The organism is Dactylosporangium maewongense (assembly GCF_039531485.1).
Lineage (GTDB): Bacteria > Actinomycetota > Actinomycetes > Mycobacteriales > Micromonosporaceae > Dactylosporangium > Dactylosporangium maewongense.
The window spans coordinates 1-56382 of sequence record NZ_BAAAQD010000046.1; the positions used below are offsets into that span (position 1 = coordinate 1).

At 74.0% G+C, this 56382-nt stretch carries 52 protein-coding genes (1 of these 52 only partly in view); 18 read left to right on the plus strand and 34 right to left on the minus strand.

Features of this window, described 5'->3' with window-relative positions:
- Nucleotides 1-127: 127 nt before the first annotated feature.
- On the minus strand, nt 128-730 hold the full coding sequence (locus ABD332_RS55120; RefSeq protein WP_344514321.1) for an adenylate kinase: 603 nt from the start codon (nt 728-730) through the stop codon (nt 128-130).
- Between the two features lie 112 nt (nt 731-842).
- Here ABD332_RS55120 and ABD332_RS55125 point away from each other — a divergent pair, with 112 nt between their 5' ends.
- Entirely contained in the window at nt 843-3656 is a 2814-nt protein-coding gene (locus tag ABD332_RS55125) for an AAA family ATPase (RefSeq protein WP_344514323.1), read from the plus strand.
- Nucleotides 3657-3681: 25 nt separating this feature from the next.
- Here ABD332_RS55125 and ABD332_RS55130 read toward each other — a convergent pair whose 3' ends face one another.
- On the minus strand, nt 3682-4986 hold the full coding sequence (locus ABD332_RS55130; protein WP_344514325.1) for an FAD-binding oxidoreductase: 1305 nt from the start codon (nt 4984-4986) through the stop codon (nt 3682-3684).
- A gap of 56 nt (nt 4987-5042) precedes the next feature.
- On the opposite strand from ABD332_RS55130, the gene ABD332_RS55135 reads away from it, so the two are divergent.
- On the plus strand, nt 5043-5969 hold the full coding sequence (locus tag ABD332_RS55135) for a LysR family transcriptional regulator (protein WP_344514327.1): 927 nt from the start codon (nt 5043-5045) through the stop codon (nt 5967-5969).
- Nucleotides 5970-6005: 36 nt separating this feature from the next.
- Here ABD332_RS55135 and ABD332_RS55140 read toward each other — a convergent pair whose 3' ends face one another.
- Nucleotides 6006-6614: a class I SAM-dependent methyltransferase gene (locus ABD332_RS55140; RefSeq protein WP_344514329.1), complete on the minus strand. Its 609-nt coding sequence runs from the start codon at nt 6612-6614 to the stop codon at nt 6006-6008.
- 70 nt (nt 6615-6684) lie between these two features.
- Between ABD332_RS55140 and ABD332_RS55145 the strand changes: the two genes are divergently transcribed.
- The 3 genes from ABD332_RS55145 to ABD332_RS55155 are packed head-to-tail and all read left to right on the plus strand — an operon-like array spanning nt 6685 to nt 9890.
- Nucleotides 6685-7926 carry an MFS transporter gene (locus tag ABD332_RS55145; protein ID WP_344514331.1) on the plus strand — a complete coding sequence of 414 codons (1242 nt, stop codon included), beginning with the start codon at nt 6685-6687 and terminating at the stop codon, nt 7924-7926.
- Between the two features lie 18 nt (nt 7927-7944).
- Nucleotides 7945-8418: an ArsR/SmtB family transcription factor gene (locus tag ABD332_RS55150; protein WP_344514333.1), complete on the plus strand. Its 474-nt coding sequence runs from the start codon at nt 7945-7947 to the stop codon at nt 8416-8418.
- Between the two features lie 29 nt (nt 8419-8447).
- Nucleotides 8448-9890 (plus strand): serine hydrolase domain-containing protein, encoded by a 1443-nt coding sequence (locus ABD332_RS55155; RefSeq protein WP_344514335.1) that lies wholly within the window; start codon nt 8448-8450, stop codon nt 9888-9890.
- Between the two features lie 57 nt (nt 9891-9947).
- Here ABD332_RS55155 and ABD332_RS55160 read toward each other — a convergent pair whose 3' ends face one another.
- The 8 genes from ABD332_RS55160 to ABD332_RS55195 all read right to left on the minus strand — a co-directional run bounded on the left by ABD332_RS55160 (nt 9948) and on the right by ABD332_RS55195 (nt 18286).
- Nucleotides 9948-11363 (minus strand): RICIN domain-containing protein, encoded by a 1416-nt coding sequence (locus ABD332_RS55160; RefSeq protein WP_344514337.1) that lies wholly within the window; start codon nt 11361-11363, stop codon nt 9948-9950.
- A complete protein-coding gene (locus ABD332_RS55165) occupies nt 11360-12220 on the minus strand; it encodes a family 43 glycosylhydrolase (protein WP_344514339.1) in 861 nt (286 codons plus the stop codon). Before ABD332_RS55165 ends, ABD332_RS55160 begins: the two co-directional genes overlap by 4 nt.
- Before the next feature lie 2 nt (nt 12221-12222).
- Nucleotides 12223-13614: a ricin-type beta-trefoil lectin domain protein gene (locus ABD332_RS55170; protein WP_344514341.1), complete on the minus strand. Its 1392-nt coding sequence runs from the start codon at nt 13612-13614 to the stop codon at nt 12223-12225.
- A gap of 61 nt (nt 13615-13675) precedes the next feature.
- Nucleotides 13676-14290, minus strand: a complete 615-nt coding sequence (locus ABD332_RS55175) for a hypothetical protein (RefSeq protein WP_344514343.1) — start codon at nt 14288-14290, stop codon at nt 13676-13678.
- Nucleotides 14290-15096, minus strand: a complete 807-nt coding sequence (locus ABD332_RS55180; protein WP_344514345.1) for a carbohydrate ABC transporter permease — start codon at nt 15094-15096, stop codon at nt 14290-14292. Before ABD332_RS55180 ends, ABD332_RS55175 begins: the two co-directional genes overlap by 1 nt.
- On the minus strand, nt 15093-15977 hold the full coding sequence (locus ABD332_RS55185) for a carbohydrate ABC transporter permease (protein WP_344514347.1): 885 nt from the start codon (nt 15975-15977) through the stop codon (nt 15093-15095). Before ABD332_RS55185 ends, ABD332_RS55180 begins: the two co-directional genes overlap by 4 nt.
- A 2-nt stretch (nt 15978-15979) precedes the next feature.
- On the minus strand, nt 15980-17230 hold the full coding sequence (locus tag ABD332_RS55190) for an extracellular solute-binding protein (RefSeq protein ID WP_344514349.1): 1251 nt from the start codon (nt 17228-17230) through the stop codon (nt 15980-15982).
- A gap of 27 nt (nt 17231-17257) precedes the next feature.
- Entirely contained in the window at nt 17258-18286 is a 1029-nt protein-coding gene (locus ABD332_RS55195) for a hydroxyacid dehydrogenase (RefSeq protein ID WP_344514351.1), read from the minus strand.
- A gap of 123 nt (nt 18287-18409) precedes the next feature.
- On the opposite strand from ABD332_RS55195, the gene ABD332_RS55200 reads away from it, so the two are divergent.
- Entirely contained in the window at nt 18410-19489 is a 1080-nt protein-coding gene (locus ABD332_RS55200; protein ID WP_344514353.1) for a substrate-binding domain-containing protein, read from the plus strand.
- On the opposite strand, the gene ABD332_RS55205 is transcribed toward ABD332_RS55200, so the two are convergent.
- The 8 genes from ABD332_RS55205 to ABD332_RS55240 are packed head-to-tail and all read right to left on the minus strand — an operon-like array spanning nt 19452 to nt 29311.
- Nucleotides 19452-21293 (minus strand): DUF2264 domain-containing protein, encoded by a 1842-nt coding sequence (locus ABD332_RS55205; RefSeq protein WP_344514355.1) that lies wholly within the window; start codon nt 21291-21293, stop codon nt 19452-19454. The genes ABD332_RS55200 and ABD332_RS55205 overlap by 38 nt on opposite strands.
- Nucleotides 21293-23068 carry a heparinase II/III family protein gene (locus ABD332_RS55210; RefSeq protein ID WP_344514357.1) on the minus strand — a complete coding sequence of 592 codons (1776 nt, stop codon included), beginning with the start codon at nt 23066-23068 and terminating at the stop codon, nt 21293-21295. The genes ABD332_RS55205 and ABD332_RS55210 overlap by 1 nt, the downstream gene beginning before the upstream one ends.
- A complete protein-coding gene (locus tag ABD332_RS55215) occupies nt 23065-23823 on the minus strand; it encodes a sugar phosphate isomerase/epimerase family protein (RefSeq protein WP_344514359.1) in 759 nt (252 codons plus the stop codon). The genes ABD332_RS55210 and ABD332_RS55215 overlap by 4 nt, the downstream gene beginning before the upstream one ends.
- Nucleotides 23820-24203, minus strand: coding sequence for a DeoR family transcriptional regulator (locus ABD332_RS55220; protein WP_344514361.1), 384 nt, complete (start codon nt 24201-24203; stop codon nt 23820-23822). The genes ABD332_RS55215 and ABD332_RS55220 overlap by 4 nt, the downstream gene beginning before the upstream one ends.
- Entirely contained in the window at nt 24200-26191 is a 1992-nt protein-coding gene (locus ABD332_RS55225) for a beta-galactosidase (protein WP_344514362.1), read from the minus strand. Before ABD332_RS55225 ends, ABD332_RS55220 begins: the two co-directional genes overlap by 4 nt.
- A 10-nt stretch (nt 26192-26201) precedes the next feature.
- The gene (locus ABD332_RS55230; RefSeq protein WP_344514363.1) at nt 26202-27539 is read right to left on the minus strand and encodes an ABC transporter substrate-binding protein; all 1338 of its coding nucleotides are present in this window, start codon (nt 27537-27539) and stop codon (nt 26202-26204) included.
- 30 nt (nt 27540-27569) lie between these two features.
- Nucleotides 27570-28415 (minus strand): carbohydrate ABC transporter permease, encoded by an 846-nt coding sequence (locus ABD332_RS55235; protein WP_344514365.1) that lies wholly within the window; start codon nt 28413-28415, stop codon nt 27570-27572.
- On the minus strand, nt 28412-29311 hold the full coding sequence (locus ABD332_RS55240; RefSeq protein WP_344514367.1) for a carbohydrate ABC transporter permease: 900 nt from the start codon (nt 29309-29311) through the stop codon (nt 28412-28414). The genes ABD332_RS55235 and ABD332_RS55240 overlap by 4 nt, the downstream gene beginning before the upstream one ends.
- 76 nt (nt 29312-29387) lie before the next feature.
- Between ABD332_RS55240 and ABD332_RS55245 the strand changes: the two genes are divergently transcribed.
- Together ABD332_RS55245 and ABD332_RS55250 are read left to right on the plus strand one after the other, a co-directional pair.
- Nucleotides 29388-30470, plus strand: a complete 1083-nt coding sequence (locus tag ABD332_RS55245; protein WP_344514369.1) for a LacI family DNA-binding transcriptional regulator — start codon at nt 29388-29390, stop codon at nt 30468-30470.
- A gap of 57 nt (nt 30471-30527) precedes the next feature.
- On the plus strand, nt 30528-31334 hold the full coding sequence (locus tag ABD332_RS55250) for a hypothetical protein (RefSeq protein ID WP_344514371.1): 807 nt from the start codon (nt 30528-30530) through the stop codon (nt 31332-31334).
- Between the two features lie 8 nt (nt 31335-31342).
- Here ABD332_RS55250 and ABD332_RS55255 read toward each other — a convergent pair whose 3' ends face one another.
- The gene (locus ABD332_RS55255; protein ID WP_344514372.1) at nt 31343-31696 is read right to left on the minus strand and encodes a winged helix-turn-helix transcriptional regulator; all 354 of its coding nucleotides are present in this window, start codon (nt 31694-31696) and stop codon (nt 31343-31345) included.
- A 48-nt stretch (nt 31697-31744) separates the two neighbouring features.
- On the opposite strand from ABD332_RS55255, the gene ABD332_RS55260 reads away from it, so the two are divergent.
- On the plus strand, nt 31745-32410 hold the full coding sequence (locus ABD332_RS55260; protein ID WP_344514374.1) for an NAD(P)-dependent oxidoreductase: 666 nt from the start codon (nt 31745-31747) through the stop codon (nt 32408-32410).
- A 185-nt stretch (nt 32411-32595) separates the two neighbouring features.
- Nucleotides 32596-32907 (plus strand): hypothetical protein, encoded by a 312-nt coding sequence (locus ABD332_RS55265; protein ID WP_344514376.1) that lies wholly within the window; start codon nt 32596-32598, stop codon nt 32905-32907.
- Between the two features lie 3 nt (nt 32908-32910).
- Here ABD332_RS55265 and ABD332_RS55270 read toward each other — a convergent pair whose 3' ends face one another.
- Entirely contained in the window at nt 32911-34872 is a 1962-nt protein-coding gene (locus ABD332_RS55270; protein ID WP_344514378.1) for a PAS domain S-box protein, read from the minus strand.
- A 207-nt stretch (nt 34873-35079) separates the two neighbouring features.
- Nucleotides 35080-35679: a TetR/AcrR family transcriptional regulator gene (locus tag ABD332_RS55275; RefSeq protein WP_344514380.1), complete on the minus strand. Its 600-nt coding sequence runs from the start codon at nt 35677-35679 to the stop codon at nt 35080-35082.
- Between the two features lie 86 nt (nt 35680-35765).
- Between ABD332_RS55275 and ABD332_RS55280 the strand changes: the two genes are divergently transcribed.
- The 3 genes from ABD332_RS55280 to ABD332_RS55290 are packed head-to-tail and all read left to right on the plus strand — an operon-like array spanning nt 35766 to nt 40568.
- The gene (locus ABD332_RS55280; protein ID WP_344514382.1) at nt 35766-36800 is read left to right on the plus strand and encodes an aldo/keto reductase; all 1035 of its coding nucleotides are present in this window, start codon (nt 35766-35768) and stop codon (nt 36798-36800) included.
- 41 nt (nt 36801-36841) lie between these two features.
- Entirely contained in the window at nt 36842-37798 is a 957-nt protein-coding gene (locus ABD332_RS55285; RefSeq protein WP_344514384.1) for a TIGR03885 family FMN-dependent LLM class oxidoreductase, read from the plus strand.
- Nucleotides 37799-37838: 40 nt separating this feature from the next.
- Nucleotides 37839-40568 (plus strand): ATP-binding protein, encoded by a 2730-nt coding sequence (locus tag ABD332_RS55290; RefSeq protein ID WP_344514386.1) that lies wholly within the window; start codon nt 37839-37841, stop codon nt 40566-40568.
- Between the two features lie 20 nt (nt 40569-40588).
- Here ABD332_RS55290 and ABD332_RS55295 read toward each other — a convergent pair whose 3' ends face one another.
- From ABD332_RS55295 to ABD332_RS55320, 6 genes are all read right to left on the minus strand, one after another.
- Nucleotides 40589-41749 carry a sensor histidine kinase gene (locus ABD332_RS55295; RefSeq protein ID WP_344514388.1) on the minus strand — a complete coding sequence of 387 codons (1161 nt, stop codon included), beginning with the start codon at nt 41747-41749 and terminating at the stop codon, nt 40589-40591.
- A gap of 43 nt (nt 41750-41792) precedes the next feature.
- Complete coding sequence (locus ABD332_RS55300) at nt 41793-43394, minus strand: sensor histidine kinase (RefSeq protein WP_344514390.1); 1602 nt, start codon at nt 43392-43394, stop codon at nt 41793-41795.
- Nucleotides 43395-43431: 37 nt separating this feature from the next.
- Nucleotides 43432-44259 (minus strand): DnaJ C-terminal domain-containing protein, encoded by an 828-nt coding sequence (locus tag ABD332_RS55305; RefSeq protein WP_344514392.1) that lies wholly within the window; start codon nt 44257-44259, stop codon nt 43432-43434.
- Nucleotides 44252-44725 carry a nucleotide exchange factor GrpE gene (locus ABD332_RS55310; RefSeq protein WP_344514394.1) on the minus strand — a complete coding sequence of 158 codons (474 nt, stop codon included), beginning with the start codon at nt 44723-44725 and terminating at the stop codon, nt 44252-44254. The genes ABD332_RS55305 and ABD332_RS55310 overlap by 8 nt, the downstream gene beginning before the upstream one ends.
- Nucleotides 44726-44783: 58 nt before the next feature.
- Nucleotides 44784-46652: a molecular chaperone DnaK gene (dnaK, locus tag ABD332_RS55315; RefSeq protein WP_344514396.1), complete on the minus strand. Its 1869-nt coding sequence runs from the start codon at nt 46650-46652 to the stop codon at nt 44784-44786.
- A gap of 70 nt (nt 46653-46722) precedes the next feature.
- Nucleotides 46723-47658, minus strand: coding sequence for an acetamidase/formamidase family protein (locus tag ABD332_RS55320; RefSeq protein WP_344514398.1), 936 nt, complete (start codon nt 47656-47658; stop codon nt 46723-46725).
- Nucleotides 47659-47798: 140 nt separating this feature from the next.
- On the opposite strand from ABD332_RS55320, the gene ABD332_RS55325 reads away from it, so the two are divergent.
- Nucleotides 47799-48128 (plus strand): STAS domain-containing protein, encoded by a 330-nt coding sequence (locus ABD332_RS55325; RefSeq protein ID WP_344514400.1) that lies wholly within the window; start codon nt 47799-47801, stop codon nt 48126-48128.
- Nucleotides 48125-48496 (plus strand): ATP-binding protein, encoded by a 372-nt coding sequence (locus ABD332_RS55330; protein WP_344514402.1) that lies wholly within the window; start codon nt 48125-48127, stop codon nt 48494-48496. Before ABD332_RS55325 ends, ABD332_RS55330 begins: the two co-directional genes overlap by 4 nt.
- Nucleotides 48497-48593: 97 nt before the next feature.
- Here the strand turns inward: ABD332_RS55330 and ABD332_RS55335 are convergent, their stop codons facing one another.
- Nucleotides 48594-50153, minus strand: a complete 1560-nt coding sequence (locus ABD332_RS55335; RefSeq protein ID WP_344514403.1) for a PP2C family protein-serine/threonine phosphatase — start codon at nt 50151-50153, stop codon at nt 48594-48596.
- A 119-nt stretch (nt 50154-50272) separates the two neighbouring features.
- On the opposite strand from ABD332_RS55335, the gene ABD332_RS55340 reads away from it, so the two are divergent.
- Nucleotides 50273-51220 carry a DUF1861 family protein gene (locus tag ABD332_RS55340; protein WP_344514405.1) on the plus strand — a complete coding sequence of 316 codons (948 nt, stop codon included), beginning with the start codon at nt 50273-50275 and terminating at the stop codon, nt 51218-51220.
- Nucleotides 51221-51284: 64 nt separating this feature from the next.
- Here ABD332_RS55340 and ABD332_RS55345 read toward each other — a convergent pair whose 3' ends face one another.
- Genes ABD332_RS55345 through ABD332_RS55355 form a run of 3 tightly spaced genes read right to left on the minus strand, consistent with a single transcriptional unit; the run spans nt 51285 to nt 54256 of the window.
- Nucleotides 51285-51896 (minus strand): TetR/AcrR family transcriptional regulator, encoded by a 612-nt coding sequence (locus ABD332_RS55345; RefSeq protein ID WP_344514407.1) that lies wholly within the window; start codon nt 51894-51896, stop codon nt 51285-51287.
- 21 nt (nt 51897-51917) lie between these two features.
- A complete protein-coding gene (locus ABD332_RS55350; protein WP_344514409.1) occupies nt 51918-52718 on the minus strand; it encodes a fatty acid desaturase family protein in 801 nt (266 codons plus the stop codon).
- Nucleotides 52715-54256, minus strand: coding sequence for a phytoene desaturase family protein (locus ABD332_RS55355; protein WP_344514411.1), 1542 nt, complete (start codon nt 54254-54256; stop codon nt 52715-52717). Before ABD332_RS55355 ends, ABD332_RS55350 begins: the two co-directional genes overlap by 4 nt.
- 28 nt (nt 54257-54284) lie before the next feature.
- On the opposite strand from ABD332_RS55355, the gene ABD332_RS55360 reads away from it, so the two are divergent.
- Nucleotides 54285-54410: a hypothetical protein gene (locus ABD332_RS55360; protein WP_344514413.1), complete on the plus strand. Its 126-nt coding sequence runs from the start codon at nt 54285-54287 to the stop codon at nt 54408-54410.
- Here the strand turns inward: ABD332_RS55360 and ABD332_RS55365 are convergent.
- The gene (locus ABD332_RS55365) at nt 54401-54754 is read right to left on the minus strand and encodes a hypothetical protein (RefSeq protein ID WP_344514415.1); all 354 of its coding nucleotides are present in this window, start codon (nt 54752-54754) and stop codon (nt 54401-54403) included. The two genes, ABD332_RS55360 and ABD332_RS55365, sit on opposite strands and share 10 nt — an antisense overlap.
- Before the next feature lie 64 nt (nt 54755-54818).
- Between ABD332_RS55365 and fabV the strand changes: the two genes are divergently transcribed.
- A complete protein-coding gene (gene fabV / locus ABD332_RS55370; RefSeq protein WP_344514417.1) occupies nt 54819-56015 on the plus strand; it encodes an enoyl-[acyl-carrier-protein] reductase FabV in 1197 nt (398 codons plus the stop codon).
- Between the two features lie 38 nt (nt 56016-56053).
- Here fabV and ABD332_RS55375 read toward each other — a convergent pair whose 3' ends face one another.
- A protein-coding gene (locus ABD332_RS55375) for a DUF4345 domain-containing protein (protein ID WP_344514419.1) crosses the window boundary here: on the minus strand, nt 56054-56382 show its 3' portion. It continues 85 nt past the right edge of the window; 329 of the gene's 414 nt are visible here — the last part of the coding sequence; its start codon lies off the right edge, out of view — the gene reads right to left on this strand; the stop codon is at nt 56054-56056.

The following is a 56382-nucleotide window of genomic DNA, read 5'->3' on the forward strand; positions in this document are numbered from 1 at the left end:
GTCCAGCACCACACCAGTCACATCCTGCACTGGTCGCAGTGGCGTAGACGCCGACAAGCGCAGGCCCGAGCCGCTCACTACCGCAAACGACTCGAACCGCCGTAAGACACGACCCGCCGTTGCAGTATTAGGCGGCCAGCGGCACCGGATCGGGGCACGGCCTTCTGTACCGCAGCGCCGACACCACCGTCGACGTCACCCGGTCCGGCTCCGGCATGCCGTCGACCGACAGCAGGATGCCGCGGTAGCGGTACCACTGCAGGATCGGCTCCGTCACCCGGTGGTACAGCGCGAGGCGGCGGCGGATGACGGGCTCGGTGTCGTCGGTGCGGTGCTCGATCGCGGAGCGGGCCAGCAGGCGGCGGACCACTTCGTCGTCGTCGACGCGCAGGTGCAGCGCGATGTGCGCGGTCGCGTCGAGCGACGCGGCGATCCGGTACGCGGCCCACGCCTGCGCGGGCGTGCGCGGGTAGCCGTCGAGCACGTAACCGCCGCCGTCGGCCGTCGCGTCGGCGAGGGACCTGCGGACCAGGTCCTGCATGACGCCGTCCGGCACCAGGTCGCCGCGGTCCAGATGCTCCTGCACGGCGCGGCCCAGGCTCGTGCCGAGCGCGACGTGGCGGCGCAGCAGGTCGCCGGTCGCGAGGTGCGGCACGCCGAGGCGGGCTGCGATCCGCGCTCCCTGCGTGCCCTTGCCGGCTCCTGGTGGCGCGATCATCAGTACCCGCATGGTCTCTCCATTCGCTGGTGCGTGGCTACCCATGAATCCTGCGGCGGCCCCGGCACCGCGGCATGGGTCAGATGACTGCTTCCCTGGCTACCGTTGGGGGCGGGGGATGACCGTGACGCTTCCAACGGAGCAGGGCGAACTGCGCGGCCGGGCACCCGAGCTGCGGACGATCGACGCGGTGCTCGCCGGCGCCGACCCGCCCGGCCCGAGCCTGCTGCTGCGCGGCGACCCGGGCACCGGCAAGACCGCGCTGCTCGACGCCGCCGCCGCGCGGGCCGGCGCGGCCGGGATGCGGGTGCTGCGGGCGGCGGGCGCGCCGTTCGAGTCCGGGATCCGTTTCTCGACGCTGCACCAGCTGCTGTACGCCACCCGGGACTTCGCCGGGCAGCTCCCCGACGACCAGCGCGGCGCCCTCGCCCATGTGCTCGGCCGCGCCGGCGCCCGGGAGGCCGAGCCGCTGGTGCTTTCCACGGCCGTGCTCGCCCTCGTCGCCGAGGTCGCGGCGGGCCGCCCGCTGCTGCTGGTCGTCGACGACGTCCAATGGATCGACGCGGCGAGCGCGACCGTCCTCGGGTTCCTCGCGCGGCGCGTCGCCGGCACCCACGCGCGGTTCCTCGCCGCCGTCCGGTCGGGCGCGGGTGGCGTCTTCGACGAGACGCGGCTGCCGGAGCGGACCGTCGGCCCGCTGTCCGCGCGGGCCGCTGCGGCGCTGCTGGACGCCCACCACCCCGGCCTGCCCGGCGTCGTGCGGCGGCGGCTGCTCGACGACGCCGCCGGCAACCCGCTCGCGCTGCTGGAGCTGCCGGCGGTGCTCACGCCCCGGGAGCGGTCGGGTCAGGCCGCCCCGCCCGCGTTCCTGCCGCTCGGCGACCGCCTCGAGGCGGCGTTCGCCGCCGGGCTCGCCGAGTTGCCGGAGCCGACCCGGGCCGTGCTCCTGCTGGCCGCGCTCGACCCCGACGCCGACGTCGCCATGGTGCGGGCCGCCGACCGCCCGCACGCCGACCTCCGCGACCTGTCCCCGGCGAAGCGGGCCGGGCTGATCCGCGTGGTCGAGGGCGGCCGCCTGGAGTTCCGCCACCCGCTGATCCGCGCCGCGGTCGCCCAGCTCGCCACCGCCGACGAGCGGCGGCACGCGCACCTCGCCGTCGCCCGGACACTCGGGCCCGCCGTCGCGGCGACGCCGGCAGGGTGCCGCGGGACCGCACCGGAGCGCCGCGCCCGCCACCTCGCCGACGCCGCGACCGGACCCGACGAGGTCGTCGCCCGCGCGCTGGACGAGGTCGCGCAGGCCGCCTGGACCGGTGGCCGCGGCGGCCGGCCCCGCGGCGGCGCCGCCGGCGCGGTCAGCGCGCTCGTGCGCGCCAGCGAGCTCAGCGACCGGCCGGGGCAGCGGTCCCGGCGGCTCGTCGAGGCGGCGTTCCTCGCCAACGTCACCGGCCAGCTCGACCGGGTGCCGCAGCTGCTCAACGACGCCGGGCAGACCCCCCACACCGCCACCGGTCTCGTGTTCGCCGCCACCGCGCACCTGCTGACCAACGGCAGCGGCGACGTCGACGCGGCCCACCGCCTCCTCGCCCGTGCGCTCGACGACCTCGACGGCACGCCGGGCGACGGTTGGGACGCGTACGGCGTGCTCTACGCGCTGCTGTTCGTGTGTGTCTACAGTGGACGTCCCGGGCCGTGGGAGCTGCTGCGGGCGGCGCTGACCAGGTTCGACCCGCGGGCCGTCACCGCGCTGCAGCTGTGCTACGACGCGTACGCCGACCCGGTCGGCACCGCCGGCCCGCTGCGGCAGCGGCTCTCCACCGCGTTCGAGGACCTGTCCAGCGACCCGGCGCCGTGGCAGTTCATCCCGCTCACGTACGCCGCCGTCGAGCTCGACGCGCTCGCCGCCTACCGGCACCTGTGCCACCGCGTCATCGACCGGGAACGCGACGGCGGCATCGTCACCGTGGTCATCGCCGGGCTGCTGATGCTCAGCGTCGACTCGATCGCGCACGGGCAGTGGGACGAGGCCGAGCGGCTGGCGGAGGAGGCCCTCGAGATCGCCCGCGCCGACGGCTATCACCTGCTCGAAGGGCAGCTGCGGTGCCGGCTGGCGCTGATCGGGGCGTACCGCGGCGACGCCACCCGCACGCGGATGCTGACCGACGAGGTGACCCGCTGGGCGGCGCCGCGCGGCGTCGGGCTGACGCAGGCCCTCGCGTGGCAGGCCCGCGCCGTCGCCGCGCTCGGCCGGCGCGACTACGAGGACGCCTATGTACAGGCCGCCCGGATCGACGGGCCCGGGCACCCGAGCCTCGGCGTGCCCGGCCGGTGGATGGTCCTCGACACCGTCGACGCGGCCGTCCACATCGGACACCTCGACGAGGCGCGGGCGCACGTCGACGCCGCGCGGCAGGCCGGGCTCGCCGACGTGTCGTCCCGCACCGCGCTGCTCACCGCCGGCGCCGCCGCGATCGCCGCCCCCGACGACGACGCCGAGCGGCTCTACGCGGCCGCGCTCGCGCTCCCGTGCGCCGACCAGTGGCCGTTCGAGCAGGCGCGGATCCGGCTCGCGTACGGCGAATGGCTGCGGCGCACCCGCGACACCACCAGCGCCCGGCTGCAGCTGCGGGACGCCCTGGAGAGCCTGGACCGGCTCGGTGCCCAGCCGTGGGCGGACCGGGCCCGCAACGAGCTGCGCGCCGCGGGCGTGGCCACCGTCGGGTCCGGACCGGCGGCGCTGACCCCGCAGGAGCGGCAGATCGCCACGCTCGCCGCGACCGGGCTGACCAACAAGCAGATCGGCGAGCGGCTGTTCCTGTCGCACCGCACGGTCGGCGCCCACCTGCACCGTGCCTTCCCGAAGCTCGGCATCACCTCGCGCGCCGCCCTCGCCGGCGCCCTCGATTCGCGGGCCGGCACCTCCGCTCCGGCGCTCTGACCCGCGGCGCTCCAGGCCGCCGCGCTCACGCGACCGGGTAGTTGCTCCGCAGCACCCCGGCCGGGTCGCGGCGCCGCTTCACCTCGCGCAGCCGGGCGAGGACGCCGGGCGCGAACGCGTCCCCGACCGACTCGCCGCCGCTGAGCGCGGTCAACGGCTTGCGACCGGCGACGGCCGGGCCGAGCGCGGCGACGATCTCGCGCTGCCGCTCCCGGATCGCGGCCGCCCGCTCCGGCGTGGCCGGGATCCCCAGCGTGTACAGCGAGTACGGCTCCGTGAGCGGGCCGAACGGGCTGTCCGACGGGCCGGCGAACGCGCCGCCGAGCTGCCGCACCTGGATGGCGAGCAGCGGGTCGACGGGCCGGTCCAGCAGCGCGCCGGCCACGCCGTCGAGGTCGTGCAGCAGCGCGCTGAACGACAGCCCGGGCGACGGGTCGACCGGCTCGGCCGTGATCGAGCCGAGGTCGGCGACCGGCAGCACCGCGCGGCTGTCGCCCATCGGCGGGCCGGCGTCCGCGAACGGTTTCGTCAGGGCCGCGCCGGTCGCCGCGTCGCCGAGGTACGTGACGTCGACGGCGACGAGCGGCGGCCCGCCCGGGAACCGCATCAGCTCGAACCACAGGGTCAGCTCGCGGGGCGCCTCCCAGGCGACGTCCCGGAACGCGGCGAGGACCCGCGGCGCCCGGTCCGCCGGCCAGAGCATCCGGCCGCCGTACAGGACCGGGGCGGGGTGCAGGCGGAACTCGACGGCCGTGACGACCGCGACGTCGCCGCCACCGCCGCGCAGCGCCCAGAAGAGCTCGGCGTCGCTGTCCGCGGTGACCTTCGCCGGTACACCGGCGGCATCGACGACGTCGAAGGCGGTGACGCTGTCGGCGGCCCATCCGAACGCACGGCCGAACCAGCTCATCCCGCCGCCGAGCGTGTACCCGGTGACGCCGACGACCGGTGAGCTGCCGGCGAGGCCGGTGAGCCCGCGCGGGCCGGCGGCCGCCTGGACCGCGCCCCAGGTCGCGCCCGCGCCGACCCGTGCGGTGCGCGCCGCGGCGTCGACGTGGACCTGGTCGAGCCGGCCGGTCCGCAGCAGGATCGCGTCGCCGGTGTTGCCGGTGGCGCCGTGCCCGGTCGGCTGCGGCGCCACGGCCAGCCCCGCCGCCGCCGCGAACCGCACGACGGCGGCCACGTCCGCGGCGTGAGCGGCCTCGACGACGGCGGCGGCCGGCTGGTCGACCGCGAGGTTCCAGGGGCGGCGGGCGGCGTCGAACCCGTCGTCGCCGGGCAGCAGGACGCGGCCCTCGACGGCTGTACGCAGTGCGGTGAGCTTCGGCATGCGCTCCAGTCTCGGCCGGACCCGCACGATGATCAACGCGCTTTTGTGGCACGATCATGAAGCGGGACTTCACGATCGGGGGCGGCATGCTGGAGCGGCACGAGCTGGACGCCTTCATCGTCCTCGCCGAGGAACTGCACTTCGGGCGGACCGCCGGACGGCTCGGCGTGTCGACGACCCGGGTCAGCCAGACGATCCGGAAGCTGGAGCGGCGGGTCGGGGTGCCGCTGTTTCACCGCACCAGCCGGCGGGTGGAGCTGACCGAGGCCGGGCGGCGGCTGCACGACGACGTCCAGCCCGCGTGGGCGCAGATCGAGGCGGCGGTGCGGCGGGCCGTCGCCGCCGGGCGGAGCATGGCCGGCGAGCTCGTCGTGGGCTTCGTCGGCGCGGCCGCCGGCCAGCTGGTCGTCCAGGTCGCCGACCTGTTCCGGCGCCGGCACCCCGGCTGCGAGGTGCGGATCCGGGAGGCGCAGATCGCGGAGGTCGTCCCGTGGCTGCACGACGGCTCCGTGGACGTGGCGCTCACCGGGCTCCCCGTGGACGACCCGCTCCTGGACACCGGCCGCGCCCTGGTGCGGGAGGCGCGCATGCTCGCGGTGTCGTCGCAGCACCCGCTCGCCCGCCGCGACACTGTGTCCGTGGAGGACCTCGCCGGCGTGCGGGTGCTCCAGCTGCCGTCGACCCTGCCCGCGTCGACCCTGCGCGACCGCAACCCCGGCAGCACCCCGGCGGGCCGCCCCATCCCGCCGGGCCCGCCGGCCGCCACGTTCCAGGAGGCGCTGATGCTCGCCGGCTCCGGGCGGGGCGTCCTGCCGGTCGGCGCGCACGTGCGGCGCTACTACGTGCGCCCCGACGTCGCCTACGTGCCCTTCCGCGACGCGCCGCCGGTCGAGTGGGGCCTGGCCTGGCACCGCGACCGCGCCACCGCCAAGGTCCTGGCCTTCGCCCGCGCCGCCGACGACCTGACCACCCACGACCCGTGACCCGCGACGCAACACCGCGGCGGACCGGCCGGCGCGCTACTCCGCCGGGCGCAGGACGGCGACCAGGAAGTCGGAGTCCGGCGTGAAGGGGCGGAGGTCCCAGGTGGCCAGCAGCAGGTCCGGGGCCAGGCCGGCGGTGTCGGCGTCGGCGAGGAAGTCGTCGAACCCGTAGCCGCGGCCGGCGCCGAAGCCGATGACGACCCGGCCGGCGCCCCGCAGGTGGGCCCGCATCCGGCGCAGGATCATGCGGCGGGTGTCCCTCGCGACGAACGTCATCACGTTGCCGGCGCAGACGATGGCGTCGAAGCCGTCGGGGACCTCGCGGGCCGGCAGGTCGAGCTCCGACAGGTCGCCGACGAGCCAGGTCGCGGACGGGTAGGAGTCCCGGGCGGCCGCGACCAGCACCGGGTCGAGGTCGACGCCGATCACGTCGTGGCCCATCCGGGCGAGGTGGCCACCCACCCGGCCCTGGCCGCAGCCCGCGTCGAGGATCCGGGCGCAGCGGGGCAGCATCGCGTCGACGAGGCGGGCCTCGCCGACGAGGTCGGCGCCCGCCTCGGCCATCGACCGGAACCGCTCGATGTAGCGTTGCGAGTGCTCCGGGTCGGCCTCGATGAGCTCGCGCCAGGCGTTGCGGTCCGACATCCGCTGTTCCCCTTCACTTTCGAAAAACCGAACCGGCGACCCGACGTCGATGGTTCGGCATGATGAGCCGGTGTCAGCGTCTCATCCGCGCGCCCTGGCGCCGATCGTGTTCGCCTACGCCACCTTCGTCCTCGCCGGCCTGAGCGCCGGGGTCGGCGGTGTGCTGCTGCCCGCGCAGCTGCTGGACTACCGCCTCGACAAGGCGACGATAGGCGTCACGTTCTTCGCGTTCTCGGCCGGGTTCCTGCTCGCCGGGGCGACCGCCGGGACGCTCATCCACCGGCTCGGGACCAGGGCGGCGCTGACCACGGGCGGCGCCGCGTTCATCGCCGCGGGGCTCGGCACGGCGACCCGCCCGGCGTTCGCGGTGCTCGTCGGGGTGCAGGTCGTCGCCGGGTACGGCACCGGCGTCCTCGAGTCGGTGCTCAACGCGTACCTCGCCGCCCTGCCCGGCTCCACCACGCTGCTCAACTGGCTGCACGCGTTCTTCGGCGTCGGGGCGCTGATCGGCCCGCCCCTCGCGACCTGGATGCTGGGCTTCACCGCGTGGACCTCGGTGTGGCTGGTCCTCGCCCTGGCGTGCGCGCCGATCGTCGCCGGCTTCCAGCTCACGCTGCGCGCCACCGCCGGCAGCGCTCCTACCGGTGCCCTGGCCGGTGCCCCGACCGGCGTTCCAGACCCGCCGCCCGCCCGGGGTCTGGTCCGCGCGGCCGGCCGGCGGCCGGCGGTGCTGCTCGGCGCGGTGTTCCTCGCGGTGTACGTGGGGCTGGAGATCAGCGTCGGCAACTGGGGCTTCAGCTACCTCGTCGCCGAACGCGGCCACGGCGACCTCCTCGCCGGCTACACGGTCAGCGGCTACTGGCTCGGCCTGACCCTCGGCCGCTTCGTGCTCAGCCCGGCCGCGGCCCGCCTCGGCTGGACCGCGAACCGGCTGATGACCGCGTGCCTGATCGGCGTCACCCTGGCGGCGGCGCTGCTGTGGCTCGTGCCCGCGACGGCTGTGGCGGCCTTCGCGCTCCTCGGCTTCTGGCTGGGACCCGTCTTCCCCACCACGATGGCGATCGCGCCCGCCCTCGCCCCGGGCGAGCTCGCCCCCACCGCGATCGGCCTGCTCAACGGCGTGTCGGTGCTCGGTGGCGCGCTCTTCCCGTTCCTGGCCGGCGCCATCGCGGACCGGTCCGGGCTGTGGACCCTCGCCCCGTTCGCGCTCGCGCTGGCCGTCGCGGAGCTGCTCATCTGGTGGCCCACCGTCCGGCACATGACCACCGCGGCCCCCGTACAGCCGGCGCAGGGTTTGAACGCTTCTACGTAATTACGTAGCATCGTACTCATGGCGTCGTTGGAGGAGCGTGTGGCCGCGCTCGAGGCCCGGGTGTTCGGCGAGCCGTCCCAGGTGGACGGGTCGGCGTTCTGGGCGCTGGAGCGGCTGCGGGATCTGGCGCCGGACGAGGGTGCGGTGCTCTTCACCGGCACCGTCGACCTGCCGACCGGCGAGCACTACGACTGGCAGCTCGGCACGCCGGTCGGGCAGTTGCTGGACGAGGACTGGCAGGAGTTCGCGGCGGCGCTGGCGGCGCTGGCGCACCCGATGCGGCTGCGGCTGCTGCGGGAGATCCTCGGCGGCGTGCGGGCGAGCACCGACCTCGCCGCCACCGAGGGCCTCGGCACCAGCGGCCAGCTCTACCACCATCTGCGCCAGCTGACCGCCGCGGGCTGGCTGCGGACCGCCGGCCGCGGGCACTACAGCGTGCCGCCGGAGCGGGTCGTGCCGCTGCTGACCATCCTGGCGGCCGCCCGCCGCTGAGGAGTCCTTTGCCGGAAGGGAGCCAGACCATGCCGCACCGTGTCGTCGTGACCGTCGTGACCGCCCTGCTCGCCGGGGTGCTCGCCGCGCTCCTGGCCGCGCCCCGGCCACCGCACCTGGGCCGGGCCACCACCGGGGACGCCGCCCTCGCCGCCGACCTCAGAGCGGCCGCCGGTGACCCCGACGGCTACCGCGGGCTCGCCGTCGCGCTGATCGGGCCGGGCGGGGTCCGGACGGCGGGCGTCGGCGACCGCGGCGACGGGACGCCGGTCACCGCGGACACCCCGTTCGAGATCGGCTCCATCGTCAAGACGTTCACCGGCATGCTGCTCGCGGACTCCAGTGTCGAGCCGGACGAGCGGCTGCGGGCGCTCGTGCCGTCGATCGGCGGCCCCACCGGCGACGTGACCGTCGCGGAGCTCGCGAGCCACCGGGCCGGGCTGCGCAGCGTGCCGATCGGGTCGGCGGGACAGGCCGCCCGCCTGTGGTCCGCCAGGGTCAGCGGCGCCGACCCGTACCGGCGACAACACCGCGAATGGCTGCTGCACACCGCCGCTGGGCAGCGCCCCGGCGACACGGGCACCGTGCACTACTCCAACTTCGGGGTCGCCGTCCTCGGCCAGGCGCTCGCCGAGCGGGCCGGCGTGCCGTATCAGGACCTGCTGCGCCGCCGGCTGCTCGACCCGCTCGGGATGGCGGCGACGACGGTCAACCCCGACGGCACCGCGCTGCCGGCCGGGCGCGCGACCGGCGGGACGGCGGCCGGGCGGGAGGTGGATCCGTGGCGGGGCGAGGGCTGGGCGCCGGCCGGCATCGGCGTCTGGTCGACCGCCGTCGATCTCGCCCGGCTGGTGACCGCCGTGCAGGCCGGCACCGCGCCCGGCATCGACGCGCTGACCCCGCGGTTCGACACGGGCGATGGCGGCGAGCGGATCGGCTACGGATGGTTCACCACCCGCTACGGCGGCACCGCGCTGACGTGGCACAACGGGGGCACCGGCGGGTTCCGCTCGTTCCTGGCCGTGGACCGCGCCACCGGCCGCGGCGTCGTCGTGCTCGGCAACACCGACCGCGACGTCGACCCCATCGGGCGGCGCCTGCTCGGCGTCACCCCGGCCGGCGCCACCGGCCCGGAGCGGACGCCGCTCGCGGTGCTGCTCGCCGTGGGCCTGAGCTTCCTCGGCGCGGCCGGCCTGCTCATCACGGCCAGAAGCCGCACCGACCGCGTCAGGCTCGCCACGTCGATGGCGTGGGCGGTGGTGATGCCGCTGCTCGCGCACCGGGCCGGCGACTGGCTGGCGGTCCCCGGCCTCGTCTGGGCGCTCGGCGTGGCCGCGTCCGCCGCCGTGCTCTGCGTGGCCGTCCCCCGCTGGCGCGACCTGCCGCTCGTCGCGGGCCGCCCGTGGTGGCGCTGGACCGCCGCCGCCTTCTCCGGGGCCGCGGCGGTCGCCGCGGTGCTGCTGGTGATGTGACCTGACCGTGCCGCCGCGTTCCCAGCCGCGGCGGCACGGCTTCGGCCGGTGGAGCCCTTACGCCGCCACGCGTCGGGTCCACTGCTGGTTGGTGCCCGATCCGCAGGTCCACTGGATGCCGCCGGCGCCGTCGGACGTCGAGGCGCCGTTGATGTCCAGGCACTTGCCGCTGTGCCGCGCGACGAACCGGACGTAGCCGCCGCCCGCGTCCTGGACCTGCCACTGCTGGTTGGTGCCGCCGCCGCAGGTGTACTGCACGACGGTCGCACCGTCGGACGTCGAGGCGCTGGTGACGTCCAGGCACTTGCCGCTGTGCCGCGCGACGAGCCGCACGTAGCCGGTGCCCAGGTCCTGCACGGTGAAGCGCTGGTTCAGACCGTTTCCGCAGGTGTACTGGAGGGTCCGGGCGCTGTCCGCGGCGGAGCCGGAGGCCACGTCTAGGCACTTGCCGCTGTGCCGGGCGACCAGCTGCTCGGCGGGCCCGGCGGTGCCCTGCACCACCCCGGTCGCGGTGTCGATGCTGACCGCCGGGGACCAGCTCAGCGACAGGCTGGTGCTCGTCGGGAACTGCAGCGGCAGCCACACGTACTGCGAGTCGTTGACCCGCCCGCTCCACGCCCCGGCCCAGCGGTCGCCGAGGTACAGGTAGGACGTGGTCGTGCTGCCCTGCACCGGCAGGACGTACGCGGTCTGCGAGCCGAACGCCGTGTTGTCGCCGGCGTTCTGCAGCCCGGTCCACGTCCCCGCGACCGAGGTGGCGGTCGCGTACTTCTGCTGGTTCGGCGCCCAGCCGGTCGCGCCGGAGGTGAGCAGGAAGTAGACGCCGTTGCGCTTGAACATCGCGGGCGCCTCGCGCCACGAGCCCTGCCACAGCCGGTGCAGCAGGGTGCCGACCCCGAGGTAGTCGGCGGTCAGCCGGTACACGTGCAGGTCGGCGTTCTCGTTCGCCGCCGAGATCATGTACGCGGTGCCGTCGTCGTCGCGGAACAGGGTGATGTCCCGCGACATGTGCCCGAGCGGGCGGAAGCTGCCCCGGTACGTGTAGGCGCCGTCCACGGTGGACGACGTGGCGACGGCGGCGCGGGCCTCCGAGTAGTCGGTGGCGCTCTCCTTGTGCATCCACATCACGAACTGCCCGGTCGAGCTGTTGTAGATCACCTTGGGGCGTTCGATGTTGGCCGACGCCAGCTCCGCGTGCGACGACTGGGTCAGCACGTTGTTGCGGAACTCCCAGGTCCGCAGGTCGGTGGACCGGTAGACGGCGACGCTGCGGAAGGTGTTGTCGGTGTTGCGGTTCTCGCCGAACCAGTAGTAGTACTGGCCGACCTTGAGCACGCCGCCGCCGTGCGCGTGCACGACGTTGCCGGCGGTGTCGCGGAACTGGCCGCCGCTGGCGACGGTCACGGTGGCGGCCCGGGCGGGCGTCGCCACGCACAGGAGCGCGAGCACGGCAAGCACGAGAAGTCGTCTCATCGGGGGATCGCCGTCCCGTGCCGGCAGCCGGAGCAGCCGACGGCGCTGAGGCCGGTCCACGTGTTGAGGTCGGTGCTCGTCGCCGTCCAGATGCCGCCGTTGGTGTACTTGTCGACGTAGATCCGCCAGGAGCCGTTGTCCAGGCGCACCAGCGACGGGCCCTCGTAGCCGGAGCTCCACAGGTTGCCCTTGTTGACCCACCCCTCGGTGAGGTTCTTCGTCGTAATCCAGTGCTCGATGTATTTCGTGGTCTCGTTCTTCGTGAACGCGTGCCATGTGCTGCCGGACTTCACGACGAACGTGTCGATGTGGTTGGTCCCGAGGCCCCACATCTGCGCCGGCCCGCTCCAGGACGTGAGCGCGGTGTTCTGCGCGGTGTACACGTACGGGCGGAAACACGCCGAGCAGGTGGTGGCGGCGACGCTGGCGATGATCCGCACCGTGCTGCCCTCGACGTAGAACTCGGGCGCCCAGGTGAACTTCGTGTCGGCGATGCCGGAGTTGACGGTGGCGACGTTCGTCCACGTCGTGAGGTCGGTGCTGCTGGCGATGGCGAAGTACGTGGAGTTCGTGGTCCACGACTGGACGGTGTAGGCGATGTAGTACTTCCCGTTGTATTTCAGGATGCCCGGGTCGCGCAGGACGCCGGTCGGGCCGCGGAAGTTGGTGTCCGACAGCACGCTGTAGCTGGTGCCGCCGTTGGTGGACTGGTAGAGCCACAGCTCCTCGTCGGCGGCGGCGTCGCCCTTGAAGGTCGCGTAGACGAGCGTGGTGGCCGCGGCCGCGGGAGCCGGCGCCACCAGCACCCCGGCCAGCAGCGCGATGCCGGCGGTAAACCAGCGGATGATGGATTGCATCGTCAGCCTCCCAGGGTCCAGCGCTGGTTGGCGCCGTTGTTGCAGCTGTAGATGGTCACCTGGGTGCCGTCCGCGCTGTTGGACGCCGGGACGTCGAGGCAGGTGCCGGACTTGCCGTTGCGCAGCTGGTTGCCGACGAGGATCCACTGCTGGTTCGCCGCGCCGCTGCACGCGAAGGTGATGATGCGAGTGCCGTCGGCGGTCGCCCCGCCGGTCGCGTCGGCGCAGCGGCCGCCGGACTTCAGCGCCCCGCCGTCGAGCGTCCAGCTCTGGCTCGCGCCGCCGGTGCAGGTGGCGATGACGACCTTCGGGCTGGCGGTGCCGTTGGCCGCGGTGTCGAGGCACTTGCCGGCGAGCCCCTTGACGGTGCCGGTCCGCGCGGCGCTGACACCCCAGCTGGCCAGCAGCAGGTGCCGGCCGGAGGAGTTTGTGTTGAGCAGCGTCGTGTTCGGGTAGGTGCCGACGAGCGTCTCCATCGAGTAGGGGTCGCCGTTGCGCAGGCCCGGCCAGTAGACGGTGCCCATCGCGTTCTCCCGAGCGAAGTCCGACGACGCCTGCAGGTAGGTGACGAACGGGTTGGTGCTGCCGGCCGCGTGGTAGTTGGTGCCGTCGGTCATCGGCGCGCCCCACTCGTCGAGGATGGTGCGGCCCGCGTAGGCGCCGACCTCGTTGGCGAGCTGCGCCTTGAACTGGGCGTAGGTGGTGTTGCTGGAGAAGAACTTGTAGAGGTGGACCGACAGCAGCGTGCCGGTGAAGCGGCCGTCGGCGCCGAGCTGCTTGACGTCCTGGTTGTAGCCGGTGCCCGACAGGATGACCCGCCCCCTGGGCACGGACGCGTGGTTGGCGAGCCAGGTGGCGCAGATGGCGCTCCAGTCCGTGAAGCTGTAGCCGTGCGGCTCGTTCATCGGCTCGAAGTAGACGCGGGCGTTGCCGGCGTACTTGCCGACCGCGGTCTGCCACATCGACCAGAACGCGGTCGTGTTGTCGACCTTGCCGTCGCGGGACGAGTCGCCTTCCCAGTAGCTGAGGATGACGTTCATCCCGCGCTCGGTGGCGGCGTCGATCGCGCCGGTGTACGAGTTCCACCAGGCGGTCCCGACGCTGGCGGCGTTGACGGGCAGCCGGACGGTGTTGGCGCCCAGGTCGGTGCGGAAGCCGTCGAGGATCCGGCCGGCCTTGGCCTTCGTGGTGGCGTAGCTGTCGGCGGTGGACAGTCCACTGGGGACGACGGCGTCGTCGGTGAAGTTGTCCCGCGGGTCGGCCCAGTTGACGCCGTGGAAGCCCGAGGTCGCCGCGTGGCCGGTGGCGGCCGGCAGCACAGCGGCGACGGTGCTGGCGGCGAGGACGGCGGCGGTGAGGACCAGCCGGCGCCATCGCGGGTGGGGTGCGGACATCGGCACTCCTTGTGGGGTGTGGGAGGGGTTGGCGGCCCCGCCCCTGACGGAAATGGGTGCGTCAGGTCGTGAGGGCGACCCGACTGTTGTGCCAGGCGACGAGCAGGGCGCAGCCGGGCACGGTCGCGAGACCGGCCACGGGCGCCTGGTTGACGGCGGCCGCGGCGGCGGCCAGGACGGTGATGCTGAGCAGGCTGAGCGGCCACCGGCGCACCGCGACCCACAGCGCCCCGCGGGCGCCGCCGGGGTGGTGCAGCGGCAGCATCGCCAGCCAGAGGACCCCGGCGGCGAGCAGCAGCAAGGCGAGGACGGCGAGCATCGGCACGAGCAGCGCGCCCGGGTCGGCGTCGTGCAGCGCGACGACGTCGGCGGCGAGGATGCCGAGCCCGGCGACGACCACCGACCAGCGCAGCGCGGCCCTGGCGAAGTGGCGGCGGTAGGACCGCACGAACGGGTCGCCGTGCAGGTGCGCGAACGCGGCCGCCAGGGACGGGCCGAGGCCGAGCGACAGCACGGCGAAGAACACCGGGGAGCGCCAGGGCCGGTCCACCACGGACAGCGCGAGCAGCAGCGGCAGGTTGGTGACGGCCAGGCCCAGGTTCACCACCAGGACCCGGCCGACCCACGCCCAGATCAGCTCCCACGTGTCCGCGGGCGCGTTCAGCCGGGCGAGCATCACTTCATCCCGGTGGTGGCGACGCCCTGCACGAAGTACCGCTGACCGAGCAGGAACACGGCGAGGATCGGCAGGACGGAGATGACGGAGCCGGTCATGATCATGGCGTACTCCGAGTCGTAGACCCCGACGAACGAGCGAAGGCCGATCTGCACGGTCCACAGGTCGTTGCTCGTCAGGTAGATGAACGGGCCCATGTAGTCGTTCCAGGTGTTGACGAACGTGAGCAGCGCGAGGCTGGCGAGGGCCGGCTTGGACAGCGGCAGCACGACCCGTGCCCAGATGCCGAACTCGGTGAGCCCGTCGAGCCGCGCCGCCTCGATCAGCTCGTCGGGGATGCTGAGGTAGAACTGCCGCATCAGGAAGACACCGAACGCGCCGAACGCCTGCAGCAGGATCAGCGCCGTGCGGGTGTTCACCAGCCCGGCCTTCTCCATGAGGATGTACTGCGGCACCATGTACGCCTGCCACGGCACCGCGATGGTGGCGACGTAGGCGAGGAAGAGCGCGTCCCGGCCGGGGAAGCGCACCTTCGCGAAGCCGTAGGCGGCGAAGCTGCCGGTGAGCACCTGCAGGAAGGTGATGCTGACCGCGAGGATCAGCGAGTTGCCCAGGTACGTGCCGAGCGGGATCTCCTGCCAGATCCGGCCGTAGTTGCCCCACTGGAGCTCCTCGGGGATCCACTGGATCGGCACCGTGAACACCTCGTTGTCGCGCTTCAGCGACGAGACGAGCATCCACAGGAACGGGATCAGCACGGCGGCGCCGAGGCCGGCCAGCAGGGCGTGGGGCGCGACCCGCCTCACCGCTCGCTCCTGCGCTGGAGCCGGAACTGCACGACGGTGACGGTCAGCACGACGACGAACAGCACCATCGCGATCGCCGAGGAGTAGCCGAAGCGGCCCTCGGTGATGCCTTCGCGGAAGATGAGCTGCGACAGCACCAGCGTGGAGCGGCCGGGGCCGCCCTCGGTCATGACCTGCACCAGGTCGAAGACCTTGAAGCTGGCGATGGTGAGCATGATGACCACGAAGAACGTGGTCGGGCGCAGCGCCGGCACCGTGATGTGGCGGAAGCGCTGCCACGGGCCGGCGCCGTCCATCTCGGCCGCCTCGTACAGGTACGCCGGGATCCCCTGCAGCCCGGCCAGGTAGATGATCATGTAGTAGCCCATGTCCCGCCAGACGCTGGTCAGGATCACCGCCGGCATCGCCCAGGTGGTCGAGGTCGTCCAGCCCGGCGGGCCGTCGACGCCGACCGCCCGCAGCAGCTGGTTCACCGGCCCGAACTCGGGGCTGAACAGCATGTTCCAGACGACCGCCACGGCGACCAGCGACGTGATGTAGGGGAAGAAGAGCGCGGTGCGGAAGAACCGCACCCCGCGCAGCTTCCGGTTGAGCAGGACCGCGAACCCCAGCGACGCGGCCAGGGTGAGCGGGATGTGGCCGGCCGCGTAATACGTGGTGTTGGTCAGCGCGGTCCAGAACGTGTCGCTGCCGGCCATGCGGCGGAAGTTGTCCAGCCCGGCCCACTCGGGGTCGGAGTAGGAGTCCCACCGCATGAACGACAGCGCGAGGGCGATCACCACCGGCACCAGCGTGAGCGCGGCGAACCCGAGGAAGTTGGGCAGGATGAACGCCCAGCCGACGAGCGTCCGGCTGCGGCGCCTCGCGGCGTGGGTCGTCATGCTCAGTGGACCTCGGACTTGACCCGCTTGCCCATCTCGGCGATGCCGGCGCTCACCGTCTTGCTGCCGGTCATGATGAGCTGGTGCTCCTCGGTGAGGATGGCGTCGACGTCGGAGGACTTGTCGCTGACCGGCATCTCCAGCACCACCTTGTCGGGCTGGAACGCCTTCTTGGCGAGGGCGTCGCCCGGCATGCCGGCGACCGCGAAGTACGCGTCGGTGATGGCGGCGCTGTGGTAGGCCGGGGTGACACCGATCTTCGCGATCGTGGCCGCGCCCTTCTCCCCCGACGCCCACAGCACGAACCGCTTCGCCGCATCCGCGTGCTTGGCCTTCTTATTGACGGCGAACGCGGTCGGCGAGCCGAAGGTGGTCACCGTGCCGCCGCCCACCTGCGGCAGCGGCGCGATGCCCCAGTCCACATCGGACTTCTTGTCGGCCTTGGCCTGCAGCAGCGCCGCCGCGTACCAGGTGCCCATCGGCAGCATCGCGGCCTTGCCGGTGGAGAACATCGTGTTGTAGGAGACCTTCTGCGTGGAGGCGGTGCCCCACGGCAGGGTCGCCCCGGCCATCTGGAGGTCCAGCGCCATCGTGTACTGGGCGCTCATGAAGGCGTAGTCACCGCCGAGCAGGTCGCCGCCGGTCTGCGCGGCCGCGACGGCCTGCACCACGGAGCGCCACACGTGCTGGTAGGTGCCGTAGACCTTGTCGGCGCCGCTGCCGGTCGTGGACGCCTTCGCCAGCTGCGCGTAGTCCTGCCAGGTCAGCTTCGACAGGTCAGCGTCCTTCACCAGCTTCTTGTTGTAGTACAGGACCCAGAAGTCCGAGCGGTAGGGCAGCGCGAAGTACTTCCCGTCGAGGTTGAACGGCTCCAGGCCCAGGTAGGCGCTCTTGTCGAGCTTGTTCGCCTCGTCGGTCAGCGGGGCGAGCTGGCCGCGGGTGCCGTAGCGGGCGTAGTCGGTGACGTTCTTCATCGTGATGACGTCGGTGGTGTCGCCGCCGGCCAGCATGGTCGTGACCTTCTTGGCGTAGTCGTCGGCGAGGATGTCGACCGGCTGCACGTCGATGTCCGGGTGCTCGGCCTCGAAGCCTTCGACGAGCGCCTTGAACTCCGGGGTGCTGGCGTAGTTCCACAGCGACACGGTCAGCACGGTCTTGCCGCCGGCCGCGCCGGGGTCGTCGCCGTTGCCGCATCCGGTGAGCGTCAACGCGAGGGCGACTGCGGCGGCTATACCGAACCGGGAGCGGTGCATGGCGGTCTCCTTTGATGGGGGGTGTGGTCAGGCGTTGAGGGCGAACGCCTGCGGGGTGATCTCGGCGCGCAGCGGCTCGCCCACGATCCAGCGGGCGAGCTCGTCGAGGGTGTGGTCGGTCAGGCGGAGGATCTCGGTGCCGAGCGAGCCGGCCAGGTGCGGGGTGATCAGGACGTTCGGCGTCGAACGGAGCGGGTCGCCGGGCGGCAGCGGCTCGGGCTCGGTGACGTCGAGGATCGCGAAGAGCCGCCCGGACCGGCACTCGGCGGCGAGGGCCGCGGAGTCGATGAGGCTGCCCCGCGCGGTGTTGATGACCGTGGCGTGGTCGGGCAGGAGCGCGAGCTCGGCCGCGCCGATCATGTGGTGGGTGCTGGGCAGCGCCGGCGCGTGCAGTGTCAGGGTCTCGCTGCGGGCCAGCAGCTCCGGCAGGTCGACCAGGACGCCGCCGGCCGCGGCGACCTCGGCCGGGTCGGCGTGCGGGTCGGCGACGAGGCACACCGTGGCGTCGAGCCGGTCGAGCAGGCCGACGACCCGCCGCCCGATCCGGGAGAAGCCGACGACGCCGACGGTGCGCCGGTAGTTGGACAGGTTGCCGTAGCCGCCGAGGTGGCTCCAGCCCCGGTAGGCCGCCTCGGGGTCGGCGGCGATGAACGGCACCTTCTTGCCGGCGAAGATGATCGCGGCGAGGGTGTATTCGGCGACCGGGATCGCGTTGGCGTCCGCGGCGCTCGTCATGCGGATGCCGCGCCGCCACACCTCGCTCGTGACGAGGGGCCGGACGCTGCCCGCGGCGTGGAACACCGCCCGCAGCGCCGGCGCGTCCCGCAGCCGCTCGGCGGTGAGCGCCGGGGCTCCCCACGACGTCAGCAGCACGTCGGCGCCCCGGAGGCGGCGGCGGGCGGCCGGCGAGTCGAGCTCGTGCAGGCACACCGGGCCGCCGTCGACGCCGCCGTCACCGAGGTCGGCGAGCGCGGCCAGCCGGGCGGTGCGTGCGTCGTCGAAGTGGGCCCGGAACGACTCCGGGTTCATCACCACCAACGCCTTCGGCTTCGGCAACGCGGCTCCTGTTGTTTCCGTTGAGATTCGTGTAGGAACAGGGATAGCCGCGTTCGAACATGTCCGGAAGAGCGCGATCTCGTTCGATCCGAAACGAACAGAGTCGAACAACCAGGAGCGCGGATGTTCAACGTGCAGCGCCAGGAGCGGCTCATGGACGAGCTGCGCCGGCTCGGCGCCGTGCGGGTCAAGGACCTCGCGCCGGTGCTCGGGGTCAGCGAGCTGACCGTGCGCCGCGACATCGCCGCGCTCGCCGAGCGCAACCTGCTGACGAAGGTCCACGGCGGCGCCACCCTGCCGACCCAGCTGCTGCCGTCGCCGCGCCGCCCTCGGCCGCCGAAGACCCGGTTCACGGTCGGCATGGTGGTGCCGTCGCTGGACTACTACTGGCCCCCGATCGTCACCGGCGCCCGCGCCGCCGCGGCCGCCCTGGGCGTGCACATCCAGCTGCGCGGCTCCAGCTACGACCCGGAGGAGGACCGCCGCCAGATCGGCCGGCTCGTCGACGCCCAGCAGGTGCAGGGCCTGCTGCTCGCCCCGAGCCTCGACGGCGGCGGGGTGGCGGAGATGGTCGACTGGATCAGCGGGCTGCCGGTGCCGACGATCCTCGTCGAGCGGCAGGCGCCGCGCTGGACGCCGACGCGCCGGCAGCTGGAGTGGGTCCGCAGCGACCACTCGCTCGGCCTGGAGATGGCGGTGCGGCACCTGCATCAGCACGGCCACCGCCGGATCGGCCTCGTGCTGTCGCGGGGGTCACCGACGTCGGCGCACCTCGCCGTCGGCTGGGGCCTCGCCTGCGCGGACCTCGACATCCCCGACGACCTGGTGGTGCGGGAGTCGGTGGGCCTGGACGTGCCGGGCCACCGCGACATCATCGCCGGGATCATGCGCCGCTGCCGGGAGTCGGGCACGACGGCGCTGATCGTGCACGGCGACCCCGACGCGATCTCGATCGCGCAGTTCTGCATCGAGCTGGGGCTGTCCATTCCCGACGACCTCGCGCTGGTGTCCTACGACGATGAGGTGGCCCACCTGGCCGAGCCGGCGATGACGGCGGTGCGGCCGCCGAAGGGGCACGTCGGCCGGGTCGCGGTCGAGCTGATGGTGGCCCGGCTGACGGAGCCGCGCCGGCCGGTGCAGCGCGTCCTCGTCACCCCGGAGCTGGTCATCCGGGACTCCTCCGTGCCACGGCAGGGAGGGTGACCGTCGCCGTGGAGCCGTCCGGCCAGTGGACCGTGACCGTCCCCGCGGCGGCGGTCACGGTCGGCAGCCCGCCCGACGGGGCCCGGCTGAGCCGCACGGCGACCGCGTAGACCCGCCCTGCGCGCGGGGGCTCGGCGGCCCGCAGCACCGGCACCCGCACCTCGTCGCCGAGCGGTGACGCGACGGTGCGCTCCGACAGCGCCGCCCCCTCGAACCCGTGCAGCGGCACGAGCAGCGACGTGAGCCCGCGGGTGATGGGCCAGCCGCTGAACTCGAGCACCGTGCCGGGGGCCGGCTCCTCGTCGTCGACCTCGTCGTCGATCCGGGCGACCCGCACCTCGACGGCGCCGCGGATCAGCGACGCCATCGTCATGTGCGGACCCCACGTGACGGTGCCGGTGCGGCCGGAGCCGTGGTCGGGTGCCGCCGTGTCGGGCGTGCCGACCCAGTGCAGCCGGGCGACGCTGACCGCGCCGTCCGTGGTGCACCCGATGGTCCGGAACCCGCTGCGGTGGCTGGGCTCACCGTCACGGACCAGCGCGATCGCGTTGTCGTCGCCGGCCGGGAACGTCGCGGTGGAGTAGCCGAGCCGCGCGTACAGCGGCGCGTCGGTGCCGCCGTCGCCCTCCAGGGCGTGGTCGGTGCCGTGGTTGGCGACGCGGACCACGCCGTCGGCGCGGGTGCCCGCGGCGAGCCAGCCCGGCGGGCCGATCGCCCGCGTGAAGTCGGACCGCTCGACCGGCAGCGGCTCCTCGACGTCCGTCCACACGGGATGGTCCGCCGGCAGCAGCAGGCCGAGCATGCCTTTCACCGCCCAGTACGGCGAGCCGGGCCCCGAGTAGGACTGCGCCATCGCCGGCCACTCCCGGTGCCAGCCGAGCGTCAGCAGCCCGCGCCGCCCGGGCACGCCGTGCTGGTGGAAGTGGCGGAGGATGCCGCTGCACGCCCGCCGGGTGGCGCCCGGGGACAGCGGCGTCGCGCCGGTGACGGCGCCCATCCAGAACGGCGCCGCGGCGCCGAACCGGTAGATGAGGCTGCGGCCCTGCAGCAGCGGGGAGCCGTCGGCGCCGACGAGGTGCACGGCGTCGCCGAGGAACCGCCGCAACCGCTCGCGCCACGCCTGCCGCAGGTGCTCCGGGCACAGGTCGCCGGCGAGGTCCGCCCACAGCAGCGGGAACGTGTGCAGCGCCCACCCGTTGTAGTGGTCGTAGGAGCGTTCGGGGCCGTCGGCGTACCAGCCGTCGCCGCGGTACAGCGACTCGTGCACCGCCAGTCCACTGTGGATGTCCGCCTCGGACCAGTCGCCGCCGGCCCCGCGGAGGAACGCCTCGACGGTGAGCTGGAACCAGACCCAGTTGATCGGCGGGTACGCCTGGCCGACGACGGTGCCGAGCCAGCCGGCGATCCGCTCCCGGCCGGCGTCGTCGAGGCGGTCCCAGATCCAGGGCCGGCTCAGGTGCAGCCCGAGCGCGATCGAGGCGGCCTCGACCTTCGCCTGGTCGAGGCGGTCCGGCCGCGGCCACACGGCCGGGCCGGCGCGCAGCCCGTCGGTGTACCAGCCGGCGAGCCCGTCCGGGTCGGCGCCGCCCTCGCCGCGCAGCCGGATCGCGGCGAGCAGGAAGGTGCGGGCGAACCCTTCGAGCGCGTCGCTGTCCCGCCCGTACCTGCTGGTGCGGCCCGGCAGGTCGATCCGCGCGTGGTCGGGCGACGCGTACGGGCGCACCGCGGCGAGCAGGCGGTCGGCGGCGGCCGTCCAGTGTTCGCGGGTGTAGCCGGTGTACGGGGAGCGCTCGGCAGCGTCCATCAGGGGTCTCCACTGGTGACGGTCAGTTCGAAGGTGGCGGTGGCGGCGATGACGAGGCGGTGGACGGCGCCGCCCCACACGCCGCGCAGGAGCGGGTCGTCGACCGGGTGCCGCTCCAGGTGGCCGGCGCCGAGGGCGGGGTCCCACGACAGGCGTACGGGCGAGCGGAACCGTATGACGAGCTCGCCCGCGCGGTGCGTCACGGGCTCGCCGGACAGGACGTGGTGCAGCACGGCCGGCACCGCGGGGTCCCAGTCGTCAGACACGACGACGGCGCCGCGCGCCCGGTCGAGGCGCGCCGTGCGCTGCCACGACCGGCAGCCGGCCTCCGGCGGGTAGGCGCGGCTCAGGTCCAGGTGCAGCGCGTCGCCGTCGGCGCGGACGTCCGTGGCCCGGAACGCGCGGCCGGGCTCCTGACCGGCGCCGCCGATCACCGGGAGGTTGTGCCACTCGCTGCGGGTCACCCACTGCTCGTAGCGGCGCTCCGTGAAGGAGGTCGCGGTGTACGTCGGCTGCCCGAGGTCGATGACGGCCGGCACACCGCCGACGGCGACGACATAGGAGCCGGCGTCGTTGTGGTTGTGGTTCTCGTCGTTGTGGCCGCCCTTGACGGCGAGCGCGATCCCGGGCGCGCGGCAGACGAGCAGCTGCACGTCCGGCAGCCAGGACCGCTCGGGCAGCGGCGCGGGCGCGGGGACGGCCGCCCGCCAGGCGGGGTCGTGCAGCTCGACCAGCGCCCGGCCGAGCCCGGCGCCGCCCGGCCGGCCCTTGCGTGAGACCGCGTAGGCGACCACGTCGGCCGCGCCGCAGGCGGCGCCCCAGCGGTGCAGCACGTGCCACGGCTGCGCCGGATCGGGGCGGGCGGGGCCGTCGCCGACGTTGACCGCCCATCCGCCGTCGAGGTCGGTGTGCCGCGGGTACCGCGACATCTCCGCCAGCGGAGGGATCGTCCACGGGGCGAGGAGGCCGCCGGTGGACCAGTCGAGCAGCTGCAGCGCCTCGGCGAGCCGGGCCGGCCCGTTCCACCAGTACCCGTACCCCTCGTCGCACCCGCCGTCCGCGGGCTGGGCGGCCAGGTACCGGTCGAGGCCGTCCACGACCAGGTCCACCACCGCCGGGTCGGGGTCCAGGAACAGCGTGGCGGCGAGGACGTGGCCGTGGATCCACGGGTTCCAGTTGTGCTGGTGCCCGTCGAGGCCGAGCCAGTGCCAGTCCCGCACCTCGCGGAACGGCCGCAGGACCCGCCGCCGCACCTCCCACCTGATGCGTTCCCGCAGTCCGGGCACGCGCCGGTCGAGCGCGGGCGCGAGGACGAGGTCGGCCCACGCGAGCAGCCCGGCGGTCTCGGCGGCGCCGAGGTCGAGGTACGGGCGGTCCGGGTCCGGCACCACGTGCCCGCGCTCGGCGGCGAAGGTCTCGTGTGCGGCCCAGCACCAGGTGCTCTGCTCGCACAGCAGCTGCAGCCCGTCCGCGGCGGCGTCCAGGTCGCGGAGGTCGCCGGTGACCGCGGCGGCGAGGACGGCCGTCGCGGCACGGTCGCGCAGTTCGGCGGCCGGGCCCTCGTAGCCGGTGCGGTTGCCCTCCCGCCAGTACCGCCCGTACTGCGACAGCAGCGGCTGCGGCCACGGCGCGTCGTGGTCGACCGTCGGTGCGGGCAGCCCCGCCCATGCCTCCCGCACGTCGGCGGAAGGTACGGGTATCCGGTCGCGGGCGTCGCTCACGGCGCGCGCCCGTACCCCTGCCGGCAGCCCGTCCCACCGCTCGCGGAGACTCATGCGCCGGCCAGGTCGCGCAGGGTCGCGGCCTCGGTGGCGACCACGGCCGGGTCGTCGCCGGGGACGAACTCGAGCAGCGCGTCGAGGTCGCGGTCGAGTTCACAGCCGCGCAGCAGCGTGAAAGTCTCACGCCACAGCCGCTCGCGGGCGGTCAGCGGGAGCCGTTCGGTGCGCGGCCACCACGAGAAGACGTGCACCGCCGCGAGATGGTCCAGCACCGCCGCGAGCCCGGCGAGCGCCTCGGCATCCGGGGCACCGACCGGCGGCTGCCAGTACGTGGCGGCGCCGGGGACCTCGCCGAGCAGGTCGAGCGTCGAGGCGACCGTGTCGGTGAGCGTGTCCCCGTGGAACTCGAACGCCACCAGGATCCCCGCGTCGGCGGCGCGCTCGACGGCCGCCCGGGCGCCCGCGACGACCGCCCGGCGCTCGTCGGCGGAGACCCGTGCCGACCCCGCCGCGCCGGCCCAGATCCGCACCCGCGGCGCGCCGAGAGCGACCGCCGTCGCCAGTACAGTGGCGAAATCCGCGACGTCGTCGACGCCGGCCCGGAAGTAGGAGCCGTATGCGGCGACCGCCACGCCCAGGTCGAGCCCGCGCTGCCGCAGCGCCGCGGCGGCCCGCGGGTCGCCGGGCGGGACGTGCCGGTCCGCGCCCCACTCGACGCACGCCAGCCCGGCCGCCGCGGCCAGGTCGAGCACCGCGCCCGCCGGCAGGCGCCGCAATGTGACCGAGCACATCCCGGTCTGTAACGTCATGAGGCCTCCTTCCGTGGCGGACGAATGTTATCGCTCACATGGCGATCCCGCAGCTGCCGGCAGGTGGTGAGCGCCTGATGCAGCGCGCCCTCGACCGCGGCCAGGTCGTGGCGCTCGGCCGCCCGCCGGGCCTGCACCAGGCAGGCCACCAGGACGCGTTCCTGACCCGACGGCCCGGCCGGGGGCGGGGCCGCCCTGGTCGCGCCGCCCCGGATGCGGGTCAGCGCACCCGCGGCGGCGAGCACCGACAGGTCCCGGTTCGCGGTGGCGAGCGACGCGCCGGTCGCCGCCCGGACCTCGGTGACGGTGACGAACTCCCGCGACGCGAGCAGCGCCAGGATCCGCCGGTGCCGCACCGCGGCGAGCACCTCCGTGCTCATGTGCCCCCCGTCCGCACGACGTGGACCCCGTGCGGCTCCAGGGTCGAGGGCATCCCGGTGACGGCGCTGATGTCGACGGGCGCGCCGGTCCGGTTGATGAGGAACCAGTGCCCGCCCCGGACCGCGAGCTCCACGCGCCCGCGCAGCGGCTCCGGCAGCTCGCTGGTGACGCCGGCCCGCCCGGCCAGGTCGGCGAGGACCGGGGCCAGGCCCGCCGGGCCGAGGCGGGTTGACACGTAGGCGGCGGAGCCCGCGCCGGCCTGCCGCCAAGTGACCGCCGCCCGGCCCGCCTGGTCGCCCGTCTTGTACCAGGCGAGCACCTCCGTCGCCGGGTCGGTCACGTCGATCCGGTCGGTCCACAGCGTGCCGGTCGTGCCGTTGTCGAGCTCGACGCGCTGCTCGTCGAGCAGCGGCGCGAACTCCTCGATGCGGATGCCGAGCAGGTCCCGCAGCGCGCCCGGGTAGCCGCCGAGCCACACCCGGTCGTGCTCGTCGACGATGCCGGAGAAGTACGTGGTGACGAGGTGCCCGCCGCCGGCGACGTACCCGCGCAGCCGCGCGGCGAGCCCGGCAGGGACGACGTGCAGGATCGGCGCGACCAGCAGGTCGTAGCGTTCCAGCGGGGCGCCGGTCGGCACGACGTCGGCGCGGATGCCGAGGTCCAGCAGCGCCGTGTACCAGTCGAGCGCCTCCTGCCGGTAGCGGAGCCGGTCGGTGGGGTGCGAGTCAAGCTCCGCCGCCCACCACGACTCCCAGTCGAAGACGACGGCGGCGCGGGCCGGGATGCGGCGGCGACCGGCGACCCCGTCGAGCGCGCGCAGCCGGGCGCCGAGGTCGACGACGGCGCGGAAGACGGCGCTGTCCTCGCCGGCGTGCGGCACCATCGCCGAGTGGTACTTCTCGGCGCCCGCCGCCGACTGCCGCCACTGGAAGAAGCAGACGGCGTCGGCGCCGTGCGCGACGTGCGTAAGGGAGTCGCGGGCCAGCTCGCCGGGGGCCTTCGCGACGTTGACCGGCTGCCAGTTCACCGCGCTGGTCGAGTGTTCCATGAGGTACCACGCCCGCCCGCCGGCCAGGTTGCCGGTGAGGTTCGCGGAGAACGACAGCTCGTCGCGGGACTGCGGGCCGGGCAGCGTGTAGTGGTCGTTGGCGACGAAGTCGACCTCGGCCGCCCAGTCGGCGTAGTTCATGCCCTTGGTCTCGCCCATGAGCAGGAAGTTGGTGGTGACCGGCACCTCGGGGGTCAGCTCGCGCAGCACCGCCCGCTCGGCCCGCAGGTGCTCCTTGAGCGCGTCGGAGGAGAAGCGCTTGAAGTCCAGCTGCTGCGCGGGGTTCGGGTGCGACGTCACGAGCCGCGGCGGGATGATCTGCCCCCAGTCGCTGTAGCCCTGCGACCAGAACGTGGTCGCCCAGGCCTCGTTCAGCGCTTCCAGGGTGGTGTACCGGTCGCGCAGCCACCGCCGGAACGCCGCCGCCGCGTCGTCGGAGTAGTCGTAGACGTTGTGGCAGCCGAGCTCGTTGTTGACGTGCCACGCCGCGAGCGCCGGGTGCCCGCCGTAGCGGGTGGCGAGGGCGCGGGTCAGCCGCAGCGCGTGCTCCCGGAAGACCGGTGACGTGGGCCGCCAGTGCTGCCGCGCCCCGGGCCAGACGGTGCGCCCCTCGCGGTCCACCGGCAGGATCTGCGGGTGCAGGGTGGTCAGCCACGGCGGCGGGGAGGCCGTCGCCGTGGCCAGATCGACCGCGATGCCGTTGCTGTGCAACAGGTCCATGGCCTCGTCGAGCCAGGCGAAGTCCCACGTGTCCTCGGCCGGCTGAATCCTGGCCCAGGAGAAGATGGCGAGGGACACGATGTTCACCCCGGCGGCGCGCATCGCGCGCATGTCCTCGTCCCACACGTGCCGGGGCCACTGCTCGGGGTTGTAGTCGGCCCCGAACCCGAGGCGGGCCCGGGCGGGATCCGTCGGCCAGCGCAGCCAGTCGTTGTGCACGGCAACTCCCTTACTGGATGGTGAAGCCCTGTTCCTTGCCGTACTTCACCGACGAGTCCTGCCAGGCCTTGAGGCCGTTCTGCAGGGTGACGCCGCCGCCGAGGTACGCCTTGCCGGCGGTGTCGTTGAAGACGCTGTTGGCGTAGACCTGGAACGGCAGGTAGGTCCAGCCGGGCACGACCTGGCCGGCGGCCTGGGCGAGGACCTCGTTGACCTTCTGCCCGCCGAAGTACGCGAACTCCTTGTTCTTGAACGCCGCCGCGTCCAGCTGTGCGGTGGTGGCGGGGAAGGCGCCGTTGTCGGCCCGGGACTGCGCGCCGTCGCCGACCGTGGCGTACCTGCTGAACGCGTAGGCGAGGGTCTTGTTGCCGCCGGCGGCGGGCAGCGCGAGGGAGCTGCCGCCGTTCTCCGCCGTGGCCTTCCCGCCGGCCTCCCACTGCGGCATCGGCGCAACCCGCCACTTGCCGGCGGCGGCCTTCACCCCCGACTCCAGGTTCGCGGGCATCCACGCGCCGATGACGAGCGAGGCGATGGTGCCGTCGCCGAGGCCCTTGTACCAGGCGTCGCTCCAGCCGTTCACCGGCGACAGCAGCTTGCCGTCGATGAGCTTCTGCCACATGGCGGTGAACTTCTGCGTGCCCGGGTCGGCGAAGTTCACGCCGACCTTCGTGCCGTCCACTGTGTACGGTCTGCCGCCGGCCTGCCAGATCATGCTGGTGGTGAAGCCGGCGTCGCCGGTGTCGCTGGTGATGTACACACTCGGGTCGGCGGCGTGCAGCTTCTGGGCGGCGGCGACGTACTCGTCCCAGGTGGCGGGGACCGCGACGCCGTGCTTGTCGAAGACCTCCTTGTTGTAGAACAGCGCCATCGGGCCGGAGTCCATCGGCAGCCCGTACGCGGCGGCCCCGGCGTGCACGGAGCTCCACGGGCCGGGCGTGAACGTGCTCTGCAGCGCGCCGAAACCGTAGGGGTTGAGGTCGGTCAGCGACTTCGCGAGGGCGAACTGCGGCAGCGCGTAGTACTCGACCTGCGCGACGTCGGGGACGCCGGAGCCGGCCTTGATGGCGTTCTGCAGCGCCGTGTACTGGTCGTTGCCGGTGCCCGCGTTGACCAGGTTGACCTTCACCTTCGGGTACTTCGTCTGGAAGTCGGCGACGACCTTCTTCAGCGTCGGCTCCCAGGCCCAGACGGTGAGCTCGCCGCCCTTGTCGAGGGCGGCCGTGAGGTCGGCGTCGGACACGTTCCCCTGGGCCTTCTCAGAGGTGTCGTCGCCGGTACAGCCGGAGATGAGCAGCGACGCGGTCAGCGACGCTGCGCCGAGCAGGAGTGTGCGGCGGGATGCCGGCATGGCGGATTCCCTTCTCATTGGGGTGGGGTGTCATTCCTTGACGCCCCCGGCGTTGAGGCCCGACTGCCAGAACCGTTGCAGCAGCAGGAACGCGGCGATGAGCGGCACGATCGTGAGCAGCGAGCCGGTGATGACGAGGTTGAAGACGGCCTCGCCGCCGGCGGTCGTCGCCTGCTGGTTCCAGGACTTGAGCCCGAGGGTGAGCGGATACCAGTCAGGGTCTTTCAGCATGATCAGCGGCAGGAAGTAGTTGTTCCAGGTCGCGACGACGTTGAACAGCAGGACAGTGACGGCGCCGGGCGCCATGAGCGGGCACCCGATGGAGAAGAACGTGCGCAGCTCCCCCGCGCCGTCGACGCGCGCCGACTCGAGCAGCTCGTCGGGCACCGAGTCGCCGGCGAAGTTCCACATCAGGTACAGGCCGAACGGGGAGACCAGCGAGGGCACGATGATCGCCCAGGGGGTGTTGGTGAGGCCGAGCCCGGAGAACATCAGGAACGTCGGCACGGCGAGGGCGGTGCCCGGCACCGCGACGGCCCCGAGGACGACCGCGAACACGGCCCTGCGCCCGGGGAAGTCGAACTTCGCCAGCCCGTAGCCGGCCAGGGCCGCGAGCAGGGTCGCCCCACCCGCGCCGGCGACCACGTAGAGCAGCGTGTTGAGCAGCCAGCGGGTGAAGATGCCGCCGTCGTAGGTGAACGTGTCGGCGACGTTGCCGAAGAACGCGAAGTCGTCGGCGAACCACAGGCCGAACGAGCTGAGCAGCCCGTCCTGCGTCTTCGTCGCGTTGATGAGCAGCCACACCAGCGGGAGCAGGCTGTAGACGAGCATCAGGGAGCAGGCGGCGGTCAGCGTGACGCTGCGGCGGCGCCTCATGACGCCCTCCGCAGGCCGCGCAGCTGCACCAGGTAGGCGACGACCATCGTGATGACGCCCATGACGACGGCGATCGTGGCGGAGTAGTTGTACTGCTGCCCGGAGAACGACAGCGAGTAGGCGTACAGGTTGGGCGTGTAGAACGTGCTGATCGAGTTGGGCGCCAGGGTCTTGAGGATGCTCGGCTCGTTGAACAGCTGGAAGCTGCCGATGATCGAGAAGATGGTCGCGATGAGCAGCGGCCCGCGCAGCGCGGGCAGTTTGATCACCCGCACGATCCGGATCTGCCCGGCGCCGTCGATCTCCGCGGCCTCGTACAGCGACGGGTTCACCACCCGCAGCGCCGAGTACAGGATCAGCATGTTGTAGCCGACGAACTCCCAGGTCACGATGTTGCCGATGGACGCGAGGACGACGTCGGGCGAGAGCAGGTCGGGCAGGGTCACGTGCAGGGCCCGTTCGAGGTTGCCGACCAGGCCGAAGCGGTCGCCGTACATGAAGCCCCACATGAGCGCGGCGACGACCGCCGGCACCGCGTAGGGCAGGAACACCGAGATCCGGAAGAACGCGGCACCGTGCAGCCGGCCGCTGTCGATGGCGAGCGCGAGCAGCAGCGCCAGGAACAGCATCACCGGCACCTGGACGGCGAGGAACAGCGCCACCCGGCCGAACGAGGACCAGAACTGCGGGTCGCTGAGCGCCTTGGCGTAGTTGCCGGCGCCGGCGAACGTGGTGCCGCCGATCAACTTGGTGTCGAACAGGCTCAGGTAGACGCCGTAGCCGATCGGGGCGAGGAACACGAGCGCGAAGACCGCCAGGAACGGGGCCGTGAACAGCCAGCCGACCCGCGCCACGATGACCTCCTCTACGTCGGTGTTTACGTAAACATCGCGCACCGCGGTGAACGATGTTTACGTAAACGTGAGTGCCGGTATAGTGGCACCCCTCACCAGGACCGTCAAGGAGCAAGCGATGGACGTCGACGCGATCCGCCCGGCCGCCGGCGTGCAGCGCGGCGGCTCGGACGTGCCCGGCGGCCGCCGCAAGCAACGCGTCTCGATGGCCGACGTGGCCGCCCTCGCCGGCGTGTCGTCGCAGACCGTCTCGCGCGTCTCCAACGGCCACCCGGGCGTCATCGAGGCGACCCGCGAGCAGGTCCTCGCCGCGATGCGGGAGCTCGGCTACCGGCCCAACAGCGCGGCCCGCTCGCTGCGCTACGGGCAGTTCAACACCATCGGCGTCATCCTGTTCGGGCTCTCCTCGACCGGCAACAGCCGCACCGTCGAGGCGATCGCCACCCACGCCGCCGCCGAGGGCTACGCCATCACGCTGATCCCCGTCGACATGCCGACCCAGGACAACGTGCTGGGCGCGTTCACGCGCATGGGCGAGCTCGCCGTCGACGGCGTCATCGTCATCCTCGAGATCCATCTGCTCGACGCCAGCACCGTCTCCCTGCCGCCCGGCGTCCACGTGGTCGTGGTCGACTCCGACGCCGGCGACCGCTACCCGGTCGTGGACACCGACCAGGCCGACGGCGCCCGCCAGGCCGTCCGGCACCTGCTCGATCTGGGCCACCGCACCGTCTGGCACGTCGCCGGCCCGGCCGAGTCCTTCGCCAGCGACCGCCGCGCGAAGGCGTGGCGCGCCGAGCTGGAGGCGGCCGGCCGCCCCGTGCCGCCGGTCGAGCGCGGCGACTGGTCCGCCGAGTCCGGCTACCGGGCCGGCCTGCGGCTCGCCGCCCGCCCCGACTGCACCGCCGTGTTCGCCGCCAACGACCAGATGGCCCTCGGCGTCCTGCGCGCCCTGCACGAGCGCGGCCGCCCGGTCCCCGCGCACGTCAGCGTCGTCGGCTTCGACGACATCGCCGACGCGTCGTCCTACCTGCCGCCGCTGACCACCGTGCACCAGGACTTCGCCGAGGTCGGCCGCCGCTGCGTCCAGGCTCTGCTCCGCCAGCTCCGCAACGAGCCCGCCGATCCCGGCACCGACCTGGTCCCCACCCGCATCGTCCTTCGCGCCAGCACCGCCCCGCCGCCGGACATCGGCCGTTGACGGGCTGACCGAACGGCTGTAGGTCGCGGGGTCGGCCCGCCCGTAGGGTCGCTTGCTGTGACTGTTGAGGTAGTTCGGCCGGCGCGGCCGGCGCGGCCCGCACAGGTGACCGTGGCGTTCTGGTTGCAGCTGGCCGCCGCGGCGGTGTTGCTGACCGTGGTGGGGATGGTCGTCGCGTACGCGGTGCACTACGACGCGGAGATCTCGCGGGCGGCCGGGATGGTGCCGGGCGTGGACCCGCGGGAGGTCGACACCGAGCGCACCGGAAACCTGTTCTCCGCGCTGTTCGTGGGGGTGCCCGCCCTAATCCTGGCGCTGTGGCTCGGGATCACGGCGCTGCCGGTGCTGCGCGGCAGCAACGTCGCCCGGATCTTCGTCTTCGTCGCCGCCGCCGGCCAGTTGCTGCTGATCACGCTGCAGATGTGCGGCGGACTCCTGATGCTGCCGCTGCTCGCCACCGCCGACTGGGACTCCGACGTGGTCGTCGACGACGGGGCGTCGTGGGACTCGCCGGAGTCGTCGCAGTTCCAGTCGATCCTCTGGGACCGCGTCGAGGACTTCTCCGACCTCGCGTTCCTGGGCGGCGCCCTCGGCCTGTTCCTCGTCGTGACGCTCAGCGTGGCGGTCGTCCTGCTGCTCGCGCTGCCGCCGGCGCACCGGTACTTCGTGCCGCGGGCCGCCGCGCCGGTGCCGCCCGCGTGGCCGGCCTACCCCGGCCCGTACTTCATCTGCCCGGACCCGTCGGCGCACGTCGCACCGGCACCGGCGCACGTCGTGCCGGCGCCGCAGACGCCGCAGGATCAGCCCACGGCAACGGAACCGCCGGCGCCAGTCGTACAGACGCCGCAACCGCCACAGGAGTAGCCGGGGCGTCAGGAGTTGGCGGCGCGGGCGGCCAGCAGCGCGGGAAGGTGCTCGGCACTCCAGGCCCGCACCGCCTCGATGAGCGTCAGCAGCGTGCGACCGAGATCGGTCAGCGCATATTCAACGCGCGGTGGATTTTCCGCGTACGCGGTGCGCACCACGAGCCCGTCGCGCTCCATCGCCCGCAGCGTCTCCGTGAGCACCTTCGGCGTCACGGCGCGCAGCGGGACCCGCAGCTCGGTGAAGCGGCGCGGGCCGTGCTCCAGGCACAGCACCACCATCGCCGTCCACTTGTCGCCGATCTGGAACGGCAGCGCGCCGGACGGGCACACCGGGTCGAACATCCGCGGGTCCAGGTCCATCCCGGTATGTTTGCAGTAACCGGTGCCGGCGCGGCTACCGTCCGGCCCATGAGTGGCATCGTCATCTTCGGAGCGGGCGGCAGGGCGGGGCGGGCGGTCACCGCCGAGGCGCTCGCCCGCGGCCATCAGGTCACCGCGGTGGTCCGCGACCCGTCCAGGCACCCGGACATCGCGGCAGAAGGCGTGCGTGTGGTGCGGGGCGACGTGCGCGACGGGGCGGCGACGGCGTCGATCGCGCGCGGGCACGCGGCGGTGGTCAGCGCGGTCACCCCGGCGTCGGGCCCCGAGGCGCTCGCCGCGCTCGGCCCGCTCGACGCCCGGTTCTTCGCCGACGCCGCCGACGCGCTCCTGCACGGCCTGCCGCTGGCCGGGGTGCGGCGGGCCGTGCCGATCGGCCTGTTCGCGAACCTGCTCGGCGCCGACGGGCGGCCGGTCCACGACGATCCCGCGGCGTTCCCGGCGCACCTGCGGCCGTTCGCACTGTCGCACGCCGCGGGGCTGGATCGCTGGCGTACGGCCGGCGAAGACGTCGACTGGCTGATGCTGACGCCACCCGCGGGGCTGGACCCGGCAGGCCCACGGCGGGGGCGGTACCGGATCGGCGGCGAGACCCTGCCCGCGTCGGGACTGTCGTACGCGGACCTGGCGGTCGCCGTGCTCGACGAGATCGAGACGCCGACGATGCACCGCCGCCGGGTGTCGGTCTTCGAATAGGGCGTCGAGGTCGCGCTCGGCGTGCAGGCAGTGCTCCCACCATCGTTGAGCGCCACCGACAGGCAGTCGTGCACGGCGAAGGCGCGCGGCGGCGGCCGGCCCGGCGCCCGCACGGGCACGGTGTCGGCGGCGAGGGACGCGTCGGCCAGGCCGTCGACCAGAGTGCGGACGGTCGCCATGCGGTCGTGGCGCAGTTCGAGGACCTCGTCCAGCGACGGCCGCGCCGTGCGGTCCCGCGGCACGCCCGGCGTGTCGGGCATCGTGTCCCACGGCAGCGACAGCTCAACGAGGCCGACAGCCCGCGGGTGAAGCGGATCATCGGCATCTTCGCGTTCGACAAGGGCAGCGACGGCGTCACCGACCTGTCGGCGCCGCTGCCGGAGTTCTACGCGCAGACGTTCATCACCGGCATGGACGTCTACATCCCGGCCCGCAGGCACACCGGCGTCGCCGCCGTCGAACGCGGCACCGGCACCGTCCTGCCGATCCCGGCCTGACCGTCAACCGGCCACCGCAGCACGGTCAACCTGTGCGGCGACCGCCGCCTCGCCCAGCTTCACCAGCAGCTGGTCGGCCGTGAAGGGCTTCTCCAGGAACGCGATGTCCCCGTCCAGCACGTGGGTCGTGCCGAGCAGGCCGTTGCTGTACCCGGACATGTACAGCACCGGCAGGCCCGGCCGGCGCTCGTGCAGGCACTCGGCGAGGCGGCGGCCGGACATGCCGGGCATGATGACGTCGGTGAGCAGGATGTCGCACGCGCGCTGGGCGTCCGCCGCGAGGGCCTCCTCGCCGTTCGCGCACGCCACGACGCGGTAGCCCGCGTTGCCCAGGATGCGGGTGACGACCCGGGCCAGCGCCGGCTCGTCCTCCACGACGAGGACGGTGCGGCCACCGCCGTGCGGCGGGGTGGCGGCGCGGGCCGGCCTGCCCGGCGCCGGTCCGGCCGATGTGACCAGCGGCAGGTAGACGCGGAACGTGGTGCCGACACCGGCCTCGGTGTACAGGTTGATGCTGCCGCCCGCCTCGGCGAGGATGCCATACACCGTGGCCAGCCCCAGGCCGGTGCCCTGCCCGCGCGGCTTTGTCGTGTAGAACGGCTCGAAGACGTGCGCGGCGACCTCCGGGGACATGCCCTCGCCGGTGTCGCTGACGAGCAGCCGGGCGTAGTGGCCGGGCGCCGGCTGCGGCTGCACGGCGAGCTCGTCGCCGGTCAGGTCGGCGGTGTTGGCCTCGATCACCAGCGTGCCGCCGTCGGGCATCGCGTCGCGGGCGTTGAGCGCCAGGTTGAGCAGCACCTGCTGGAGCTGGCCGGGGTCGGCGCGCACGGTCAGCGGCTGCGCCGACGGCACGGTGATGAGCGTGATGTGCTCGCCGATCGTGCGCTCCAGCATGGTCTGGACCTCGGCGACGGCGGTGTTGACGTCGACGTCCTGCGGCTGGATCGCGTCGCCGCGGGTGAACGTCAGCAGCTGGCGGGTCAGGTTGATCGCGCGGTCCGCGGCGGTGCGCACGTGGGCGAGGTCCGCCTGGACGGTCGCGTCGACCTTGCCGCCCTGCATGGCGAAGTCGGTGTAGTTGACGATGATCGCGAGCAGGTTGTTGAAGTCGTGCGCGACGCCGCCGGCGAGCTTGCCGAGGCTCTCCATCCGCTGCGCCTGATGGGTGCGCTCCTGCATGGCGCGCTGCCGCTCCGCGGCCTCCTTCGCCGCGGCGATGTCGCGGGCGACCACGGAGATGCCGATGACGGTCCCGGCGCCGTCCTGGATCGGGGCGACGGTGAACGCGACCTCCAGCGGCGAGCCGTCCTTGTGCACCCGCTGCGCCTCGTAGGACAGGCTCCGCTCGCCGGCGCGGATGCGGTCCATGAGCCGCGCCTGCTCGTCCGTGCTCTCGCCGTCGGTCACGATCAGCGCGTGCCGGCCGATCGCCTCGGCGGCGGTGTAGCCGAAGAGCCGCTCCGCGCCGCTGTTCCAGGCCGTGATGGTGCCGTCGGGGTCGGCGCCGATGATGGCGTCGGCGGTGTGTTCGACGACGGCGGCGAGGGTCGCCCGGTGGTTCTCGGCGCTGGCCCGCGCGGCCCGTTCGCGCGCACCGGCGGCGTCGAGACGGTGCTGCCGCCACGGGTCGACGTACATGGCGCCTTTGTCGAGCAGCACGCCGTATCCGCGCCGGAGCGTCCAGTAGTAGACGCCGACACCGGCGGTGAGCACGTCCCACAGCGCCGCCGTCCAGGACGCCGGATGACCGGCACCCGTCGCCAGACCGCGCGCGGCCGTCAGCGCGTGCAGCCCGTGCCCGACGGCGCAGCTGAAGAAGATCAGCGCGGTCGCCACGGCGAGCTTGTTGGTGCGCAGCTGACCGGCCCTGGCGACCGGGACGACGATCGCGACCATGATGGCGGCGTAGGCCAGCATGATCACGACGTTGCCGAGCAGGTACAGCTCCTCCGGCATGCCTGCCATATCGGCAGCCTGGATACGCCGGTTAGGCGTCCGTGCGGGCACGTCGTTCGACGCGGAACCGGCGGCGGCGCCGGCGGGCAGTCCGGGCGGGGCGCCGGCCACGATCCCGTCCTGGCGACCGCGTTCATCTGGTGACCGCGCCGGTCGACCGCCGTCGGCCCGTTCGCCCCGCGGATCGCCGAGCGCCTCGCCATCGCCGCAGGGCGGCTACGCGGTGCGGACGAAGATCCCCGCGCGGGCGGCCGCGGCGGCTGCGGCGGCCGCCCGGTCGGCGGCGGCCACGTCGACCGGGTCACCGCTGGCCAGCAGCCGGTAGTACAGCGGCGCCGAGACCGCGCGGACCACCTCGTGCGCGTCGGTGCCCACGGGGACCTCGCCGCGCCGGACGGCGAGTTCCACGCAGGACGCCCACTCGCGGATACGGGTGTCGTAGAAGCCGTGCAGCGCCGCGGCGGTCCGCGGGTCCGAGGTGGCCGCGGCGATGACGGCCTTGAAGAGCGGCCCCTGCCGCGGATCGCTCAGCGTCCGCTGGACCAGCCTGGCGTTGGCGCGCAGGTCGCCGTCGAGCGAGCCGGTGTCCGAGCGGGGCAGCGACTGTTCCGCCATGTCCAGCAGCAGGTCGGCGACGAGCCCGGTGACGGTGCCCCAGCGGCGGTACACGGTCGTCTTCCCCACCTCTGCCCGACGGGCCACGTCGGCGAGGTCGAGGCCGGCCAGGCCGTGCTCGGCGAGGGCGTCGCCGGCGGCGCGCAGCACCGCGTCCCGCACCCTGGCGGTGCGTCCGCCGGGTCGCGTGTTGCTCGTCATAACGGTGCTCCAGTTCCGTTTAGCCGGTGCCGGTGCTAGCGTAACGGAAGCGTTAACGGAACTACAGACCCGTTAGGAGTGCGATCATGGAGTACCGCCGGCTGGGTGCGTCGGGGTTGCAGGTGCCCGCGCTGAGCTTCGGGGCCGGGACCTTCGGCGGCAGCGGGCCACTCTTCGGCGCGTGGGGCAGCACCGGCGCCCGCGAGGCCCGCCGGCTCGTCGACATCTGCCTCGACGCCGGCGTCTCGATGTTCGACACCGCCGACGTCTACTCCGACGGCGCCTCGGAGGAGGTGCTCGGGCAGGCCGTGAAGGGCCGCCGGGACCGCGTCCTGCTGTCGACGAAGACCAGCCTGCCGACCGGCGACGGCCCCGGCGACGCCGGCTCGTCGCGGTCCCGGCTGATCCGCGCCTGCGACGCGGCGCTGCGCCGCCTCGGCACGGACCACATCGACCTGTTCCAGCTGCACGCGTTCGATGCCGGCACACCGGTGGAGGAGGTGCTCTCGACGCTGGACGGCCTGGTCCGCGCGGGCAAGGTTCGCTACCTCGGTGTCTCCAACTTCGCCGGCTGGCAGATCATGAAGTCCCTCGCGGCCGCCGACCGGCACGGCTACCCGCGCTACGTCGCCCACCAGGTCTACTACTCGCTGGTCGGCCGGGACTACGAGTGGGACCTGCTCCCGCTCGCTCTCGACCAGGGCCTCGGCGCCGTCGTGTGGAGCCCGCTCGGCTGGGGCCGGCTCACCGGCCGGATCCGCCGGGGCACCCCGCCGCCGGCCGGCAGCCGCCTGCACGAGACGGCCGGCTTCGGCCCGCCCGTCGACGACGAGCACCTCTACACCGTGGTCGACGCGCTCGACGAGGTCGCCGCCGAAACCGGCCGGGCCGTGCCGCAGATCGCCATCAACTGGCTGCTGCACCGCCCGACCGTCGCGTCCGTCGTCGTCGGCGCCCGCGACGAGACCCAGCTCCGCCAGAACCTGGGTGCCGTGGGCTGGTCGCTCACGCCGGAGCAGCTGGCCCGCCTCGACGCGGCCAGCGCCCGCACCGCGCCGTACCCGCACTTCCCGTACCAGCGTCAGGAAGCCTTCGCCCGGCTCAACCCCCCACCGGTCTGACCGTGCATGGGGACGGGGACGGGGTGGGTAAGAGAGCCGGCATGACGGTCTACGGGTTGCACAACTCGCACGAGCAGATCCACCCGTCCTCGCTGCTGGCCGCGGTGCGGCGGGCGGAGGCCGCCGGGTTCGGCGCGGCCATGTGCTCCGACCACTTCTCGCCGTGGAGCGCCCGGCAGGGGCAGTCGGCGTTCGCGTGGTCGTGGCTCGGCGCGGCGCTGCAGGCGACGTCGCTGCCGTTCGGGATCGTCAACGCGCCCGGCCAGCGGTACCACCCGGCGATCATCGCGCAGGCGATCGGGACACTCGCGGCGATGTACCCGGGAAGGTTCTGGGCGGCGCTCGGCACCGGCGAGGCAAGCAACGAGCACATCACCGGCGACGGCTGGCCGCGCAAGGACGTCCGCGCCGCGCGGCTGCGGGAGTGCGTCGACGTGATCCGTGCGCTGCTCGCCGGCGAGGAGGTCAGCCACGACGGGCTCGTCACCGTGGACCGGGCGCGGCTGTGGACGCGCCCCGACGAGCCGGTCAGGCTGGTCGGCGCCGCCGTCAGCGTGGAGACCGCCGGCTGGGCCGGGGCGTGGGCCGACGGCCTTATCACCGTGAACCAGCCGGTCGAGCACCTGCGCCGCATGATCGACGCGTACCGGGCCGCGGGCGGGCGCGGTGACCTCTGCCTCCAGGTGCACCTGAGCTGGGCGCCGACCGACGAGGAGGCCCTGGCCGTCGCGCACGAGCAGTGGCGCAGCAACGTCTTCGCGCCGCCCGTCTGCTGGGACCTGGAGACCGCCGGGCACTTCGACGCGGTGTCCGAGCACGTGACCCCGGAGCAGGTCGCCGGCACCGTGCACGTCGGCGCCGACCTGGGCCGGCACGCCGAGATCCTGCACCGGTACGCCGAGCTCGGCTTCGACCAGATCTACCTGCACCACGTCGGGCAGCGGCAGGACGAGTTCATCGACGCGTTCGGTGCGAAGGTCCTGCCACAACTGCGGTAGAAAGTCCGAAGGTCGGGGCGGCGCGCTCCGATAACCGGGTGTGTGGTCCGTCCTGCGGCGGGCCGGGCGGGCGATGTCGCGCGCCGGGGCCCTCGCCAGCCTCGTCGCGGTCCTCACCGCGGCGATGGCGGTCAGCGCCGGGGTGGTGCTGGACCGCGCGCAGCACCGGGCGATGACGCAGGCCCTGGACCGCAAGGTCGGCTCGGTCGCGGCGGCCGTCGTCCACGAGACCGGCCGCTACGTCGACACCCTGCGCACCGTGGCGGCCGCGACCGGCGCGTTCGAGCCGCTGACCGCGGCGAAGTTCGCCCGGGCCGTCGACCCGCTGCGGCACATGGGGCTGGCGGGCGCCACGTCGATCGCGTTCATGGTGCCCGCCGACGACGGTGAGATCGGCCGGGTGCAGGCGTTGTGGCGCGAGCGCGGGGTGCCGGGCCTGACGCTCACGCCGGTCGGGTCGGGGACCGGCCACATCTTCTCGATCTTCAGCGAGCCGTTCGACGGCTCCACCGCCGGCGGGCTGGGCGTCGACGTCACGCAGGCGGCGGCGCCGACGCGGGCCCTCGCCGAGGCCCGGCGGTCCGGCCGGATCACGGTGTCCGACACGTACCTGCTGATCCGCGACCGGAACCTGCCGGAGCGGCAGCGGCAGCAGTCGTTCGTGCTGACGGCCCCGGTCTACGGCACGCCCGGCCCGCCTCCGGCGTCGGGCGCCGACGGGGAGCGGCCGTTCCTCGGCTGGGTGCTGATGGGGCTGCGGGGGCAGGACTTCATGACGGCCGCGGTGCGGCGCAGCGCCCAGAACAGCGCGGACGTGACGCTGTCGGCGCGCAACGCCGACGGCACCGAGGGCACCGTGGCCGCGGTCCGCGCCGAGTCCGACCGGCACCGGACCGACCACCGGACCGTCGACGTCGCCGTGGCACAGGCGCGGTGGCGGCTGCGGATCAGCGTCGTCGCCGCGGACCTGCCGGGCGCGGGCCCGTTCCCGGCGGCGATGACGGCCGCGGGCCTCGGCCTCGGCGGCCTGCTGGCCCTGTTGACGTTCGTGCTCGGCACCGGGCGGGCCAGGGCGGACGCCCGGGTCGCGGCCGCGACTGCACGGCTGCGCCGCACCGAGGCGGACGCCCGCGACCACGCGGCCCTGCTCACCGCCGTGGTCGACAGCGTCAGCGACGGGGTCGGGGTGGTCGACGAGCACGGCCGGTTCCTGCTGCACAACCCGGCCGCCAAGGCGCTGCTCGGGGTGGAGGAGGACAGCCAGGACGGCGCGGACACGTGGCAGGCGCACTACGGGATCTTCCGGCCCGACGGCGCCACCCCGTTCCCCACCGCGGAGCTGCCGCTCGCCCGGGCCCTGGCCGGGGAGGCCAGCGACCAGGTGCCGATGGTGATCCGCAACGGCGGCAACCCGGACGGGGTCGTCATCACCGTGTCGGCGCGGCCGCTGCACGGCAGCGCCGGCCGGCCGGGCGCGGTCGCGGTGTTCCACGACGTCACGGCGCGCGCCGCCGCGGACCGGGCGATCGCCGAGGCGAACACCGCGATGCGCGAGGAGCTGGCGCTGCGGGAGGCGGCGGAGGCCGGGCTGCGCGCCGCGCGGGACGAGCTCGCCACCGAGCGGGCATACCTGCGGCAGGTCCTCGACGCGCTGGACGTCACCGTCATCACCTGCGACGCCGACGGCATGCTGGTGCACACCAACCGCGCGGCGCGGGTCGCGATCCCGGGCCTCGACGCCGGCGCCGACGCCGGGGCCGGCGGGCCGCTGCCGGCGGTCGAGAGCAGCCGCCGGGTCCGGATGGCGCACCCGGACGGCACCCCGTTCGCCGAGCACGACCTGCCGCTGCTCGTGGCGCTGCACGGCCGGCGGGTCGACGGGGTCGAGGCGCACGTGACCCAGGCCGACGGGCACCAGCAGGTGGTGATGATGCACGCCCGGCCGCTGCGGGACCGGGAGGGGCAGATCATGGGGGCGGTCGCGTCGTCGTACACGATCACGGCGCTGCGGCAGCGGGAGGCCGAGCTGACCGCGTTCGCCGGCATCGTCGCCCACGACCTGCGCAGCCCGCTGACGGCGATCGGCGGGTTCACCGAGTTCGTCCGCGACTCGCTCGGCGACGGGCTGTGCGGGCAGGAGCACCGCGAGGAGCGGGCGGTGCTGGACCGGGCCCTGGCGACGACGGCCCGGATGCGCCGGCTCATCGACGACCTGCTCGGCTACGCCGCGGCCCGCGACGCCGTGCTGGACGCGCGGGACCTCGACCTGCGCGCCGTCGTCGACGACGTGGTCACCGAGCGGCTCGCGGCGCAGGCCGCCGACCCGACCAGCCCACCGCCGCAGATCTTCGTCGGCGCCATGCCGTCGGTGCACGCGGATCCGGCGCTGCTGCGGCAGCTGCTCGACAACCTGATCGGCAACGCGCTGAAGTACACGCCGCCGGGGCAGCCCGCGCGGGTCGACGTCTGCGCGACGCCGCACGGCACCGGGTGGGTCCGGGTCGACGTCGCCGACCGCGGCATCGGCATCCCGGAGGGCGAGCACGACGCGATCTTCACCGGTTTCCACCGCGCGCACCGCACCGCGGACTACGCCGGCACCGGCCTCGGGCTCGCCATCTGCCAGCGGGTCGTGGAGCGGCACGGCGGCACGATCACCGCCAACGACAACCCGGGCGGCGGGGCCAGGCTGTCCTTCACGCTGCCCGTCGCGCAGTCCGCCCGCTTCACTGCGCGGTCCCGCGTCCCCTCGGACCAGACGTTCGGCTGAACCGAACCGCTCACGGCCGCTCACGGCCGGGCGGGCAGGCTGATGACGAAGCACGCGCCGGGGTGGGCGGGCTCGTAGGTGAGGTCGCCGTCGTGCGCCCGGGCCAGCTCGCGCACGATCCACAGGCCGAGGCCGACGGAATGGGGCGCGGCTCCCCCGCCGTACCGGCTGAACAACGCGCTCACGGCGTCCGGCGGCACCCCTGGTCCGTGGTCGCGGACGGCGATCGTCGTGGTCCCGCCGGACGCCGACGCGCTCACGCAGATCGGGGCGGCGCCGTGCCGCATGGCGTTGCCGATCAGGTTGACCAGCATCTGCTCGAGGCGGTCGGGGTCGGCGACCACCGTCAGGCCGGGCTCGACGTCGACGGCGGCGTCCGCCTGCGGGGTGAGCAGGACCGCGTCCGCGACCGCCGCGCGCACCAGGACGGGGCGCAGGTCCAGCTTGAGCCTGCCGTCCTCGACCCGGCCGACGTCGAGCAGCCCGCTGGCCAGCCGCGCGATCCGGGCGACCTGGCGCAGCGCGGCGGCGGTCAGCCGGGCCCGGTGCTCCGGCGGCAGGCCCGCGTCCTCGTCGAGCAGTTCCAGGGCACCCTGCACGGCGGTCAGCGGCGACCGTACGTCGTGCGCCAGGGTCAGCATGAGCGACGCCCGCCACCGCTCGGCCGCGGCGACCTCGTCCTGGGCCCGCCGCCACTGCCGGACCCGCCCCGCGATGAGCACCGCGACGGCGGTCACGACCGGCACGAACACCACGGCGCTGCCGACGACCTCGGGCGGCTGGTGCGTGGCGATCAGCGGTGCGATGTAGGCGGCGGCGGTCAGCGGCGACAGCGCGTACGCGATCCAGGGCGGGTGGTGCAGCCCGACCCACGCGAAGAGCAGGACGAAGAACGGCCCGGTGCCGGCGGCGGTCCCGCCGAACGCCCACGTCGAGAACGCCAGCACCACCAGCCCCGCGAGCGCGAGCGCCACGGTCGCCCGCGGGTGCAGCCGCCGCCACGGCGCCCACCACGCGGCCGCCGCGATGCAGAAGTCGGCGACGGCGACGACGAGCAGGTCACGGCCGCGGCTGTGCGGCTGGGCGACGCCGAGGACGGCGAGGACGCCGGCGAGCAGGAACAGGCCGGCGGCGGCACGGGCCGCTCCGGCGCTCCCGTCAAAACCGATGCTCCGCCACATTACGCAACGATTGTATTGCGCTACGCACCGTGCTCGTCCCGCATCAGTGCACGGCCAGCGCCTCCGGTTCGCCCACGGCGTCCAGGTCGTCGGCGGCCGCCGCCTCGCGGGGCAGGGTGAACACGAAGCGGGCACCGTCGCGGTACGTGTCGTCGAGGCGGATCTCGCCGCCGTGGAACTCGACCACCTTCTTGCACACCGCCAGCCCGATCCCCGTGCCGGTGTAGGTCTCCCGCGAGTGCAGCCGCTGGAAGATGACGAAGATCTTGTCCGCGTACTTCGGGTCGATCCCGATGCCGTTGTCCTCGACGCTGAACTGCCACATGTCGCCGGCCTCGCCGACCGCCACCCGCACCACCGGGTCCCGGTCCGGGTGGCGGAACTTGATGGCGTTGCTGATGAGGTTCTGCCACAGCATCGTCAGCAGGGTCACGTCGCCCGGCACCGTCGGCAGCGGCGGCCGCTCGACCCGGGCGCCGCGGTCCGCGATCGCGCCCGCGAGGTTCGCCTCCGCCTGCGCGACCACGTCGTCGAGGTCGACGGAGCGGCTGTCGTCGTACACACGGCCGATCCGCGAGAAGGTCAGCAGGTCCGTGATCAGCCGCTGCATCCGGGTCGCGCCGTCGACGGCGAAGGCGATGTACTGCCGGGCCTTGTCATCGAGCTGGTCGCTGTAGCGGCGCTGCAGCATCTGGCAGAACGAGGCGACCTTGCGCAGCGGCTCCTGCAGGTCGTGCGAGGCGACGTAGGCGAACTGCTCCAGGTCGGCGTTGGAGCGGTGCAGCTCGAGCTGCTGCTGCTCCAGCTTCGCCCGGGCCCGCTGGCTGTCCACGAGCGCGTCGACGACCCGCTGGCGCATCGTCTCGACGTCGCCGGTCAGCCTGGCCAGGTCCGCCGGACCGGCCGCGGCGAGCCGGTGGTCGAAGTCGCCGCCGGCGACCCGCCGCACGCCGGCGCTGAGCCTGTCGAGGGGTCGCAGCACCACCACGCGCAGCAGCACCGCGATCGCGACGATGAACAGCAGCAGGAACCCGATCATCCCGATGAACACGCCGTCACGCAGCCGGCGGGCCGCGTCGAGGTCCGCGCGGGCCTGGTCGCGGATGGCGGCGAGGTCCCTGTCGAGGGCCGCGACCCGGTCCCGGACCGCGTCGAAGGCGGCCTTGCCGGCGAGCACGGTGTCGACCGCGGCCGCCGGGTCGCTGCCGCGGCGGCGGGTCTCGATCGCCGGGTCCGCGACGGTGGTCCGCCACTCGCGGGCCTGCGCCTCGGCGCGGTCGAGGTCGGCGAGGGCGACGGGCTCGCCGGCGAGCAGCTGCCGGATGCGGGTCAGCAGGGTCCGCTCGCCGTCGACGCCCCGCGCGTACGGCTCCAGGAACCGCTCGTCGCCGCTGAGCAGGAAGCCGCGGACGCCGGTCTCCTGGTCGACGAGGGCGGCGGTCAGCTCGACGACCGCGGTGCGGGCCGGTGAGATCCGGTCGCTGAGCCGGTTGGACACCCCCGCGGTGTGGCTCAGCACCCCCGCGCCGACGGCCGCGCCGCACACGACGAGCACCACCATCGCGATCAGCACCGACGCGAACCACCGGGTGCTGCTCCACCGGTCCCACACTCTGGTGGCCGGGTATCCGTCCGAGCCGATCACAGCAGCACGGTACGCGATCCGGTGCGGCGGCGCCTGTTCAGCGGCCCCGCGGGTCGTACGCCGACGCCTTCCCGAGCTCCTCGAACAGGTGACGCTCCCGCGTGCTCAGCGTCGCCGGCACCATGATCCGCACCTCGGCGTACAGGTCGCCGGGGCGGCCGCGCGGGTTGGGCAGCCCCTGCCCGCGCAGCCGCAGCCGCCGCCCGGACGACGTGCCGGCCGGCACGTCCACCCGCACCGGACCGCCGGGGGCGTCGAGCGGCACCCGCGCGCCGAGGGCCGCCTCCCACGGCGCGACCGGCAGGTCGAGCACCACGTCCCGGCCCTGGACCCGGAACCGGGGGTGCGGCGCGAGCGCGACGACGAGGTACAGGTCCCCGGGCGGGCCACCGGCGACGCCGGGGGCGCCCTGGCCCGCGAGCCGGATCCGCTGGCCGTCGACGACGCCGGCGGGGATGTTCACGTCGTAGCGGCGGGGGCGGCCGTCGGCGTCCGGCAGGGTCACCGTGCGGCGCCCGCCGCGGAACGCCTCCTCGACGCCGACCGTGATGTGCGCCTCGGTGTCGGCGCCCGTGCCGTACCGCCCGCCGAACATGCTGCTGAAAAGGTCGTCGATGTCGACGGTCTGCACCCCCCGCGGACGGGCCCGCTCCCGCCCGGCCTTGTCGTGGCGGGCGCGGCGCTCCGGGTCGGACAGCACGTGGTACGCCTCGTTGATCTCCTTGAAGCGGTCCTCGGCGCCGGGCTCCTTGTTGATGTCTGGGTGCTGCCGGCGGGCCAGGGTCCGGTACGCGCGCTGGATCTCCTCCGGTGTCGCGGTCCTGGCCACGCCGAGCACCTGGTACGGGTCGCGCCGCTCACTCACCGTCGGGCCCGTTCTCCCTGTCGCCCAGCAGCACCGGCGCGCTGACCGCGACGACCGCCGGCCGCAGGAGCCGCTCGCCGTCCCCGTACCCCGGCCGCAGCACCCGCACGACGGTCCCGGGCGGCGCGTCGCTGTCGCGCACGACCTCGGCCGCCTCGTGCCGCACCGGATCGAACGGCTCGCCGACCTCGCCGAACGACGCGAACCCGAAGCCGGCGAGCACGGCGAGGGCCTGCTCGCGGACGCCTTCCACACCTTCGACGATCGTGCGGGGGTCGGCGTCGCCGTGCCGCAGCGCCAGGTCGAGGTTGTCCAGGACGGGCAGCCACGCCGCGGAGATCGCGGTCCGCTCCTCCTGCCGCTGCCGCGCCGCCTGCCGCTCGGCCCACTTGCGGGTGTTCTCCACGTCCGCCGCGGCCCGCTGCCACCGTTCGGTGAGCTCCGCGACCTCGTGCTCCTGGGTCATGACCTGACCTCCGCCACGCTCCGGCGCCGCCCTGACCTGGAGCTCCGCGCCGGCCCGCTCATGATCCCGTGTTGAAGTCGGCGTCGATGACGTCGTCGGCGTCCTGCGGGGCCGCGGCGCCGGCCTGGGGCTGCCTGGCGGCCCGGCTGCCCAGCGCCAGGGTCATCTGCCGCAGGTCCTCGGTGAGCTGCCGCATGCGGGCCGCCGGCGCCTGCTCCTCCACCGCCCGGCGGGCGTCCGCGACGAGCATCGTGGCGCGGGCCCGCTCGTGCTCCGGCACGTCGCCGTGCTCCTGCAGGGCGCGTTCCAGCTGGTACGCGACGCTGTCGAGCTCGTTGGAGGCGTCGATCCGCTCCCGGACCTGCCGGTCCTCGGCCCGGTGCTCCTCGGCCTCGCGGACCATCCGCTCGACCTCGGCGGTGTCGAGGGTCCCGCTCTCGGTGATGGTGATCTTCTGCTCGGCGCCGGTGTCCTTGTCCTTCGCCGACACGTTGAGGATGCCGTTGGCGTCGACGTCGAACGTGACCTCGATCTGCGGGGTGCCGCGCGGCGCGGGCCGGATGTTCTCCAGCCGCATCCGGCCGAGGACCCGGTTGTCGGCGGCGCGTTCCCGCTCGCCCTGCAGCGCGACCACGTCGACGGCCGGCTGGTTGTCGTCGGCGGTGGAGAACGTCTCGGCGCGCCGGGCCGGGATCGTCGTGTTCCGCTCGATCACCTTCGTCATGAGGCCGCCGAGGGTTTCCACGCCCAGCGACAGCGGCGTCACGTCGAGCAGGACCACGTCCTGCACGTCGCCCTTGAGCACGCCCGCCTGGATGGCGGCGCCGAGGGCGACGACCTCGTCCGGGTTCACGGACATGTTGGGGTCCTTGCCGCCGGTGAGCCGGCGGACGAGGGCCTGCACGGCCGGCATGCGGGTCGCCCCGCCGACGAGGATCACCTCGTCGAGGTCGCCGGCGCCCGCCTTCGCGTCCTGCATCGCCTGCCGGACCGGCTCCATGGTGCGTTCGAGCAGGTCGTGGGTCAGCTCCTCGAACGTGGCCCGGGTGAGCGTCATCGTCAGGTGCTTCGGGCCGGTCGCGTCGGCGGTGATGAACGGCAGGTTCACCTGGGTCTGCGTCACCGACGACAGCTCGATCTTCGCGCGCTCGGCGGCCTCGGTGAGGCGCTGCAGCGCCTGCGGGTCGGTGCGCACGTCGATGCCCTGTTCCCGCTGGAACTGGTCGGCGATGTGCTCGACGAGCCGGTGGTCGAAGTTGTCGCCGCCGAGGTGCGTGTCGCCGGACGTCGCCCGGACCTCCACGACGCCGTCGCCGACGTCGAGGATGCTGACGTCGAACGTGCCGCCGCCGAGGTCGAACACGAGGACCGTCTCGTGGCCCTGCTTGTCCAGCCCGTACGCGAGCGCGGCCGCCGTCGGCTCGTTGATGATCCGCAGCACGTTCAGCCCGGCGATCTTTCCCGCGTCCTTGGTCGCCTGCCGCTGCGCGTCGTTGAAGTACGCCGGGACCGTGACGACCGCCTCGGTCACCTTCTCGCCGAGGTGCTTGGCGGCGTCGTCGGCGAGCTTGCGCAGGATCTGCGCGGACACCTCCTCCGGCGACAGCTGTTTGTCGCGCACGTCGAAGCGCACCATGCCGTCGGGGCCCGGCACCACGTCGTAGGTGACGCCGCGCGATTCCTCGCTGACCTCGTCGAAGCGGCGGCCGATGAAGCGTTTCGCGGAGTAGATCGTGCCCTTGGGGTTCAGCACCGCCTGCCGGCGGGCGAGCTGCCCGACGAGCCGCTCGCCGGTGCCGGTGTACGCGACGACGGACGGCGTCGTCCTGCTGCCTTCCTCGCTGGGCAGGACGGTGGGACGGCCACCCTCGAACGCGGCGATCACGGAGTTGGTCGTGCCGAGGTCGATTCCCACAGCGCGTGCCATGTGTGCATCCCTCCTGAGCCTCCGGCTGCTGCAGCCGATTCAAGGCTCGCCGGGGTGCACAGGCCGCGTCTCACCCACCGGTGGTGAGCGCCCCGTCGCGCAGGACGGCGTGCGCGCCGACGACCTGGTTGACGATCTGCGTCACCCGCAGGTCGACCGCGACGCTGGCGAGCGCGACGGCGTCGGCGCGCCGCACCCCGTGCAGCCGCTCCAGCAGCGCGAACATCGCGTCCAGCGCGGCGTAGGCGGCGTCGTCCAGGGTGTCGCCGAGGCCCATCGTCAGCCATGCGTCGCCGGTACGGGCGACGGGGCCGGACACGGGGAAGTCGTCGCGCAGCCCGAACGTGAGCGTCACCCGGTCCATCGGGCACTCGATCGCGGTGCCGCTGACCTCGCCGTCGCCCTGCGCGGCGTGCCCGTCGCCGACGGAGAACAGGGCGCCGTCGACGGGGACCGGCAGCAGCAGCGTGGTGCCGGCGACGAGTTCCTTGCAGTCGATGTTGCCGCCGTGCGCCCGCGGCGGGATCGTCGAGTGCTCCCCCGGCTCGGCCGGCGGCATGCCCATCACGCCCATGAACGGGCGCAGCGGCACGGTGTGGCCGTGCTGGTTGCGGCCGGTCATCGCGACGGGGTCGAGGTCCCAGGCGTGCACGACGCCGTCGTGTTCCAGGTGGTACCGGCGGTTCGGGCCGCTCGGCCAGCCGCCGGCGACGGTGGTGCCCCACGCCGCCGGCACCACCTCGTCGATGCGGACCTCGAGGGTCTGCCCGGGCGTGGCGCCTTCGATCTCGACCGGCCCGGTGAGCGCGTGCCCGTACCCGTCGCGGTACTGCGGCACCCGCGGCCGGTCCGGCACCGGCTCGCCGGCGTAGCGGCCGGCGGACCACCAGCAGTCCAGGGTCCGGAAGGTCACGGTGTCGCCGGGCCGCACGGTCAGCGCCGGCGGGCGGTCCCGCGAGAAGTAGCCGTGCAGCGTCCGGTCGTCGGGGTCCAGCACGTGTTCCACGGATACGAGTGAAGCAGGCCCGGTCACGTCGCCGCGCCCCCGCGTCCTCTCGGCGGGTCGGGCGGTCGGCTGATGCCCTGCCGCCCGGTCTCAGGTGCCATGATGGGTGCCGGGTCGGTGGCGAGGGGGTGCTGAGGTCGATGGCACAGTTCGAGGTGAAGACGTCCGAGGTGGACGGCCGGGCCGTCGTGGCCCTGGCCGGTGAGTGCGACCTGGCCTGCCGCGAGGAGCTCACGTCGGCGCTGCTGGCGGCCGTCGACCTCGCGCCGGTGGTCGTCGTCGATCTGGCCGCCCTGCGGTTCATCGACTCCAGCGGCATACACGCGCTGGTCGCCGGCCATCACGCCGCCCAGCGGCAGGGCCGCAGGCTGCAGGTGGTCAACGCCGCCGGCGTGGTCGCCCACGTCCTGGACATGACCGGCGTCGGCGACCTGCTGGCCCCGCCCACGGAGACGGATATGGCGGCATGAGCGCCCCGTCGGTCGACTACAGCGCGCCCGGCGACCTCGGGGCGGTGCGGGCGTTCGTGCGGACCCAGGCCGTCGCGTCGGGCATGTCGCCGACCCGCACGGAGCTGCTGATGCTCGCCGTCAACGAGCTGGCGACCAACACGCTGCAGCACACGACCGGCGGCGGCCGGGTCAGCCTCTGGGCCGACGACGGGCAGATCGTCTGCGACGTCGTGGACCAGGGTCCGCCGCGCGCGTTCCCGCGGCCGATGCCGGCGGTGGACGCGGTCCGCGGCAGGGGGCTGGCGATCGTCGAGCGGATCTGCGACCAGGTCGACACGGTCAGCGGCCCCGACGGCACCACGGTCCGCCTCCGCCTGCACCTGTAGCGGGCCTGTAGCGGGCCTGTAGCGGGCCTGTAGCGGGCCTGTAGCGGGCCTGTAGCGGGCCTGTAGCGGGCCTGTAGCGGGCCTGTAGCGGGCACTGTCAGGGTTGTACGCACACCGCCAGGGTGCACGTGTCGTCGTCGGGGCCGGCGTAGCGGAGCAGGCCGCGGAGCCGGGTCAGCTGTTCGGGCCCCGCCTCGGCGGAGACGGCGGACATGGTCTGCTTGACGCGGCCGAGCATCACGTCGCTGTCGGTGGACCGGCGCTCGATCAGGCCGTCGGTGTAGAAGAGCACGAGGTCGTCGTCGCGCAGTGCCGCCGTGACGACCGGATAGGCGGAGTCGCCGGCGGCGCCGAGCAGCAGGCCCGCGGGCCGGTCCAGCTCCGTGGTCACCCCGGCCCGGGCCAGCAGCGGCGGCATGTGCCCGGCCCGCGCCCACGCCAGGGTGCGGGTGGCGGGGTCGTACAGCCCGATCGCCGCCGTGCCGGTGATGCCGAGCTGCAGGGACAGCTGGTTCATGTGGGCGAGCAGCGTGCCGGGGTCACGGATGCCGATGGACAGCCACGCCACCAGCGAGAACCGCAGGTGCGCCATGCCGTTGGCGGCGTCCAGCCCGTGCCCGGCGACGTCGCCGACCGCGAGCACCACGCGCCCGTCCGGCAGGGTCTGCGCGTGGTACCAGTCGCCGCCGACCTGCACGGCGCTCTCCGCGGGCAGGTAGCTGACCACGGCCCGCAGCCCGGCCAGGGGGAACGGCTCCGGCGGCACCGGCTGGATCAGGTTCTGCAGCTGCGCGGCGAGCCGGTGCTCGGCGAGCGCCGTCATCTCCCGGGTGCGCAGCTGGTCGCGGAGCCGATCCATCGCGGTGCGGGCGTCCTCGCGGGCGGTGACGTCCTGCACGACGGCGTAGACCTTCAGCGGGCTGCCGTCGGCGTCGCGGGCGACGTCGGACAGGATCCGCAGGTACTTCACCGTGTCCGCGGTCCGGAACCGGACGGTCACGTCGGACGCGGCGCCGCTGTCCAGGGTCTGCCAGGCGGTCTCGCTCACCCCGCGGTCGTCGGGCAGCAGCGCCGCGGCCTGCTCCGACCGTGTCATCGGCCCCAGCGCCGGATCCCGCCCGAAGATCCGGAACATCCCCGGCGACCAGTCGCTGCACCCGGTGATCAGGTCGTGCTCGGCCCAGCCGAGGCTGCCGAGCTGCTCGGTGCGCTCCAGCCGGCGGCGGGCCTCGTCGGTGCGCTGCCACCACACCAGCAGCCCGCCGAGGACCGGCTGGACGCTCACCTCGAACAGCGAGTCGGCCACGATCCCGGCCCGCCGCTCGGCATGCCGGAAGGCGGGCAGCTCCGCGGGCACCCCGTCGGCGAGCACCCGCAGGTACAGGTCCCACAACGGTCCGCCGACCATGCTCGGGTACAGGTCACTGACCCGCTCCCCCACCCGCTCGAGACCACGGCCGTAGATGTCCCCGGCCTGGCCGCCCACCGCGGCGACGAGGAAGTCGGCGACCTCGCCGTCCTCGCCGGTCAGCGGCAGCAGCCACGAGCACCCGACCGGCACCGCCGCCAGCAGCGCCCGCACGACGGAGGGCACGGTGCCGGCAGCACCGTCCGCCGTGGCCGGCGAGGTCGCACGCCGCGCGCCGTCGTGTGCCATCACCGAAGCTTAGTGCCGGGCACGCACCGTGGCCGCCCCGGCGCGGCGGGTGCCGCCGCTTCCGACGTTCACCCCGGTTTCCCGCCTTCCACAACTGGTGACGGCGTTACGGTGCTTGTGTGACGCTGCCTCCCGCCGGGTACCGCGACCTCGTCGCCGCCCACCTGCGCCGTCCCGGCCGCCCGACCGGGGTCGCCGAGCCGATCCCGGGCGTCGGCGACCGCCTCGCGTACAACCCCTGCCTGATCCGGCAGGCCGGCCGGGCGCTGCTCGCGGTGCGGGTCGAGTCGCCCGGCAGCTACTGGCGTGACCGGTCGTCGTGGGATCCCGAGGTCCGCTTCTACGAGCGCACCGGTGACGGCTGGCGGGAGGCGCCCGGCATGCCGGTGTTCACGGCGGCGGAGGACCCGTTCGCCGCCTGGGTCCTGGGCCCCGACGGCTCGCCGGTCCTGGTCCTCGGCGTGGTCTCGCTGGACTTCGGCACCGACCCGCCGGGCGTCGTCACCCGCTTCTACGCCGCACCCGACGTCGAGCGGCTCGACCCGGCCCGGCCGTTCGTCGAGGTGCCGGGCATGAAGGACATCCGGCTGCTGCAGCGCCGCGACGGCCTCGCCGTGTGCGGCCGGCCGCAGGGCGGCACCGCCGGGCGCGGCCGGGTGAGCCTCATCCTCACCGACGACTACACGCAACTGTCCGCGGAGCTCATCGCCAAGGCGCACATCTTCCACGACCAGGTCGCCGAGGACACCAAACTCGGCGTCAACGAGCTGTACGACCTCGGCGACCGCATCGGCGTCCTCGGTCACGTCGCCGTCGGCGAGGAGGGCGGCCCGCAGGAGTACGCCGGCGCCTGGTGGACCATCGACCCCGCCGCCTGCACCACGACCGCGCCGGCGGTCATCGCGATGCGCGCCGATTTCCCGCCCGCGCCGCCGAAGCGCGCCGACCTCACCGACGTCGTCTTCCCCGGCTCGATGGAGGTCCTCGACGGCGGCACCGTCCGCCTGTACTGCGGCCTCGGCGACGCCTCCATCGGCTCGATCGTCGTGCCGTCACCGCTGCCGTAGCCCGCACGCGTGGGGTGGCGGCCGACGGTCCCCGGGCCTGCGGCACAGCGCGGCCGTGGGAGGGTCAGCCCTGCTCGTCGCCCCCGGTGAGGCCGGCCAGGGCGTCGAGCATGTCGGCGAGGCCGGCGGCCGCGGCGAACAGGGTGTCGCTGCGGCCGCGGTCGCCGTCGAGGTGGGTCAGCATCTCCAGGCCCAGGTAGAAGGCCATCGCCGCCATGGCGGCCTCGCGGCCGGGGATGAGGGCGGCGAGGGGGCTGTCGCCGAGCAGGCGGCCGATCAGCGTCTCGGTGAAGTCCTCCCAGCGCCGGATCTCGGCGCGGACCCCTTCGGCGAGGCGGGTGGCGCCGACCGCCCCGGCGACCAGCTCCTGCACGGCGGCGATGTGACCGGTGGCGACGTCCTCCTCGTACAGCTCCCGCAGCGCCGGCAGGAGCTCCCGGGCACCGCGGACGCCGCTCGTGCGGGCGGTGTAGCGCTCCATCCGGCTGTCGCTGCTGTGCCGCATTGCCGCGAGCAGCAGGTCCTCGAGGTCCTCGAAGTGGTAGTAGATGACGCCGGGCGCGAAGCCGCCGGTGGCCGCGATGGCCCTCGCGGTGCTGGTCGAGAAGCCCTGGGTGGCGAGGGTGTCGACGGCGGCGCGCAGGATGCGCTCGCGGGTCTCGGTTCGGCGCGGCATCACCGGCAACGGTAGGCGATGTCAGATCACCCGGTGCGGCCGGACTCCGGACGCGGCGAGGAACGGGTCGAGCCGCCGCCCCAGCTCCGCGAGCCGGTGGCTGGGCACCTGCGGGTACAGGTGGTGCTCCAGGTGGTAGGTCAGCTCCAGGAACACGGCCGGGATCACCCGCCCGCGCAGGGTCCGCGTCTGCGTCAGGGGCGTGTCCCCGAAGTCGTGATGCGGCAGGTACACCGTCAGCACCGGATAGACCCAGCTGCCGACGACCGCCATCACCGCATACCAGAGCAGCATCGGCGTGACCGGCAGCAGGGCGACCCCGCCGGCGATGACGAGGACCGGCGCGGCGGCCTCCGCGACCAGCCACCCGCGGTCCCGGCGGCTGCGACGGTACGCCCACCGCCACAACCGCACCAGGAACACCGGCCCGTAGCAGGCGGCGCCGAGCAGGCTGATGTGCGCCGGGTAGCCCTCCGGATCGCGGTCCGGGTCGTCCTCCGGCGCGGGGAACGCCCGGTGGTGCTGCAGGTGGGTCGCCCGGTAGGCGTGCCCGCTCTCCACCAGGACGAGGCCGCACAGGAACAGCGCCCACTCGGTCGCCCGCGGCCCGAGCCCGATCGACCGGTGCACCACGTCGTGGGTGACGGTGACGACCGCGACGAAGATCCCGAACATGACGACGGGGGTCACCCACCACCATCCGAGGGCCGCGACCACCACGTAGACGGCGACGCCGAGCGCCGGTCGGGTGAGGGCCAGCCGCCGCTGCCCCGGCCGGGTGGCGAGCAGGTCCGTGCCGAGATCGTCCAGCGCCGGTTTCATGCCCGCACCAGGCCGTCCGTGACGGGCACGCCGCGCTCCGCGCCGGGGCCTGCGAGCACGCCTTCGGCGACGATGCGGCTGCCCAGGACACAGGCGACGGTGCCGAGGCCGGGCCAGGTGGAGTCGCCGACGAGCCAGAGGCCGGGCACGGCCGAGCGGTGCGGGACGGCGTGCTGGTTGGCGTTGGAGGGGCGCTGCCGGACGCCGCCGACGGCGCCGAGGGGGCGGGACGTGAACCGCGCATAGGTCCGCGGCGTGCCCACCTCCCGCACCACGGCCCGCTCGCCGAGCCGCGGGAAGACCCGCCGGGCCTCGGCCACGAGCCGGTCGCCGAGGGCGGCGCGGCGGCGGGCGTGCCCGGCGTCGTCCAGGTCCTCCCAGCCGGCGAGGCCGGTGTGGGTGGACAGCATCACGGCGCGGTGGCCCGGCGGGGCGCTGTCGTGGTCGCCTGCCGCCGACACGGAGACGAACATGTTGTTGCCGTCGCCGAGCGGCTCGGCGTAGGAGCGCAGCAGCTGGTGGTGGGTGAACTCCTGCCCGGCCACCTCCTCCTCGGGCACGCCGAGGCACACCATGGCCGCGCCGCCGAGGTCGCCGGCGTCGCGGCGCAGGAAGCGCTCCAGGGCGGGCCGGGCGGCGGGGGCGAGCGACGCGGTCGTGGCCACCGGCACCGCACTGACGACCTGCGCCGCCCGGACGGTGCCGCGCGGCCCGTCGACGGTGAAGTGCGGGGCGGCGCCGGTCACGCCGGTGACCCGCCAGCCGCAGCGCAGGTCGCCGCCGAGCGACCGGTAGTGCGCCACGGCGGCCCGCCAGAAGCCGCGCATGCCGCCGGTCGCGCGGGTCAGCCCGGCGCCGCGGATGGTGATGCCGAGCGCCGCGTTGACCAGCGGGGCGTCGTCGACGGTGCTGTGTACGGTGTCCTCGACGAGCATCGACAGCAGCCCGACCAGGGCGGCGTCGTCGCGCAGCCCGTGCCGCCGCAGCGCCCCGCCGAGCGTGCCGGTGACGTGCCGGGCCAGGTGCAGGTCGGTGAGGCGCATCGCCCGCGCGTTGTGCACCAGGTCGGCCGGGCCTCGCACGGGCATCCTCGCGCCCGCGCGGCTGGCCAGCCAGAACGCGTCGGCGAGCCGGTCGAGCAGCGCCCAGAACCGGCGGTGCCGGTCGGTGTCGCCGAGCGCCCGCAGTCGCTCCCGGTGCCAGGCGCCGGCGTCGCGGTGCAGCACGACGGTGCGATCGGGCAGCCACGCCACATACCCGGGCAGCGCCTCACCGGGCAGCGGCGGCATGCCGACGGCGTCGAACAGCTCGGCGCCCACGCCGCCGGGCTCGAAGTCGACGAGCGTGGTGGCGCCGACGTCGAAGGAGAAGCCGCGACGGCGGTAGTAGCCGGCGCAGCCGCCCGCGTGGCCGTGCGCCTCGAGCACCACCGTCGTGCGGCCGGCCGCCTGCAGCCGCAGCGCCGTGGCCAGGCCCGCCAGCCCCGCCCCGACCACCGCGACGTCGAACCAATCGTCCTGAACAGAAGTTCTGAACATACGTTCAACGTAGGACCACCCCACCACCGTGTCAACAGCGGTCGATATCAGGCGGCGCGGATCGCCGGCCTTCGCTACGGCGGCCGCCGCACCGCAGATCAAGGCCCCGGCGAAGAAGAGCGTCGTCGAGGCCGACGACATGTACTACGGCTGAGCCCGGTTGCGGACCTCGATGACGGCGCCCGAGTCGAGGTCCACCCGGAAGCTGCGGCCGGGCGGCAGCGGCTGGTCCAGCGCGCGGACCCGCAGGCGCATGCCCTCAGGGGCGACGGCACGGGCGGCGGTGAGGGCGTACTCGTCGGGGTCGGTGTCGTCGTCGCCCGCCTCGCCGGCCCGCGACGTCGTCACGCTGAAGACGATGAGGCCGGTGATGGCGTCGAAGACGATCCGGTGCGACTCCAGCCTGACCCGGTCGTCGACGGGGATCACGCCGCCGGTCCGGAAGACCAGGCCGTTCACCGCGGCCCAGCCCTGCTCCACGTACACGCGGAAGCTCACGGCGCGGCACCGCCGGGGGCATGACAGGATGTGAACGCACCGCCGGATGATCGAGGGAGCAGTCGTGGCCGCACGTGTCGTCAGTCCCACCGGGCGAGGGTTCCTGCTGCTCGACGCGCACCCCGCCGGCTGCTTCCGCAGCGTCGCCGACATGGTCGCGCAGATCCCGGCGCCGCAGCGGCAGCCGTCGAAGCTCACCGCGCTCATCATCGGCTCCAGCGCGGGCTACGGCCTCGCCGCCACCCTGGCGGGCCTGGTCCGGCACGGCGTGCAGGGCGTCGGCGTCGCGTTCGAGCGCCCGCCGGGCCGGCGCACCGCGACCGCCGGCTGGTATCGCACGATCGCCACCGACGCGGTCGCCGCGGAGGTCGGCAGCGACTTCACCTTCGTCAACGCCGACGCGTTCGCCGACACCACCAAGGACGAGGTCCTCGACCTGCTGCAGAAGCGGTTCGGTCAGGTGGATGTCCTGGTGTACAGCGTCGCCGCGCCGCGACGGACGGACCCGCGGACCGGCACCACGTTCCAGTCGGTCATCAAGCCGCTCGGCCAGGCGCACACGACGCGGACGCTCGAGTTCGACGCCGACGGCACGGCGGCCCTGCGGGACGTGACCGCCATCCCCGCCGGCGAGCAGGAGGCGGCCGACACGGTGCAGGTGATGGGCGGCGAGGACTGGTCCCGCTGGGTCACCGCGCTGCAGGACCGGGGGCTGCTGCGCGACGGGTTCCGCACGGTGGCCCTGTCGTACATCGGATCCGGCCTCACCTCGGCGATCTACCGCGACGGCACGATCGGCGCGGCGAAGGTGCACCTGGAGCGGACCGCCAAGGAGCTCGACGAGCGGCTCGCCGGGCACGGCGGCCGGGCGCTGACGTCGGTCAACGGCGCGGCCGTCACGCAGGCGTCGACCGCCATCCCCGGCATCGCCCTGTACGTCAGCGTCCTGCGCGCCGTGCTCGGCGACGCGCTCCAGTCGCCGGTCGAGCAGTCGGTGCAGCTGTGGGACCAGCTGACCGGCGCGGCCCCGCTCGACCTGGACGAGCAGGGCCGGCTGCGGCTGGACCGGTGGGAGCTGGACCCCGCGGTGCAGGCCGCGGTCGCGGAGCGCTGGCACGCGATCACCCCGGCGACGATCGCCGAGGTCGCCGACGTCGACTGGTTCCGCGCCCAGTTCCGCGGCCTGTACGGCTTCGACGTCCCCGGCGTCGACTACGCGGCGCCCGTCGACCCCGACCTGGAGTGGCCCGCGTCCAGGTGAGCGCCCGGCCACCCCGCCCCGGAGTGGTCGACGCCCGGCTACCCCGGCCTGGAGTGGCCCGCGCCCAGGTGAGCGTCCGGCGCCGGGCGGGTGGCGGCGAACCAGCACGCCACCCCGAGGGCCAGCTCGACGATCCCGCCGACGACGAGGCCGCTCGCCGGCGCCCCGTCCAGCGCCGCCGACATCCCGCGCGACACCGCGTACGCCAGGTAGAACACGGTCCCGGCGACCGCCGCCGGGAACGCCAGCCGCGCCACGAACGCGCCGGCCAGCAGCAGCACCCCGACGGCGAGCACCGCCCCACCGGCCGACCTGGTCTCGCTGAGGAGGTTGGGGTCGGTGCCGATGCTGATGCCGTACTGGCGGC

Coding starts and splice junctions, on each gene's coding strand:
- ABD332_RS55120 (WP_344514321.1), bottom strand. CDS start 730: ATGCGGGTACTGATGATCGCGCCACCAGGAGCCGGCAAGGGCACGCAG.
- ABD332_RS55130 (WP_344514325.1), bottom strand. CDS start 4,986: ATGCCGAAGCTCACCGCACTGCGTACAGCCGTCGAGGGCCGCGTCCTG.
- ABD332_RS55135 (WP_344514327.1), top strand. CDS start 5,043: ATGAAGCGGGACTTCACGATCGGGGGCGGCATGCTGGAGCGGCACGAG.
- ABD332_RS55140 (WP_344514329.1), bottom strand. CDS start 6,614: ATGTCGGACCGCAACGCCTGGCGCGAGCTCATCGAGGCCGACCCGGAG.
- ABD332_RS55150 (WP_344514333.1), top strand. CDS start 7,945: ATGGCGTCGTTGGAGGAGCGTGTGGCCGCGCTCGAGGCCCGGGTGTTC.
- ABD332_RS55155 (WP_344514335.1), top strand. CDS start 8,448: ATGCCGCACCGTGTCGTCGTGACCGTCGTGACCGCCCTGCTCGCCGGG.
- ABD332_RS55160 (WP_344514337.1), bottom strand. CDS start 11,363: ATGAGACGACTTCTCGTGCTTGCCGTGCTCGCGCTCCTGTGCGTGGCG.
- ABD332_RS55165 (WP_344514339.1), bottom strand. CDS start 12,220: ATGCAATCCATCATCCGCTGGTTTACCGCCGGCATCGCGCTGCTGGCC.
- ABD332_RS55170 (WP_344514341.1), bottom strand. CDS start 13,614: ATGTCCGCACCCCACCCGCGATGGCGCCGGCTGGTCCTCACCGCCGCC.
- ABD332_RS55175 (WP_344514343.1), bottom strand. CDS start 14,290: ATGCTCGCCCGGCTGAACGCGCCCGCGGACACGTGGGAGCTGATCTGG.
- ABD332_RS55185 (WP_344514347.1), bottom strand. CDS start 15,977: ATGACGACCCACGCCGCGAGGCGCCGCAGCCGGACGCTCGTCGGCTGG.
- ABD332_RS55190 (WP_344514349.1), bottom strand. CDS start 17,230: ATGCACCGCTCCCGGTTCGGTATAGCCGCCGCAGTCGCCCTCGCGTTG.
- ABD332_RS55200 (WP_344514353.1), top strand. CDS start 18,410: ATGTTCAACGTGCAGCGCCAGGAGCGGCTCATGGACGAGCTGCGCCGG.
- ABD332_RS55205 (WP_344514355.1), bottom strand. CDS start 21,293: ATGGACGCTGCCGAGCGCTCCCCGTACACCGGCTACACCCGCGAACAC.
- ABD332_RS55210 (WP_344514357.1), bottom strand. CDS start 23,068: ATGAGTCTCCGCGAGCGGTGGGACGGGCTGCCGGCAGGGGTACGGGCG.
- ABD332_RS55215 (WP_344514359.1), bottom strand. CDS start 23,823: ATGACGTTACAGACCGGGATGTGCTCGGTCACATTGCGGCGCCTGCCG.
- ABD332_RS55220 (WP_344514361.1), bottom strand. CDS start 24,203: ATGAGCACGGAGGTGCTCGCCGCGGTGCGGCACCGGCGGATCCTGGCG.
- ABD332_RS55230 (WP_344514363.1), bottom strand. CDS start 27,539: ATGCCGGCATCCCGCCGCACACTCCTGCTCGGCGCAGCGTCGCTGACC.
- ABD332_RS55235 (WP_344514365.1), bottom strand. CDS start 28,415: ATGAGGCGCCGCCGCAGCGTCACGCTGACCGCCGCCTGCTCCCTGATG.
- ABD332_RS55245 (WP_344514369.1), top strand. CDS start 29,388: ATGGACGTCGACGCGATCCGCCCGGCCGCCGGCGTGCAGCGCGGCGGC.
- ABD332_RS55255 (WP_344514372.1), bottom strand. CDS start 31,696: ATGGACCTGGACCCGCGGATGTTCGACCCGGTGTGCCCGTCCGGCGCG.
- ABD332_RS55260 (WP_344514374.1), top strand. CDS start 31,745: ATGAGTGGCATCGTCATCTTCGGAGCGGGCGGCAGGGCGGGGCGGGCG.
- ABD332_RS55270 (WP_344514378.1), bottom strand. CDS start 34,872: ATGGCAGGCATGCCGGAGGAGCTGTACCTGCTCGGCAACGTCGTGATC.
- ABD332_RS55275 (WP_344514380.1), bottom strand. CDS start 35,679: ATGACGAGCAACACGCGACCCGGCGGACGCACCGCCAGGGTGCGGGAC.
- ABD332_RS55280 (WP_344514382.1), top strand. CDS start 35,766: ATGGAGTACCGCCGGCTGGGTGCGTCGGGGTTGCAGGTGCCCGCGCTG.
- ABD332_RS55285 (WP_344514384.1), top strand. CDS start 36,842: ATGACGGTCTACGGGTTGCACAACTCGCACGAGCAGATCCACCCGTCC.
- ABD332_RS55295 (WP_344514388.1), bottom strand. CDS start 41,749: ATGTGGCGGAGCATCGGTTTTGACGGGAGCGCCGGAGCGGCCCGTGCC.
- ABD332_RS55310 (WP_344514394.1), bottom strand. CDS start 44,725: ATGACCCAGGAGCACGAGGTCGCGGAGCTCACCGAACGGTGGCAGCGG.
- dnaK (WP_344514396.1), bottom strand. CDS start 46,652: ATGGCACGCGCTGTGGGAATCGACCTCGGCACGACCAACTCCGTGATC.
- ABD332_RS55325 (WP_344514400.1), top strand. CDS start 47,799: ATGGCACAGTTCGAGGTGAAGACGTCCGAGGTGGACGGCCGGGCCGTC.
- ABD332_RS55330 (WP_344514402.1), top strand. CDS start 48,125: ATGAGCGCCCCGTCGGTCGACTACAGCGCGCCCGGCGACCTCGGGGCG.
- ABD332_RS55335 (WP_344514403.1), bottom strand. CDS start 50,153: ATGGCACACGACGGCGCGCGGCGTGCGACCTCGCCGGCCACGGCGGAC.
- ABD332_RS55345 (WP_344514407.1), bottom strand. CDS start 51,896: ATGCCGCGCCGAACCGAGACCCGCGAGCGCATCCTGCGCGCCGCCGTC.
- ABD332_RS55350 (WP_344514409.1), bottom strand. CDS start 52,718: ATGAAACCGGCGCTGGACGATCTCGGCACGGACCTGCTCGCCACCCGG.
- ABD332_RS55355 (WP_344514411.1), bottom strand. CDS start 54,256: ATGTTCAGAACTTCTGTTCAGGACGATTGGTTCGACGTCGCGGTGGTC.